The following is a 43,693-nucleotide window of genomic DNA, read 5'->3' as shown; positions in this document are numbered from 1 at the left end:
AAGTATTCCTCCTTAGCTCAGTCGGTAGAGCATGCGGCTGTTAACCGCAGTGTCGTTGGTTCGAGTCCAACAGGGGGAGCATGGTGCCATAGCCAAGTGGTAAGGCAAAGGTCTGCAACACCTCTATCCCCGGTTCAAATCCGGGTGGCACCTCTTAGAAAGCTCTGGAAAGATGAATTTCCAGGGCTTATTTTTTCTATAAAAATGTACTTGCTGAAGGCCGTGAAGACAGACTTCTGGAAGATCGGACAGCATCCTTTCCTGATGCTGTCCGATAGATCAGGAATTTTTTTCTGTAAGCAGGATCCTTTTACGGTTATAAACCAGATGAAGGTACATGGCATCCTGGGCACGCAAAGCGTCATGCTCTGCAATGGCAGCTCCTTATACAGGAATCCGTTTTATGCCTACCGGCGGGATCAATGCGAAAAACCTTGAGGACTATCTTTCCTGTGACAAAATCCTCTGCTGCGGCGGAAGCTGGATGGTAAAAGGAGATCTTGTGAAGGCAGGAGAATTTGACAAAATAAGAGAACTGACAGCAGAAGCAAAAAAGCTTGCGGATTCCATAAGAAAGTAATCAAACTTAATACACATATTCAATAAAAAAAGCAGAACCCTGCACAACCAGGCAGAGTTCTGCTTTTTTGTCAATTATTGTGAAAATAGATCAATGAAGTAGGATCGGCAGAAGCTTTTTCCGCTTCAGCTGCCAGATCAGCTACAGGATCCGCAGAAGGTTTCCGAAGATCCATTCGGTAAAGATAAAAGATCCCACCGAAGAAACCGGGAATCAGTCCGGCGTATCCACCGGCACATAAGATCACAGTCAGCTTCACCATCAGTTCTGTCTGAAGTTCCAGACAAACAAGTAATCCTGCAAGAATTCCGGCTGCACTCCATCCAGCTGTCAAAAGTGCAAGAAAAACAGCTGGCGCAGGGGCCTTTTTTAAATTTTGATCTAAGTGATTCCACAGTACTTTATACATAATCCATTCCTCCTGTTTTGCTGGAATTATACTTCTGCTGTTGTCAGCAACAGTCAGCTATAATATTGATTTCCTTTATTTGTCTGTATTATAGAAAAGAAATGTAAAATACAAATGCGCAGGAATGAAAAATCTTTGTAAAATATAAGTAGAAATTGCATTTTGAATTAAGAACCGATATACTTATAAATATAGTTATTAATAATATTCGATCACAGCCGAAAACATTTTTCTACAGCTGTGATACGTGAGTGAGAGAATTAAAAGGGGGCAGATAAAAGCCCCCTGAAATCATATAGAGAGTAAAGAGGAGGGGTGGAAATGGAGCATACGGAAGAATATGTGAAGCTGGAGAATGTATCCAAAATCTATGGCTCAAAAGAAGTGAAGATCATAGCTGTGGATGAGATCAGCTTCCGGATAAAAAAAGGAGAATTTGTGGTTGTGGTAGGACCAAGCGGTGCCGGAAAGACAACGGTGCTGAATATCCTGGGCGGAATGGATAAGGCCACATCCGGCAATGTCTGGATCGATGGAAAAAATATTGCAAAATATACAGACCGGCAGCTGACCGGATACCGACGGGAGGATATTGGATTTGTATTCCAGTTTTATAATCTGGTGCCAAATCTGACTGCATTGGAGAATGTGGAGCTTGCTCTTCAGATCTGTAAGGATCCTCTGGATGCTAGGACAGTTCTGGAGGAAGTAGGGCTGAGGGAGAGACTGACCAATTTTCCGGCACAGTTATCCGGCGGTGAGCAGCAGAGAGTTTCCATAGCCAGAGCGCTGGCGAAGAATCCAAAGCTTCTGCTCTGTGATGAACCTACAGGAGCGTTGGATTATCAGACCGGCAAGGCAATCCTGAAGCTCCTTCAGGATACCTGCAGGGAACGGGGCATGACGGTTATTGTCATTACTCATAACTCTGCATTGACACCTATGGCCGACCGTGTGATCAAGATCAAAAACGGCAAGGTTTCCAGGATGACTGAAAATGCACATCCCACACCAGTGGAAGAGATTGAATGGTAGGTGACGGAATGAAGGCATTACACAAAGATTTCTGGATGGAGATCCGGAAAAGTAAAGCACGTTTTATCTCGATCTTTCTGATCGTGGCACTGGGTGTTGCATTTTTTTCCGGGATCCAGGCGTCTTCTCCGGATATGAGATATTCCGGAGATGCTTATTATGAAGCAGCAAAGCTGATGGATCTGAAGATCCAGGGAACCCTGGGACTGACTCAGCGTGATGTAAAAGCGGTATCGGATATTGACGGTGTGGAACTGGCTGAGGGCAGCTACTCTACGGATGTTATGAGTGGAGAGGACGATGCCAGGAAGGTTCTTCATCTGGAATCTATCAGCAGCAATTTTAATCTGCTTACAGCAGATGAAGGAAGGATACCGGAAAAAAGCGGCGAGATTTTTCTGGACAAGCCATTTGCAAAGAATCGGGGGTATAAAATCGGGGATACCATATCTGTCAGTGAGGATGGAGACAGTGAGCTTTTGAAAAAAACAACCTATACAGTTGTGGGAATCGGAAGCAGCCCTCTTTATATTTCATTTAACAGAGGAAATACGACTCTTGGATCGGGTGAGGTCAGCGGCTTCGGATACATTCTTCCTGAGGATTTTGAACAGGAAGCTTTTACCCAGATCTATATTATGGTTCATGAATCTGGGGATGTGATCAGCTATACCGATGCTTACGACAATCTTATCAGGAAAATACAGAAGCGTGTGGAAGGCATCGAAAAAGAACAGTGCAGTCTGCGCTACGATGAGATCGTCGCAGAAGCCAATGAAAAACTGAATGATGCCAGAAAAGAGCTTGAGGACGGAAAGAAGGAATCAGAGGAAAAACTTGGCGACGCGAAGAAAAAGCTGGATGATGGGCAGAAGAAGTATGAGGATGGAAAAAAAGAGTACGAAGATGGAAAACAGCAGCTCAGTGATGCAAAAAAGGAGCTGACCGATGGAAAACAGCAGCTTGCTGACGGAAGAAAACAGATTGAAGATGGATGGTCTCAGCTTAACAGCGCAAAACAGCAGGTGGAAGACGGTCTGTCCCAGTTAAATGCTGCCAGATCCCAGCTTGCTGACTCCGAAGCACAGATAAATGAGAAGCAGTCAGAGCTGACTGCCGGATATGAACAGCTGACTGCCGCAAAACAGCAGGTAAGTGACGGTGAGGCCCAGCTCCGGGAAGCGGAGAAAACACTGGAAAGCAAACAGGCTGAGCTTGACAGTGGAAGAGAACAGTTGGAAACGGGAAAGAATACGATCAAAGAAACAAAGGCTGCTCTCACCAGTCAGAAAGAACAGTGTGAGGCAGGACTTGTACAGGTTTCTGAGGGCGAATCCCAGATCAGTTCCAGTGAAGAAGCCCTTTCCGGGCAGCAGGCACAGCTGGATGAATTGACCAGCCAGAAAGAGGCATTAAGCAGTCAGGCGGCGGAGCTGCAGGCGCAGTATGACGCCGGTGCGGAAGCAGGAAAAAACCAGGAAGAGCTGGCTGAGCTTTCCACGCAGATCCAGACATTAAATGGCCAGATCAGTGCAATGGAAGAACAGATAAATGCCGGCCAGGCACAGCTCGACGGGGCACAGTCAGAGCTTACAGCGAAAAAATCAGAGCTGGCCCAGACAAGAGCTACCTTGGAGAGCAGCCTTGGTCAGATCAATGAGGGCTTCAGCCAGATCAAGGAACAGGAAGAGACACTTTCCCAGACAGAAGCACAGCTGAACGCAGGCCAGGAAGAACTGGATAAAGGGAAAAAAGAGCTGGAAACAAAGAAAGCTGAGCTTTCAGCGGCAAAAGAAGAAATTACGGCAAACCAGGCAACTCTGGATGATGGCCAGAGTCAGCTGGATTCGGCCAGAGCCCAGCTCAGCTCAGGGCGGCAGCAGCTGGAGGAAAAGCAGGCACAGTTAAATGCAGGACAGGCAGAGATCCAGACAAATACGGAAAAGCTTACCAGCAGTCAGGCAGAACTGGATGAAAATGAACAGAAGCTCCTGGATGGTGAAAAAGAGATCCGGGAAAATGAACAGAAATTAAAAGATGCAAAAAAAGATCTGGAGGATGCAAAAAAGAAGCTTTCCGATGGAAAGAAAGAATATCAGGACGGCAAAAAAGAGGCCGATGACAAAATTGCGGAAGCCCGGCAGAAAATCGAGGATGCCCAGAAAGAGGTGGATGATATTGAAACACCGGAATGGATCATCTCAGACCGCAATGACCTTCCGGAATATTCGGATTTTGGTGATAACGCAGAGCGACTGAAAAACATCGGAAAGGTTTTCCCGATGATATTCTTCCTTGTAGCGGCTCTGATCAGTCTTACCACGATGACACGAATGGTGGAGGAGCAGCGAACACAGATCGGAACCATGAAAGCACTGGGTTACGGAAAGACAGCCATCGCATCCAAGTATCTCAGCTACGCATTTCTGGCAACAGTAGGCGGAAGTATCGCAGGAGTACTTTTCGGAGAAAAGGTTCTTCCGTATATCATTATCCAAGCCTATGGGATCATGTACTGGAATATTGGCGATCACATGCAGCTGGATTATGAGTTACAATATGCACTGATCGCTTCCGGAGCAGCAGTGATCTGTACTATGGGTGCCACACTTTTTTCCAGTGCAAGAACCCTGGCAGAGACGCCGGCATCCCTGATGCGGCCGCCTGCACCGAAAGAAGGAAAACGGATCCTTATTGAACGGATCAGCTTTATCTGGAAGCATCTGAGCTTTTCCTGGAAATCGTCCATGCGAAATCTTTTCCGTTATAAAAAGCGTCTTTTTATGACCATTTTCGGAATTGCAGGAAGCATGGGACTGATGCTTGTAGGATTCGGACTTTATGATTCCATTATGGATATTGCAATTCTCCAATATGACCAGATCCAGCACTATGATGCCATGGTGATCAATGATGAGGATGCCACAGACAGCCAGGAAAAGGATCTTCTGAAATTCCTGGACGGAAACAGCGAGATCGATCACTATACCCGTATGCAGCTCACCAAGATGACGGCTCCAAAAGAAAAGGGAAGTGTCAGTATCTATGTGTATGTTCCGGAAAATACGGAAAATTTTAAAGAGGATGTAACATTGCGTGACAGAAAGTCCCACGAGCAGTATGAGCTTACCGATGATGGAGCGGTGATCTGTGAAAAAACGGCTTCTCTTATCGGTGTGAAAGCAGGAGACAAGATCATCCTGGAGAAAGACAACAGAAAGTATAAAGTAAAGATCACTGCTGTCACAGAGAACTATATGGGACATTACGTTTACATGACCCCATCCTGCTATGAAAAAACATTCGGGGAGAAACCGAAGTATTCAAGTACAGTATATACTATGAAAGAGGATACGGAGAGTGATCTGGAAACTCTTGGAAATGCGATCCTGAAATATCCGGCAGCTTTAAGTATCAGCTATACAAGCAGCACAGCAGGTCAGGTAGAGCGAATGCTGGGATCCCTCGGAGCGGTGATCTGGGTCCTGATCATTTCTGCCGGAATGCTGGCATTTGTGGTACTGTATAATCTGAATAACATCAATATCACAGAGCGTCAGAGAGAGCTTGCAACATTGAAGGTCCTGGGATTTTATGATGGCGAAGTTTCCCAGTATGTATTTCGGGAAAATATCCTGCTGTCCTTCATAGGAATTCTGGCAGGCGCAGTGTTCGGAATCCTCCTTCACAGGTATGTGATCACAACCGTTGAGGTAGATGCGGTGATGTTCGGAAGAAATATCAAGCCAATAAGCTTTGTTTATAGTGGAATCATTACCTTTGGGTTCTCCATGTTTGTAAATATGGTGATGCATTTTAAGCTGAAAAAGATCAATATGGTAGAGTCACTGAAGAGCGTGGAATAGGCATTGTTTCTCCAAAAGTCCATAAGTTTTTCTTATGCGGACATATGTATCCTTGATTTGTTATCCATGTGGGTTATTGGATATAATAAGAGTATCAAAGCAGATACAAAAAGAAGGAGGATACAGGCAATGCCAATGACAAAACCTGGAAAGTTTGACAGCAAAGGAGCATGGGACGGTTTCCGCGGAGAAATCTGGCAGGAAGAGATCAATGTCCGTGATTTTATCCAGAAAAACTATACACCATATGATGGTGATGAAAGTTTTCTGGCAGGTTCCACTGAGAGAACTGAGAAATTGTGGAACCATGTTCAGAAGCTGCAGAAAGAAGAAAGAGAAAAAGGCGGTGTTTTGGAGTGTGAAACAGAAGTTGTTTCCGGTCTGACCGCATATGGTCCTGGCTATATTAGTGAAGACATGAAAGACCTGGAGCAGATCGTAGGTTTACAGACAGACAAACCTCTGAAACGCGCATTTATGCCTTACGGTGGTATCCGTATGGCAGTTCAGGCTGCTGAGACTTACGGATATGAGATCAATCCGGAACTCAAAAAAATCTTCACTACTTATGTGACAACCCACAACGATGCTGTTTTTGGTGCCTATACTCCGGAGATGCGTCTTGCAAGAAAAACACACGTTGTAACAGGTCTTCCAGATACTTACGGACGTGGTCGTATTGTAGGTGACTACCGCCGTGTGGCCCTTTATGGAATCGACCGTCTGATTGAGGCAAAAAAAGTAGCTCACTACCGTGCAGGATGCGGAAACATGTATGATGATGTCATCCGTATGCGTGAAGAGATCAGCCAGCAGCTTAAAGCACTCAATGAGATGAAGAAGATGGCTGAGATCTACGGATATGATATTTCCAGACCGGCAAGAAATGCCCGTGAAGCAGTTCAGTGGCTGTACTTCGGATATCTGGCAGCAGTCAAGACACAGAATGGTGCCGCAATGAGTGTTGGTCGTATTTCCACCTTCCTGGATATCTACATTCAGCGTGACATCGAAAAAGGAATCCTTACAGAAGATGAGGCACAGGAATTGATCGATCATATGACCATGAAGTTCAGAATGGTAAAATTTGCTCGTATTCCGGAATACAATCAGTTATTCTCTGGTGACCCTACATGGGTAACTCTTGAAGTTGGTGGAACAAGCCTGGACGGACGCCATATGGTTACAAAGACAGATTACCGTTTCCTTCATACTCTGGAGAACATGGGACCGAGCCCGGAACCGAACCTGACTGTTCTTTACAGCCAGAACCTTCCGAGAGCTTTCAAAGAATATGCAGCTAAGATTTCAGTTGATACAAGTTCTATCCAGTACGAGAATGACGAAGTTATGAAACCAGAGTGGGGAGACGACTATTCCATCTGCTGCTGTGTTTCTGCAACAAAGACAGGGAAAGAGATTCAGCTTTTCGGTGCTCGTGCAAATCTTGCAAAAACACTGCTGTATGCATTCAACGGCGGTTTCGATGAGAAACACAGAATCCAGTGCGGACCGGCAATGGCAAGGATCACTTCTGAATATGCTGATTATGACGAAGTTGTCGAGAAATTTGACTGGTGGATGGACTGGCTTGCAGACATCTATGTAAATGTGCTTAACCTGATCCACTACATGCATGACAAATATTATTATGAGGCAGCAGAGATGGCCCTGATCGACAACGACTGTGAGCGTTCTTTTGCAACTGGTATCGCAGGATTTTCACATGTTGTAGATTCCCTCAGTGCAATCAAATATGCAAAAGTTAAGATCATCCGTGATGAAGAAGGAATCACAAAAGATTTCGAGATTGAGGGAGATTTCCCACGTTATGGAAATGACGATCCTCGTGTAGATGAGATCGCAACATGGCTTCTGCGTACGTTCTTTGACAAGATCCGCCGTCGTCATACTTATCGTGATTCCAAGCCGAGTACTTCTATCCTGACCATTACTTCCAATGTAGTATATGGAGAGGCTACAGGAGCTACACCGGACGGAAGAAAAGCATATACTTCTTTTGCACCAGGAGCTTCACCGTCTTACGGCGCAGAGCAGAACGGACTGCTTGCTTCCCTGAACTCTGTTGCAAAGATACCATACCACTGGGCACTGGACGGTATTTCCAATACACAGACTATCAATCCGGAAGCACTTGGACATGACGAGGATGAGCGTAAGGAAAAACTGGTAAATATTCTTGACGGATATTTTTCACAGGATGCACATCATCTGAATGTTAACGTATTCGGAACTGAGAAACTGATCGATGCAATGGAACATCCGGAAAAAGAAGAATATCAGAACTTTACCATCCGTGTTTCCGGTTATGCGGTGAAGTTTATTTCTCTTACAAAGAAACAGCAGCTTGATGTTATTGCACGTACCTGCCATAAGAGACTGTAATAAAGGACGGACATTGTTATATGGCATTTGGATTTGGACCGCAGGAAATGTTGGACAGAGCACAGGTGCCAGATAAATGGCAGCTTACGCCACTGAAAAACTTCAGGTCTCCCCGTATTCGTTCGAGGATGTGGCGTACTGCTCTTGCAGCATTGATCACTGTCATTATTTACGAATATATTTTAAACAAAAGAAATCCCTGTTTTGCATTGATCGGTGCGGTTTACGGGGTTGGAAGCCAGTTTGAAGAAGGTTTCCATAACGGGATCAACCGGGTGATCGGTACTCTGGTCGGAGGCCTTCTGGTGATACCTTTCTATGAATTGTATATACGCCAGCTTTTTGGGATTCCTGACTGGATATGGCTTGTTTTGGGGCTGTGTCTTGTGCTCTGGTGTAATTTTGCACTGGGAGCGGACTCCGCGATCCAGCCGGGAAGTGTCATTTATTTTGTTGTGATCTATACGGTAGGGACGGAGCGTGTACTTCCCTATACAATAGCCCGCATCATTGATACCGGTGTTGGAGTGTTGATTGCACTTTTATTGTATGCAATATTTCCATCAAAATACGACAGAGAAAATGGCGTATCGATCAAAACGTTCTGGACGGAAACAAAAGAGTCGTTTAAGTCCTATATAAACAAAAACCGTACACTTCGAAAAAAAGAGCGTGAAAATTTCGGTACGGAAGATAAAAAATTCTCCAAAATCATTTCAAGATTTAAAGATAGACCGAAGTAACTGATGAGGGTACCTGCAGAGATGACTGCAGGTGCCCTCATGCTATATGTGGCGTCAGGAAAGACAAGCAAGAACCTGAAAATATATGAAATCCCGGAAAAGCAGGCCTCCGTCTTGACAAAAAAAGAAAATTTCATTATAGTAGGAACATGGTAAAGGCGTTGAATAAGAGGAGTATGCAGATCTACGCTGACAGAGAGAAATGCACAGACGCAGGAGAAGCGCAGGCTGGAAGGCATTTTCAGATGTAAGACTGCAGAAGGTAGCTTAGAAGCCGGGAAACTGAAAGCAGAAATGAAGAACAGATGCTGCTGTGTAGGTTTTCACGTACCCCGCGTTAAGGGATAAGAGATAGACGGGAATAACAGATAAGATAGTTTTCCCGGATAATGAAGGTGGTACCGCGAGAATGATCGCCCTTCGCACAGGAGTTGTTAGCTTTGGTGTGGAGGGCGTGCTTTTTTCTTGCAGAAAACAGGAGCATTTTAAAGCTTCCATAATCAGAAAGAGCTGCCCCAAAAAGACAGCTTGATCCCAAGAAAGATTCAGGAGGAAAACATGAGCAAAGAACTTGCAAAGACTTATGATCCCAAGGGTATTGAGGATCGTCTGTACAAAAAATGGATGGACAACGGATACTTCCATGCAAAAGTAAATCCGGACAAAAAACCTTTCACAATCGTAATGCCGCCGCCCAATGTAACCGGACAGCTGCATATGGGCCATGCACTGGATGAGACCATGCAGGATATCCTGATCCGTTTCAAGAGAATGCAGGGCTACGAGGCTCTCTGGCAGCCGGGAACTGACCACGCAGCCATCGCTACAGAGGTTAAGGTAACAGAGAAACTTCGTAAAGAGGGAATCGACAAGAACGAGATTGGCCGTGACGAGTTTATGAAACATGCCTGGGCATGGAAAGAAGAGTACGGCGGAAAGATCATCAACCAGCTGAAAAAACTGGGTGCATCCGCAGACTGGGAGCGCGAGCGTTTTACCATGGATGAGGGCTGTTCCAAGGCTGTTCAGGAGGTATTTATCCGTCTCTATGAGAAAGGATATATTTACAAAGGTTCCAGGATCATCAACTGGTGTCCGGTATGCCAGACTTCTATTTCTGACGCGGAGGTTGTACATGAGGACCAGGACGGATTTTTCTGGCACATCAATTATCCGATCGTAGGTGAGGAAGGACGTTTCGTTGAGATCGCAACCACACGTCCGGAGACACTTCTCGGCGATACAGCAGTTGCTGTAAACCCGGAGGATGAGAGATATAAAGACCTTGTAGGCAAGATGCTGAAACTTCCTCTTACAGACAGAGAGATCCCGGTTATTGCCGATGAGTATGTTGACAAGGAATTCGGAACAGGCTGCGTTAAGATCACACCGGCACACGACCCCAACGACTTTGAGGTTGGACGCCGTCATAACCTTGAGGAGATCAATATCCTCAATGATGACGCAACCATCAACAGCCTTGGCGGAAAATATGCAGGTATGGACCGCTACGAGGCACGTAAGGCCATGGTAGAAGACCTGAAAGAGCAGGGACTCCTTGTAAAAGTTGTTCCGCACAGCCACAGTGTTGGTACCCATGACCGCTGCGGTACAACCGTAGAGCCGATGATCAAACCACAGTGGTTTGTAAAAATGGATGAAATGGCAAAAGCTGCCATCAAGACTCTGGACGACGGAAATCTTCAGTTTGTTCCGGCGCGTTTTGACAAGACTTACCTGCACTGGCTGGAGAACATCCGTGACTGGTGTATTTCTCGTCAGCTCTGGTGGGGACACAGAATCCCGGCTTATTACTGTGATGAGTGCGGTGAGATGGTTGTTGCAAGAGAAATGCCTGAGAAGTGCCCGAAATGCGGATGCACACATATGCACCAGGATGAGGACACACTGGATACCTGGTTCAGTTCCGCACTGTGGCCATTTTCCACACTTGGATGGCCAGATAAGACACCGGAGCTTGAGTACTTCTATCCGACAGATGTCCTGGTAACCGGATACGATATCATCTTCTTCTGGGTTATCCGTATGGTATTTTCCGCACTGGAGCAGACTGGTGAGACTCCGTTCCACCATGTACTGATCCACGGCCTGGTACGTGACTCCCAGGGACGTAAGATGAGTAAATCCCTTGGAAACGGTATCGATCCTCTTGAAGTTATCGACAAATACGGTGCAGATGCACTTCGTCTGACTCTGATGACAGGTAATGCACCTGGAAATGACATGCGTTTCTACTGGGAGCGTGTAGAGTCCAGCCGTAACTTTGCAAATAAGATCTGGAATGCATCCCGTTTCATTATGATGAACCTGGAAGGAAAGACCGTAACAGAGCCGAAAGATCTGAACGCTCTTTGCAACGAGGATAAATGGATCCTTTCCAGACTTAACACCGTGATCCGCGATGTTACCGAGAACATGGATAAATATGAGCTTGGAATCGCTGTACAGAAAGTTTATGACTTCCTGTGGGATGAGCTCTGTGACTGGTATATCGAGATGGCCAAAGTAAGACTGTGGAAAGCAGAGGAGAACCCGGCAGCAGCAAACGATGCACTGTGGACACTTCGTACTGCACTGACACAGGGACTGAAGCTTCTTCATCCGTTCATGCCGTTTATCACAGAAGAGATCTACTGCACACTGCTTCCAGAGGAAGAGTCTATCATGATCTCTGACTGGCCGGTATACAAAGACGAGATGAACTTTGCAGATGCTGAGAAAGCAGTTGCAAGTTTCCAGGAAGTTGTACGTGGAATCCGTAACACCAGAAATGAGATGAACGTACCGCAGAACAGAAAGACAAATATCTACATCGTAGGCAAGGACGCAGAGAGCTGTGCACGTTTTGAGTCCTGCAAGAGATCCTTTACAAACCTTGCGTTTGCAAAAGAGATCCATGTGCAGCAGGATAAGAGCGGAATCGGCGAGGATGCGGTATCCATCGTTGTAGCAGACGGTGTGGTATATCTGCCGCTGGAAGACCTGATCGACCGTGAAAAAGAGATCGAGCGTCTCACAAAAGAGCAGGAGCGTCTTACAAAAGAGATCGCCCGCTGTGAGGGAATGCTGAACAACCCGAACTTTGTGAACAAGGCACCTGCAGCAAAGGTAGAGGCAGAGAATGAGAAACTTGAGAAATACAAAGAGATGAAAGAGAAAGTGAACCTGCAGTTAACACAGATGGTGAAATAACGAAGGAGTGTTTTAATGAAGTGGTGTAACTTTTTCAATAAGATTTCGCTGATACTTCAGGCTCTGGGATGTGCAGTCCTGTACTTTGTGATCGAGGCCATATGCAGGCACTCGTTCACAGAGGCATGGACCTACATGACCACAAAGCCGCTTGTATTTGCTTATAATACGGCGTTTATCTTTACGACTATGCTGCTTGTTTATCTCTTCCGAAAGAGAATTTTCTGGCGTATTTTTATTGGCAGCTTATGGCTGTTTCTGGGAATCGTAAACGGTGTTCTTCTTCTCAACCGTGTCACACCGTTTACAGGCCCGGATGTAAAGAACCTGACCGATGGCCTCAGCATTGCAAAGAAGTACCTGACACAGACCCAGATGACGATCGGTGCGGTACTTCTTGGCATTGCAGTTCTGATCCTTCTGATCATTCTGATAAAATCGCCGAAATACAGAGGCAAACTGAAATACAAGGTGAATATTCCGCTGGTTCTTGCTGGAATCCTTGCTTTTGGAGGAATCACACAGCTTGCTCTGGAAAAAAGAGTACTTTCCAATTATTTTGGAAACATTGCCATTGCTTATGAGGATTACGGATATCCTTACTGTCTGGCAACAACGATCTTCAATACCGGAATCAGTGCTCCAAGAGACTATTCCAAAAATGAGATCCAAAAGATCGAAAATTCCGAGGAGAACCTTCCGGAAACAAAAGACGGAAGCCATCCGAATATCCTGTTTTTACAGCTGGAGTCCTTTTTTGATCCCACACTGGTAAATTATCTGGATATTTCCGAGGACCCGATCCCGAATTTCCGGAAACTGATGGAAGAATATTCTTCCGGTTATTACAAGGTTCCGTCTGTAGGAGCCGGAACGGCCAATACAGAGTTTGAGTCCATTACCGGAATGAGCCTTCATTATTTTGGCCCGGGTGAATATCCTTATAAGAGTATTCTTAAGGAAACCACCTGTGAGAGTGCTCCGTATGTGCTGAAAAATCTGGGATATACCACACACGCCATACATAACAATGAGGCGAATTTCTATGGAAGAAGAAGCATTTTCCCGAATCTGGGATTTGATACCTTTACTTCCGCTGAGTATATGAAGGATGAGAATCAGAAGAACCCGCTGGGCTGGACCAAGGACAGCGTGCTTACTGATGAGATCATCAAATGTCTGGATTCCACAGAGGGCCCGGATTATGTATACACTATTTCCGTACAGGGACATGGGGATTATCCGTCTGAACCGGTACTGGAAAATCCGGAGATCACAGTTTCCGGTGCACCTACCGAGGAACTGAACAACAAGTGGGAGTACTACGTAAACCAGATTCATGAGATGGATAATTTTGTCAAAGAGCTGACAGATAAGCTCGCCGATTATCCGGAGGATGTGGTTCTGGTTATGTACGGTGACCATCTGCCGACCATGGGACTGACTGTGGAGGATGTGGATAACAAATATCTCTTCCAGACAGAGTATGTGATGTGGGATAATTTCGGACTTAAGAAAAAGAAAGAGAATCTTGCAGCATACCAGATGGCAGCAGAGGTTATGGACCGCGTGGGTATCCATGAGGGAAATATTTTCAAATATCATCAGGCAAGAAGAAACACCAAGAATTATCAGGTGGATCTGGAAACATTGCAGTATGACCTTCTCTATGGAAAACAGTATTCCTACGACGGAGAGAATCCTTTTGAGCGTACCAAGATGCGTATGGGAATCTATGATACCACACTGGATTCCATTCAGGTTGTGTCTGAGACGGACCATACCTATTATATTCAGGGAACCAACTTTACGCCGTCCAGCCAGGTGAAGATCAACGGAGAATGGTACGATACGGTTTACGTGAATCCGACCAAGCTGATCATTACCGGAAAAGAACTGGATGATTTTGACCGGATTTCGGTAGTGCAGCGAAGCAACAGTTCCACCAGAAAGGCCATGACCAAGAGCCATGACCGTGCTGTTTATGCACTGCTCTCTGACAGTAAGTGGAAACTTGACAGCGAAAAAAGCAGCACAGAAAACACATCCGATACAAAAAATGTCGGATAAAATATTACGATTAGGACTGGACATCTTCCACCACTATTATATAATGGTATCGTAACGGACAGGAGGGGAGAAATTTTTCTCCCCGAAAGTTCCTTACGAATACATTATAGATAAGTGATGGTTTTTTTTATGAATTACGAAGAAGCAGTTGCGTATATTGAAGACATACCAAGATTTACAACCAAGAACAGTCTGGACCATACCAGAGAATGTTTAAGAAGACTTGGAGATCCACAGAAGAAATTCCGTGTGATCCATGTAGCAGGAACAAACGGAAAGGGAAGTACCTGTGCGTTTATCACATCGGTCCTTCGGGAAGCAGGATATTCCTGTGGACTTTTTACATCTCCCCATCTGGTGGAGATCAATGAGCGATTTCAGATCAATGAGGAAGTGATTGATGACGATACCTTCCTTCGTGCCTTTGAGAAAGTAAAGACACTTTCCGATGAGCTGGTTGCGGAAGGAAGTTATCATCCGACCTATTTTGAGACACTTCTTCTGATGGGAATGGTGATCTTTGCAGAAGCCGGTGTAGATTATGTAACACTGGAGACAGGACTTGGCGGACGTCTGGATGCTACCACAGCAGTGGAGAATCCGGCGGCCTGTGTGATCACTTCCATAAGCCTCGACCATATGCAGTACCTTGGAAATACCGTTTCCGAGATCGCGGGAGAGAAGGCGGGGATCATGGTGCCGGGCGTTCCGGTGATCTACGATGGAAATGATCCGGATGCGGCGCGCGTGATGCGTGAGCATGCAGAAACCTTAGGATGTCCTTATTATGAGCTGAAGCGGGAAGATACCAGGATCCATGAAATTACAAAAGATGGAATTAAGTTTTCTCTGAAAGATGAGGCTTATGGAGATACCGTATTTGATATTCCTTTTATCGCACGTTATCAGGTTATGAATGCGGCCCTTGCGGTAAAAACCATTCAGGTTCTGGAAAATCAGATTCCGGTATCACTGGAAGCTCTGAAAGCCGGTATGGCCAAGACACGTTGGCAGGGCAGAATGGAGACCGTTCTCCCAGGTGTGATCGTGGATGGTGCACATAATGAAGACGGCGTGGAGAAGTTTGTGGAGACTGCGGAACATTTCCAGAAGGAATTTCCGCTGACCCTGCTGTTTTCCGCAGTGGACGACAAAGATTATACAGATATGATCCGTACGATCTGTACACGTATCCGTTTCCGCCATGTGATTGTCACACAGGTAGGAGGATACCGTAAAGTTCCGGTGGAAGAGCTTGCAGAAATCTTCCGTAAAGACGGAGTACCGGAAGTAGAAGCAGTGGAGGATGTTCCGACAGCGTTTGAACAGGCAGTTAAGGAAAAAGGCGAAGATGGCATGCTGTTCTGTGTGGGCTCCCTTTATCTGGTCGGGGAAATCAAGGCTGTGATCAGGAGGAAAAAATTATGATCGATTATGAAGAGGAACTGAAGAAATTTGAACCATGTCTGGATGTGGCAGATGTAGAAGGTGCAATCTATGACCGTGAGATCACAGATATCATGGATGTGCTTCAGGAGATGCTGCGGGAGGTCAAGAGCAACAGACGTGTAAGATAAGGAGACATGAATGAACTGCATAAACTGTGGAGCGTTCCTGACAGATACAGACCTGGATTACTGTCCGCACTGCGGAGCCAATGTGTTGATCCAGAAGAAAGTGGATTACCTTTCCAAGCTTTATTATAATCAGGGCCTGGAAAAAGCAAGTATCCGAGATCTGTCCGGGGCGATCAGCTGTCTGAAGCAGAGCCTTGCCTATGATAAACGAAATATCCGTGCGAGAAACCTTCTTGGCCTGGTGTATTTTGAGACCGGTGAGGTGGTTGCGGCACTGAGTGAATGGGTTATCAGCAAGAATATTCAGAAGAACCGAAATCTGGCTTCAGAATATATTGCCAAGCTTCAGGCAAATCAGAATAAACTGGATACAATCAATGAGAGCATAAAAAAATACAACAACGCGCTTGCCATGTGCAGAGAAGGGCATGAGGATATGGCGGCTATCCGCCTGAAAAAGATTCTTTCCCAGAATCCTAAGCTGATTAAGGGCTATCATCTTCTCGCATTGATTCAGATGAAGAATCAGGAGTGGAACAAGGCGAGAAGAACGCTGAAAAAAGCGGCCAGAATTGATAAAACCAATACAACTACCTTACGTTTCCTGCGGGAGGTAGATGAGCAGACCGGTGTTACCACAAAAATAGAAAAAAAACGGAAAGGTCTTTTCGGCAATGAGAAAGCAGAGAATGATAACATTTCCGGTGAGATTGTTGTAAGGCCGTCTTCTTATAAAGAACGGTCCAGAGTATCGCTGTTTTTTACCATGGTTCTGGGATTTGCGGCAGGTGCGGCGGCATTCTGGCTTCTGGTACTGCCAGCTGTGAAGCAGGATATTTACCGTGAGGCAAACCAGCAGATCATCCAGTACAGCGATTCCCTTTCCAGCCAGAGTGTAGAGCTTACCAAGGCGCAGGGGGAAGCTGCCGAGTCTAATGATACGGCCGATGCGGTTTCCAAGCAGGTGGAAGAAGAGAAGAAGAGAAGTCAGAGTTATGAGGCACTGTTTTCCGCTTATACAGCTATGCAGCAGGAAGACCTGGATACAGCAGCGCTTCAGATTCAGAATGTGTATGTGGATACGCTGTCTGATTCAGCAAAGGGTGTTTACAACACCATATGCGAGAGAACCGGAGTGAGCGGAATTTCGTCTTCTGACAGTACGGACAGTACCGGTGACAGTTCTACAGACAGCACCGGAAGTACAGATAACGCAGAGGGTGCGGATTCCACACAGAGTGCACAGGGGGATTCCGGAAATTATGATGATTCCGGAGATTACAGTGATGAGTACAGCAGTTACGATGAAAGCGGATACGATGACTCATCCTACAATGATGGATATACAGAATAAAACATACAGGGAAAAACCTCGGAGAAGGGGAATGTGCTTCGGTACATTCCCCTTTTTGTGTTTGCAAGAAAAGGTATAAAAATCGAAAAAAGGGGGAAGAATAAAATGGCAGCAGGGTTTGAAAGGTCGGGGACAGTTCTCACGGTACATCTTCCGACAGAACTGGATCATCCGGTTTCCGATGAGATTCGAAGAGAATCAGACCGTATTATTGGACATGAATATATAAAAAATATGATTTTTGACTTCTCAGAGACTGTTTTTATGGACAGTTCCGGCATTGGCCTTCTTATGGGACGGTACCGGGCATTGGGAATGAGAGGGAAATGTGTGCAGGTAATGAATGTAAACAGTCATATTGCAAAGCTTTTGCGTCTTTCCGGAGTCGGCAGATATATTGATATCTGCAAAACACAGGAAGCAGCAGAAGAACAGGAGGGTGTATATCATGGAAAACACAAATGAAATGACAATCATCTTTGACAGCAGGCCGACAAATGAAGCACTGGCCAGAGTGGCAGTGGCTTCATTCTGTACGCAGCTGAATCCTACGCTGGAGGAAGTTTCGGATCTGAAGACTGCAGTATCGGAAGCTGTGACAAACTGCATCATCCACGGGTATGAAGGAGAGGTACATAAGATTCAGGTAGATTGCCGGCTGAGCGGGCAGGAGCTTACTGTGGATGTGATTGATCATGGAGTGGGAATTGCGGATATCCAAAAAGCCATGGAACCCATGTTTACCACAAAACCGGACAAGGACCGTTCCGGTATGGGATTTACCTTCATGGAGGCATTTATGGATGAAGTTCTGGTGGAATCAGAAGTGGGACGTGGAACAACTGTGCACATGAAAAAGATCATCAGGAGGTAACTATGGATCGTACTCTTGCCCTCATCGGGCGTGCACACCAGGGGGATAAAGCGGCAAGAGATCTTTTGTTTGAGGAAAATACAGGGCTGATATACAGTGTGGCAAAGCGTTTTTTGGGACGTGGGGTGGAGATGGAGGATCTATTCCAGATCGGCAGCATCGGACTTCTGAAAGCTGTGGATAAGTTTGACATGTCCTATGATGTGAAATTTTCCACCTATGCAGTTCCCATGATCATCGGAGAGATCAAACGTTATCTCAGGGACGACGGGATACTGAAGGTAAGCCGTTCTCTGAAGGAAAATCACTACCGGATCTATCAGGTGAGAGAAGCACTGACGCGCCGGCTGGAGCGGGAACCTACGACGGGGGAAATGGCAGCGGAAATGGGAATTTCCATAGAAGAACTGGTAATGACTATGGAATCCGGTGCAGAGGTGGAATCTCTTCACAAAACGATCTATCAGGGTGAGGGAACGGAGATTTCTCTGATGGACAAGCTCCCGGAAAAAGAAAACCTGCAGGAAAAAGCGTTGAACCGGATTTTTCTGGAAGAAATGCTGGGGTCACTGGAAGCAAAGGAACGGAAACTCATTTATATGCGATATTTTCAGGATATGACCCAGACGGAGATCGCCCATGAGCTTGGCGTATCCCAGGTACAGGTATCCAGAATGGAAAAGAGGATCCTGCGCAGTCTGCAGGAATCCGTAGAGAAAAAATAAAAGGGAGCCATGAGAAATGCTGCTGTTTTCTCATGGCTCCCTTTTGTGGGCAGCAGGTTCGATCAGACTGCTGCTTTTTTATGAAAAAGTACATTTTTGTATTTGGAAAGTGCTCCAAGAAGGATCATACCGATCACACCGGCTGAGATAAATTCGCCGGCTCCTACTGTGAGCATCATAAACGGGATAGGAAGATTGATGCCGTATCCGTAACGAAGCACAAGAGGAACGATCACAATGTTGGAAACGATCGGCGGGATCGGGGCTGTCCATCTGCCTGTATTGCGAAGCTTGTAGGTAAAGAATGCACCGATGAGTGTGGCAATGCTTCCGAAAATGATATCAACCGGAATCGCACCGCCAAGAAGATTGGCGATGATACATCCCACGAATAGTCCCGGGATGGCAGCCGGTGTGAAGAACGGAAGCACAGTCAGCGCCTCGGAAAACCGGATCTGAACTTCACCGAAGCTAAGTGGTGCGAATACCAGTGTCAGGACAACATATACAGCTGCAATGGCAGCTCCCTGTACCAGAAAATGAGTACCTTTGTTTTTCATATTTTTTATTCTCCTTTAGTTTTGTTTTACGAGTGGAAGGTCACGAACACTCGGCACATTTATAGGCGGTGACCGCCTTGTAAGCCCTGTACGACCTTGGTTTTTTCGGGCTTTTGCAGCGAAACTGAGTATAGCATACGAGGCGTGGAAATGCAAGGTACGATCCTGACTATTTGATGACTCTGGCCTGTGTGGACAGCCCCTGGCTCTGAAGCAGGACCAGACAGAAGCAAAGGAAACAGGAACCTTATGGAAACAGGGGCTTTTTTCTTGACAGCTTTTTGTGATATTGATAAAATATATTTCAGTATATAGGTTAAAGGGGCATTGGTTTTGATCTAAATCAATGTCTCTTTATTTATGTATCACACACATTATACCAGGGAGGTAGAAAGATGTTAAAAGTATGGATCGTAGGTGCCAACGGACAGATCGGACGGGCACTGAATGATGTTCTGGATCCAATGCAGATCGAGACTCTGAACACAGACCTTGATGAGCTGGATATCACAGACACAGATGAAGTGATCAACTTCGGTTCCATTAACCGTCCGGATGTGATCATCAACTGCACCGGTATCACAGATACCGATGAGTGTGAGAAGAATCCGGAACATGCATACCGTGTCAATGCACTGGGAGCAAGGAACTTAAGTATCGTGGCAAGAAAATGCGGCGCAAAGATCGTACAGCTTTCCACAGATGATGTTTTCGACGGAAAGAGCAAAAAACCGTATACAGAGTTTGACGATACCAATCCGCTGACTGTTTACGGCCGTTCCAAGAGAGCAGGGGAGAACTATGTAAAAGAGTTCACACACAAACATTTCATTATCCGAAGTAACTGGGTATATGGAAAAGGCGGAAACAATTTTGTAAACCGTGTGCTGGAGACAGCGGAAAAAGGCCAGGCGCTTTCTGTTGCTTCTGACCAGTTCGGATCACCGACCAGTGCCAAAGATCTGGCAAGAATGATCCTGTATCTTATCGATACCAACGAATATGGAACTTATCACGTAACCTGCAGCGGTGTATGCAACCGTTATGAGTTTGCAACAGAGATCCTTCGCCTTGCAGGAAAGGAGATCGAACTGAGATCCGTGCCGACAGAGCAGTCAGATCTTTCTTCTGTCAGACCGCCTTATGCAGTCCTTGATAATTTTATCCTCCGTATCATTGAAGTGTATGACATGCCGGACTGGAAAGCATCACTGAAAGAATATATGGATGAAAGAACGGAGGACTAGGATGAAAGAGAAAAATATAAAAGAGAAAACACAGCAGAAAAAGAAAATGGGTCTTACCACGAAGATCTTTGTGGCGCTGATCGCAGGTGCGATACTGGGAATCATTCTCTGTTACCTGGTTCCGGACAGCAGCTTCAAGAAAGATGTGATCGTGGAAGGAATCCTTTATGTAATCGGACAGGGATTTATCCGTCTGATGAAAATGCTGGTTGTACCGCTGGTATTCTGTTCCCTTGTCTGCGGAAGTATGTCCATCGGTGATACCAAGAAGCTTGGAACCGTAGGTGTGAGAACACTGGTATTTTATCTGGCGACTACAGCTCTGGCTGTTTCTGTTGCCCTGACTGTAGGTAATCTGATCAATCCGGGTGTGGGACTGGATATGAGCTCTATTCAGTCCTCCGCTTCCTCTGTGGAGACTATGGAGGCTACATCTCTTACAGATACTATCCTGAACATCATCCCGGACAATCCCATCAATTCTCTGGCAAGCGGAACCATGCTTCAGGTTATCGTATTTGCCCTGATCGTGGGTGTGATCCTTGCGAAAATGGGAGAGCGCGCAGAGACAGTAGCGAACTTTTTCAGCCAGTTCAATGATATCATGATGGAGATGACCATGATGATCATGGCACTTGCACCGATCGGTGTATTCTGCCTTATCAGCAGAACCTTTGCAAACATCGGTTTCAGTGCATTTATCCCGCTGGCAAAATATATGATCGGTGTTCTCCTTGCACTGGCGATCCAGTGCTTCGGCGTATACCAGATTCTGCTGAAGGTCTTCACAGGACTGAATCCGATAAAATTCATCAAGAAATTTTTCCCGGTTATGGCATTTGCGTTCTCAACAGCTACATCCAATGCCACGATCCCGATGTCCATTGATACCCTGTCCAAGAAAGTAGGTGTTTCCAAGAAGATTTCTTCATTCACCATTCCTCTTGGAGCTACCATCAACATGGACGGTACCTCTATCATGCAGGGTGTTGCCGTAGTATTTGCGGCACAGGCTTTTGGTATCCACTTAAGTCCGATGGATTATGTGACAGTTATCGGAACTGCAACCCTTGCTTCCGTAGGAACTGCCGGTGTACCAAGTGTTGGTCTTGTTACCCTGACTATGGTATTTAACTCTGTAGGTCTTCCGGTTGAGGCCATTGGTCTGATCATGGGTATTGACCGTATCCTGGATATGACCAGAACAGCGGTTAACATTACCGGTGATGCAGTCTGCACAACCATCGTTGCACATCAGAACGGTGCGCTGGATAAAAAAGTATTTAACGAATCCAATTAGCATCCGGTTCAGGAAGAGATCCGCTCCTGTCGCGGATAATATAAAAATGAAAAACGGCTGTACATATCACATTAGAGCGGTATGTACGGCCGTTTTTTCATCGAAATTAAATATAGAGTAGGCATCCTGCGGGATGCCTATTCCTGTTCCAGAACCCCCATAACCGACGGCAGTTCCAGATGCTGGTAGGTATGGAGAATCTTTTCCAACTCAAAAATGGCAGAGGTGAGAAATTTGTTCTTGTGATAGACCAGTTTGAATTTTCGGTTCCATTCCCCGGCTTCGTTGTAGAAGACCCGGACTGAACGGTGGCGGATCTCCTGATGCATCAGGCGGATGGACATGACGGAGAGCATCTGGTTATACAGCACTGCGTTCATCAGAGCCTGGGGACTGTTGGCTTCCCAGGCAGTCCGGATCTTAAGGCCATGGCGAAGGGTATAATCCTCAAAAAGCTGCCTGGTACCGCTGCCATATTCACGGACCGCAAATTTCTGGTCATTCAGTTCCTGGACATGGATGCGGCCTCTGCGGTAAAAGGGATGTTTTTTTCCGGCGGCAAGGACCAGGCAGTCGTCGATGATGGGAAGAACGATAAGATCCGGAGAGTGGATCTCACCTTCTACCACAGCAGCGTCCAGTTCTGAGCGGAGAAGTTTCTGCTCGATGTTCTTGGTGTTGGTGACAAAAGAGTAAACATCCAGATCCGGAAATTTTTTCTGCAGATCCAGGATAATGGACGGTGTCAGGCAGGTTCCAACCGTGAGGGTGGAACCAAGCTTCAGGGTGGAAGACTGCCCCTGATTCTGCATCAGTTCCTCCAGCTGCTGAAACTGCCGGATCATTTCCCGGGCATGTGGAAGAAGCAGTTTTCCACGGTCTGTGAGATAAAGTTTTTTTCCGAGGCGTTCAAAGAGAAGACCATTGTAATGGTTTTCCAGTTCCCGGATGGCCTGGCTGACCGTTGGCTGGGAAATATAAAGATGTTTGGCAGCGGCACTCATGGAGCCCTGTTCTGCAACGGCGACAAAAACAGTGAGATGGCGGATAGTCATGTGGGATTCTCCTTTTACTTACGATTCGATATATATAGGAAAAACCTATCGTTTTCATAAAATAATATCATTTTTCAAATATATCTTCAAGTGGTATAGTAGGAAGTGCGTGAAAACGATTTCAGAATGTTGCCGGTCACGGAGTGAACAGTAATTTCAGAATCACAATCACAGGATACATGGCATAGGTACCGGGGGAAGAGTAACGAAATGCCAGCAGGATCAGGAGGAGGAAATATGTCAGCATTAACGGTAAGCAAAGACGAAGAAAAAAGACTGAAAGGTCAGGGATTTTTAAATAACAGGGGGACGGATGAATTTTCTGCACGGGTGATCACTGTAAACGGAAAGGTGACAGCGGCACAGCACAGATGTATGGCGGAAGCAGCAGAGAAATTCGGCAACGGAAATCTTACCTACACGACCAGGCTTTCCGTGGAGATCCAGGGAATCCCCTACGAAAAGATCGAAGAGTTTCAGGAATTTATTGCGAAGGAAGGTCTGGAGACAGGAGGAACAGGAGCAAAGGTCCGACCGGTAGTATCCTGCAAGGGAACCACCTGTCAGTATGGACTTCTGGATTCCTATGGGATCTCCGAGAAGATTTTTGAGAGATTCTATAAGGGTTATCGCCAGGTTGCACTGCCTCATAAATTTAAGATCGCAGTAGGCGGCTGCCCAAACAACTGTGTGAAGCCAAATCTGAACGATGTGGGAATCATCGGACAGAGAATTCCACACTTTGACAGCGAGGCCTGCAAGGGCTGCAAAAAATGTGCCATCGAAGCTGCATGTCCGAATAAAGTTGCGAAGGTCGTTGACGGGAAGCTGCACATCGATGAGGAGCTTTGCAGACACTGCGGAAGATGTGTGGGAAAATGCCCGTTCCACTCCATTCCGGACGGTACCTACGGATTCAAGATCTATATCGGTGGACGCTGGGGAAAGAAAATTTCTCATGGAAAGGCCCTGAACCGGATCTTTACGTCAGAGGAAGAGGCGCTTGATGTTATTGAGAAGGCAATCCTGCTTTTTAAGGACCGGGGATTAAAGGGAGAACGTTTTGCCGAGACTATAGAACGAATTGGATTCGAAAATGCAGAAAAACAATTATTGGAAAAAAATCTTCTGGAAAGAAAAATGGAAATTTTGTCCAAATAGAGATATAAAAAACTTCCTATTATATAAGCTGTCTGAAACTGAAAAAATGCGAGCAATAATATAAAAAAATTTTATTTCATTTATATAAATTTTTATTATATCACAATATTAACAAAAAACTAAGTGAAAATTCTATTTGAAATATGCAAAATAATGTGATAAAGTATTAACAATACATGAACGGAGGTAAAAAGAGTGGAAAACTACATGTATTTGGTGCCGGTGGCAGCAGTACTGGCACTTCTGTTCGCAGCATACCTTGCAGCGAAGGTCAGCAAGCAGGATGCAGGAACAGACAGAATGAAGGAGATCGCAGGTGCGATCGCAGAAGGTGCCCGCGCCTTCTTAACAGCAGAGTACAAGATCCTGGTTATTTTTGTAGCCGTACTTTTTGTACTGATCGGAATCGGAGTTGGAAGCTGGGTAACAGCAATCTGCTTCGTAGTAGGTGCTCTGTTTTCAACAATCGCAGGATACTGCGGTATGACCGTTGCAACAAAGGCTAATGTAAGAACAGCAAATGCAGCAAAAGAGGGAGGAATGAACAAGGCTCTTTCCATTGCATTCTCCGGCGGTGCTGTTATGGGTATGTGTGTTGCAGGTCTTGGTGCACTTGGTGTCAGCGTTGTGTATATCATCACAAAGAACGTTGACGTACTTTCTGGATTCAGCCTTGGTGCTTCTTCCATCGCACTGTTTGCACGTGTTGGTGGTGGAATCTATACAAAGGCAGCTGACGTAGGAGCTGACCTTGTAGGTAAGGTTGAGGCTGGAATCCCGGAGGATGACCCTCGTAACCCGGCTGTTATCGCGGATAACGTAGGTGATAACGTAGGTGATGTTGCCGGTATGGGTGCAGACCTTTTTGAGTCCTATGTAGGATCTCTGGTATCTGCCCTTACACTTGGTGCGGTAGCCGGAGCAGTTTCCGGTGTTCTCTATCCGCTGGCTATTGCAGGCTGTGGACTGATCGCATCCATCATTGCAACATTCTTTGTAAAAGGTGATGATAATTCCAATCCGCAGAAAGCCCTCACAAGAGGAAGCTATGTATCTGCAGCACTTGTTATCATCGTGTCCTTGATCCTCAGCAAGATTCTCTTCGGAGACATGAAGGCAGCCATTGCTGTGATCGCAGGTCTTGTTGTCGGTGTCATCATCGGAAACATTACAGAGTATTACACATCTGCAGATTATAAACCGGTTCAGGGAATCGGCGAGCAGTCTGAGACAGGTGCAGCTACAACTATCATCAGTGGTATCGCAGTAGGTATGAAATCTACAGCATTCCCGATCCTGCTGATCTGTGTTGGTATTTTTGTAGCATACGGTGTGGATGGATTATACGGAATCGCTCTTGCAGCAGTTGGTATGCTTTCCACAACAGGAATCACAGTTGCCGTTGACGCGTATGGACCCATCGCTGACAATGCCGGTGGTATTGCAGAAATGTCAGGTCTGGATGAGTCAGTTCGTGAGATCACAGATAAGCTTGATTCTGTAGGTAACACAACAGCAGCTATGGGTAAAGGCTTCGCGATCGGTTCCGCAGCTCTTACAGCACTTGCACTGTTCGTATCTTACGCAAATGCAGTAGGCATGGATGCAATCAATATCCTTGCTCCTCGTGTTACAATCGGTATCTTTATCGGTGGTATGCTTACATTCCTCTTCTCAGCCTTCACAATGGAATCCGTTTCCAAGGCTGCTTACAAGATGATCGAGGAAGTAAGACGCCAGTTCCGTGAGAAACCAGGTATCATGAAAGGTACCGAGAAACCGGATTACAAATCATGCGTTGCAATCTCCACAACAGCAGCTCTTCACGAGATGATGCTTCCTGGAATCATGGCAGTCGTTGTTCCGGTTATCGTAGGTGTTGTTCTTGGTGTTGAGGCTCTTGGTGGACTTCTTTCCGGTGCTCTTGTAACAGGTGTACTGATGGCAATCTTCATGTCCAACGCAGGTGGTGCATGGGATAATGCTAAGAAATACATCGAGACAGGACATCATGGCGGAAAAGGCAGCGAGGCGCACAAAGCAGCCGTTGTCGGCGATACAGTCGGCGACCCGTTCAAAGATACATCAGGTCCGTCCATCAACATCCTGATCAAACTTATGACCATCGTGTCACTGGTATTTGCTCCTCTGTTCTTATCCATCGGAGGACTTCTGTAATCATTATTTCAGAAAAACAGTAAACCCATATTATATAAAAAAGCTCTTTGCAGAGAAATCTGTAAGGAGCTTTTTTGTGCGACAAGCGGCTGATCTGTACGGATAGGTCGTTGAATCCTGGATTAAGGCTCATGCTTCTTTTTCCGGATTTTCGGTCCGTTCTGCCTGTTCGATCAGTGTCTGGTTTACATCATCTTCATAGGTACGCATCTGTACCTGCATGGGTGTGGGATCATCGCTCAGTTTCAGATGTCCGAAATGATTAAAAAAGAGCAGTACACCAAGGCCGATCCCGACAGAGTAGGATAGCTCCAGAATGGTAAAACCGTCGGAGCTTTTTCCCATGACAAGGGTGTAAAACTGGTCAAAAAGGCTCCCAAGATCCACGTCATTGTTAAAAGTCATAATAGAAAAAGCGGCGCCGAAAAAGGAAACCAGGCATACAAAGAAGATTTTTACATACCGGAGAAGCTTTCCGGTGGCGGAACTGATGCGGTAGGTGATGATGAAATCCGTTTCTCCGATGGGAGAAATATCAACAGAGGGTTCCAGCTTCTGGATCTTTTTCAGAAGATCTGACACGGACATGACATAGCGTCCGGGCTTTGTTCCGTCCAGAACTATTACCGGCATGACCCGGAGCCGGTTGAGGATTTTGGGATTGCTCATGGAAAGGGCGGCAATGTCCTGAAGGTATACATGGGGATTTGTGACTTCGATGTTCTGGTCCAGCTGAAGATAAAGAGTATCACTCATGAGAAAAACTCCTTTCCTGAAACCTTATTTTTTCATCTTCGGACGGAAGAAGAAACTGGCCAGATAGGAGAAGATCAAAGCAGAGGAAACTCCGGCGGCACAGGCAGTAAAGCCACCTGTAAAAAGTCCCAGGATACCGTCTTCTTCAATGGCTTTTTTCATTCCTTCCCACAACACATGGCCGAAACCGATCAGGGGAACGGAAGCTCCGGCACCTGCAAAATCCACCAGCGGCTTGTAGATACCAACGGCACTTAATACGGCACCGCTGCACACCAGAAGTACCATCACGCGGCCAGGCATCAGCTTTGTTTTGTCCAGAAGGATCTGGATCAGGGCGCAGATGAGACCACCGAACCAGAATGCGTTGAAATAATCCATACTTACACCTCCATATGCTCAATGACAACTCCGTGGGCGATACCTGGAATACTGTCACCTTCGTTGAAACTTACCTTGGAAAGAAGGGCGCCTGTGGGCACAAAAAGAATCCGCTTCCATTCCCCGGATACAACTTTTGGAAGGATATAGGAGGCAAGGACTACGGCAGAACAGCCACAGCCGCTTCCTCCTGCGTGAGTATCCTGAGATGGATTGTCATAGATCAGGATTCCGCAGTCTTTATGAATGGGTGAGAGCTGGATGTTCTGTTCGGACAGAAGATCCAGGAGAATTTTTTGCCCGATGCTCCCCAGATCCCCGGTAAAGACGGCATCGTAATCCGAAGGCTTCCGCCCGAAATCTGAAAAGTTCCGGGCAATGGTGTCGCAGGCAGCAGGAGCCATGCAGCCGCCCATGTTCATGGAATCTTTGAGTCCGTAATCCATGACCCGGCCGGCCGTAAGTCCAGTGATGGCAGCGCAGCCGTTGCCGGAGCGCAGAGGAGATTTTTCCCCGGGAGGGGCTGTGTTCAGAATACAGGCGCCGCTTCCTGTTACAGTCCAGGTGGCAGAAAAGGGCCGCTGATTACCGTATCCCAGAGGAAAACGAAATTCTTTTTCCGCACTTGCAAAATGGCTGGAGGTGGCACATAAGACCCGGGTGCCGAAACCGGCGGTGAGAGCAAGGCAGCCGAGAGACAAGGATTCCCCCATGGTGGAGCAGGCGCCGTAAAGTCCGTAGAAAGGAATTCCAAGCCCGGCGGAACCAAAGCAGGTAGCTGCAGTCTGGGCAAGAAGATCTCCGGCAAACATCAGATGGATATCTTCGGAGTTTAATCCGGCTTTATTCATGGCAAGTGTGGCAGTTTCTTTCTGCAACGTACTTTCCGCGGATTCCCAGGTGTCACAGCCAAACATGGGATCTTCGCAGACCAGGTCAAAAAAATCTCCAAGAGGTCCATCGGCCTCTTTCTGGCTGACGATGGATGCGGCGCTTTCGATATAAAGGGGCTTTGAAAAGGCAATGCTGGATGCACCCAGACGAAGATTTCTGCTCATGATATCACCTCCAGGATTTTTAAGATATAATAGATCACACCTAAGGCCCAGGCGCTTAAGATACCGTAGAGGATTACAGGTCCTGCAATGGTAAAAATCTTGCATCCAATGCCGAAGACCTGTCCTTCTGCCCGGAACTCAATGGCAGATGCAGCCACGGAGTTAGCAAAACCGGTAATGGGAACAAGGCTTCCGGCACCGCCGAATTTTCCGATCTTCGGGTAGATCCCCAATCCTGTGAGAATAACACTTAAGAGGATGAGAAGTACAGAACACCAGGTTCTGGCATCGGAAGTGTCTGCACCGAGAGACTGTGAGATGTTGATAATGACCTGGCCAAGAAGGCAGATCAGTCCGCCCGTGAGAAACGCTTTTGCCATATTCAGGGGCAGACTGTGGGTGGGGGTAAGCTGTTTGACATATTGTTCGTATTTTTTTTCATCAATATTACGCATATGAAAGATCCTTTCGTAAGATGATAGAGAGGCGGTAAGGGTCACATCCAGCCTTTGGCGTAATAAAACAGGGAGCCAAGAGTTTTTCCGGCAGCAATGGAAACGATCACAAGGGAAAGTCCCTGGGTGAATTTCAGCCGCCTGGCAAAGACGGGAAAGACTTTTGCGATTTCCGCCAGTGCCAGAATCCAGCCGCCCAGAAAGATTCCGAAAAAGACTCCACAGACAGCCAGGAAAAAAGGCCCCAGCGGGATCCTGACCGGAAAGAGGGTGACGATAGTTCCGGCAACGGTTCCCAGAAGTGAACTGTCTTCATATAAAAAAATGCAATCAGCGGTGTGAGTGATGCCTGCATAGCGGGGAACAATGGAAAGGCCGATCAGAAGCCCGGAAACCCCTCCTGCCACGATGATACCGGCGCAGAAACCAGTGAAGCATAAAAATGCCTGTTGGAACATGGACGGAACCTCCTTTGTGGATTTCTATGGAAGTAGTATGAGTGAATATAAAATTTTTATGCGGAAATCTTAAAAAACAAGAATATCTGTACATTTTCTGACTTAGATAGTATAATAAAAAAGGCTATAGACAGCGGCGTACAGACGCTGTCTTTCTTAACCAGAAGAAAAAACAGTGTCAGGAGGACGGATATGCAGGATGCTTTTTCACGAATGGAAATGCTCGTTGGAAATACAGGTGTAAAAAAACTCAGCAGGGCGAAGATTGCAGTATTCGGTCTTGGCGGAGCCGGAGCTCAGGCAGCAGAGGCACTTGCACGCTGCGGTGTGGGAAGTCTGACACTGATTGACCATGAAAAAATTTCACTGACCAGTATCAGCAGCCAGATTCTTGCACTTCATTCTACAATTGGTATGAGCAAGGTGGAAGCGGCGAAGAAAAGAATCCGTGATATTGATGAGAATATTCTGGTGCATACCTACGAAACCTTTTATAATGAGGAGACGGCAGGAATGTTTGAGCTGCGCTCCTTTGACTATATTGTGGATGCGCTGGGGATTTTGTCCTCCAAACTGCTTCTGATCAGCAGGGCAGCAGAGGCGCGTGTACCGGTTATTTCCTGTATGGATATGGGAAATAAACTGGATCCGTCCAGACTTGAAATTGCGGATATCAGCAGAACGACGGTATGCCCGGTAGCTAAAGTGATGAAAATGGAATTGCGTAAACGTGGAATCAGGAAACTGAAGGTGCTGTATTCCAGAGAAAGGCCTACAAAGGAGAAGCTGTTCAGACGGAACAGAACGGCCGTGAAGCAGCCGATGGAAGGAAATATTTCGTTTGTCCTGGGAACGGCAGGAAATCTTCTTGCCGGGGAAGTGGCACGGGACATTCTGGCAGCGGGAACGACTTTACGCAGCTGAAAGAGAATATAGATGATACAGGAAATAAAACAGAAAGACTGAGGAACAGAAAAAGTGAATCAAGAAATCAGAAAAATGTTCTGCGATCTTCTTGGAGAAGACCGTGTTTTTACAGAAGAACTTATGAGCCAGCATACTACTTTTAAGATTGGAGGACCAGCCGATTATTTTCTGGTTCCTGAGAAAAGTGAGGATGTAGGAGCAATCGTCAGACTCTGCAAAAAAGAAGGAATTCCATATTTTATTCTTGGAAACGGAAGCAATCTTCTTGTTGGAGACGGCGGTTATCGTGGAGTAGTGATTCAGATCTACAAAAACATGTCTGCCGTAAAGACTGAGGGCACGACAATTACCGCACAGGCAGGGGCATTGCTTTCTGCAGTGGCAGCAGCTGCGAAGAATGCATCTCTTACAGGCTTTGAGTTTGCAGGAGGGATCCCGGGAACGATCGGCGGTGCGGCAGTGATGAATGCAGGTGCATATGGCGGGGAGATGAAAGATGTTCTCTGTGAGGTAACTGTGATGGACAAAGAGGGAGAGATTTTTTCCCTCCCTGCAGAAAAACTGGAACTGGGATACCGTACCAGCGTCATAAAAAAAGCAGGTTATATAGTTCTGGAAGCAAAGATTCAGCTGAAAGAAGGAGACCAGGAAGCCATCCGTGAAACCATGAAGGATCTGACTATCAGGCGTACAACCAAGCAGCCTCTGGAGTATCCAAGTGCGGGAAGTACATTTAAGAGACCGGAAGGTTATTTTGCGGGGAAATTGATTATGGACAGCGGGCTTGCCGGTTATCAGGTGGGCGGTGCCCAGGTTTCCGAAAAACACTGCGGATTCGTGATTAATGCAGGGGGCGCAACTGCAAAGGATGTCCGCACACTGATGGATAATGTAAGGGATATTGTATATAAGAAATACGGAGTTACTCTGGAACCGGAAGTGAAATTCCTGGGTGATTTCGAATAGGAATACAGGAAGAGAAAAGTGGGAAAGGAAGAGAGACTATGCGTTTTGTAATTGTTACAGGAGTTTCAGGAGCAGGAAAAACCGCAGCACTTAAAATGCTGGAGGATATGGGATATTTTTGTGTGGATAATCTTCCGATTCAGCTTCTGGAAAAATTTGCCTCCCTTCTTCCGGAAATGCAGAGTGAGAATGTAAGAAATGTGGCACTGGGAATTGATGCCAGGAGTGGAAGTGCCCTTGATGAGCTGGAAGTGGTTCTTGACCGTATGAAACAGACAGGATATGATTATGAAATTCTTTTTATGGATGCAGAAGATTCTGTCCTTGTGAAGCGTTATAAAGAATCGAGAAGAAGCCATCCGCTGGCAAGAACAGGAAGGGTGGATGAGGGAATCCGTCTGGAAAGGGAGATAACCGGATTCCTCCGCAAGCGGGCGGATTATATCATTGATACCAGCCACCTTCTTACAAGGGAACTCCGTCAGGAAATTGAGAAAATTTTTGTGGATGACAGAGAATTCAGCAACATTATGATCTCGGTTCTTTCCTTTGGCTTTAAGTATGGAATCCCGGCAGACGCGGATCTTGTTTTTGATGTGCGCTTTCTGCCTAATCCTTATTATGTGGATGAACTGCGGCCTCTTACAGGTCTGGATGATGCGGTATTTAATTATGTGATGGACAGCGATGTTGCGAGGGCGTTTGCGGATAAACTGGAAGATATGATTCGTTTTCTGATTCCCAATTATATAAAAGAGGGGAAAACAAGCCTTGTAATCGGCATCGGATGCACAGGCGGCAAACACCGCTCGGTTACCATTGCCAGAGAACTGTATTCCAGGTTGTCAAAAGCGGAGGATTATGGAATTCGTCTGGAACACAGAGATGCGGAGAAGGACAGACTTCTGAAAAAATAATGCAGGAAAAGCACTGCAGTGAAGATATAAAAGAGGGTTCGGGATGTCATTTTCAGGAAAAGTTAAAGAAGAGCTTGCAGGGCAGTTCAGTCCGGCGAGACACTGTCAGGTGGCAGAAATGGCGGCGTTACTCTGTGGCTGCGGTCATGTGGAAAATCTGCCGGACGGAAACAGAAAGCTGTGGATTCAGACAGAAAATGAAGCAGTTGCAAGAAAAAGCTTTACATTATTAAGAAAAACATTTAATATAGAGACAGCGATTGTTATCAGGGAGGGGTCCCATCTGAAACGGGGCAGGGTATATCTTGTAGAAGTTACAGATCCGGCCAGGGCAGAGGAAGTTCTGCAGGGAACGAAACTTTCCGTGGATAACAAAACCGGGTTACTTGAAATGGATAATTCGCTTGTAGTTCAGATGAGTTGCTGCAAGCGTGCGTTTATTCGCGGTACTTTTCTGTCGTCTGGTTCAATCAGCGATCCTGAGAAAGGATATCATTTTGAGATTGTATGTCCGGACAAGAGAAAAGCAGAACAATTACAGGGGATTATCCGCAGTTTTCACGTAGAAGCTAAAATTGTAGTGCGCAAGAAATCATATGTGGTCTATGTGAAAGAAGGCGCACAGATCGTTGACATGCTGGCAGTCATGGAAGCGAACGTAGCACTTATGAATCTGGAGAATATCCGGATTCTTAAGGAAATGCGTAATACAGTGAACCGGAAGGTAAACTGTGAGGCTGCGAATATCAATAAAACGGTAAATGCGGCAGTGAGACAGGTGGAAGACATACAGCTGATCAGCAGAACGGTCGGCTTTGAAAGTTTGAGCGATGCACTGGCTCAGGTGGCCAGGCTGAGGCTTAAGTATCCAGATGCCACACTGAAAGAATTAGGTATGATGTTGAATCCGCAGGTGGGCAAATCAGGTGTGAATCACCGGCTTCGTAAGCTGAGTGAGATCGCAGATGAGCTGCGGGAGAACAAGGAGGAGCTATTATGATTAAAAAACCAATCACTATCAACTTATCCACTGGACTGGAGGCAAGACCAGTAGCACAGCTTGTTCAGGTGGCAAGCCAGTTTAACAGTGAAATTTATGTTGAGATTGGCAAAAAAAGAGTCAATGCAAAAAGTATCATGGGGATGATGACGCTGGGACTTGACGCAGGTGAAGAGATCACACTGTCTGCCAACGGTGATGATGAGAATGCGGCAATGGAGAGCATTGAACAGTATTTAAGCAACCAGTAATCAATTTGGACAGAGCAGTTCACAGAACGGGAGATTCTGTGAATGAGGAATATAAAGGGATACAGACGGAAAGGAAGACCGATTCCCGCTGTATCCCTTTCCGCTTCAAGGCGCTTATTAATATGAAAGAGGAAGATTACCTATGTCAAAAGTATTGAAATTTATTGTACATCTTGTTGTGATATGTACTCTGATCTGTGTGCTGGGGCTTGTTCTTCCACCGTTTTTCGGAGTGAGAACTGTGATCGTGGATAAGTCCGACAGTGCGACGAACCTTCCGGTAGGTTCCGTTACATATGCAATTCCGGAGAAAAGCTCTGAAATCACAGTAGGTACACCGATTCTTGTTGAGAAAGATTCCAAGACATATAAATATACCATCACGAATATTGATGCATCCAAAGGAACAGGAACGGTTACAGATCAGTCTGTTTCTGGAGACAAGACACTTACAATCAAGGTTGGAGATTATGTTCCGAAGGTTGTCATTACCATTGGATATGTGGGATATCTGCTGGTTGCTACAGAAAGCATTGAAGGACTGATTATTCTCGGTCTGGTTGTTCTGTTTTTGATTATTCTTTATGTGATTGCGGAACTCTGGAAAAAAGAGCCGGAGGATGTGCAGGATGACATGGATGATCCGGAACCCGGATATGTAAAATCAAAAAAAGAACTGAAACGGGAAGAAAAAGAACGTGCCAGAAGAATGAAGGAAGAAGAAAAAGAAATCCTTCAGGAAGAGAAAGCGCGTAAACGTAAAAGCAAAAAAGCGGAGAAACGAAAAGTACGTACCGGTGGCTTTGTAGATGAGATTGATGAGGAGGATGTTACGGAACGTCCTGCTGGAAGAAAAGCTTCCGCAATGGCGCGTACAGCACAGACAGCAGCCAGTGAAGCACATGAGGAACTGAAGAAAGAGATTGCGGCAGCTACCTCAGAAGACCTGGAGGAAGCTCCGGCAGCAGAAAGAATACAGAGAAGGCAGCCGGAACCGAAAGCAGCCCGTCCGCAGCCAAGAAGAGCTGTAGAAGCAGGGGAGGAGGAAGAGGAACCGGTTACAATCGGAAGTCTTGCAATGCCGTCTCTTTCCGCAGCACAGCTGGCAAACCGTGTGAAGAAGGCCGGTGATGCACCGGATATCGTAAAAGATGATATCACAAACGTGACATTGTTCGATTACTCAGATATCATCAGCGGTGAAGCAGACGACATGGAAGAATAAATAACTACCTATTATATAAGAAAGAAACGGTTCAGAAATGAGCCGTTTTTTTCTTTTTTAAAAAAATTTAAAAAAATTAAAAAAAACACTTGCATTCTTAAAGATCATCGTATATACTAATCCTTGCTGTGACATTGATAGCTATGAAGCGCGAGGTTGCTACCACATTGGTAGGTTTTCCGTGGAGCGAATGTCAAGTTAGGAAACTGACGACAAGTCACTGTACAAAGTTCAATAACCATCTTGGGATGGGCGTGTGTGCAAATATACCATGACACACACGGAGATGTGTACAGTCGCCGCTTGTCGTACTGCTATATAAGTACGAATAGGAGGAGACTTTTTTTATGGCAAATCAGGTAATGAGAATCACATTAAAGGCATATGATCATCAGCTCGTTGATGCATCTGCAGCAAAGATCATCGAGACAGTAAAGAAGAACGGAGCAATGGTAAGTGGACCGGTTCCGCTTCCTACTAAGAAAGAGGTTGTTACAATCTTAAGAGCTGTTCATAAATACAAAGATTCCAGAGAGCAGTTTGAGCAGAGAACTCATAAGAGACTTATCGATATCCTGACACCAACTCAGAAAACAGTAGATGCACTTTCCAGACTGGAAATGCCGGCTGGTGTTCACATCGATATCAAGATGAAAAACCGCTAATAATGTCATTTGACATTAACTATATGATTACCGAATGGTAATCCGCTATAAGGAGGAAGAAAGAAATGAAGAAAGCTATTTTAGCTACTAAAGTCGGAATGACTCAGATCTTCAATGAAGATGGAATGTTAATTCCGGTAACTGTTTTACAGGCAGGTCCTTGCGTTGTAACTCAGGTTAAAACTGAGGAGAACGATGGATACACATCAGTTCAGGTTGGCTTCGGCGAGATCAGAGAGAAACTGGTCAACAAACCGGAGAAAGGCCACTTTGATAAAGCTGGTGTAGCTGTAAAAAGATTTGTAAAAGAGTTCAGATTTGACAATGCCGGCGAGTATGAGGTTGGACAGGAAATCAAGGCTGACATCTTTGCAGCAGGAGATCACATCGATGCTACTGCAATCTCCAAAGGTAAAGGTTTCCAGGGCGCCATCAAGAGACATGGCCAGTCCAGAGGACCTATGGCTCACGGTTCTAAATATCATCGTCATGCAGGTTCCAACGGCGCTTGCTCCGATCCGAGCAAGGTTTTCAAAGGAAAACATATGCCAGGTCACATGGGACATGTTCAGGTAACTGTTCAGAATCTTGAGATCGTACGTGTAGATACAGAGAATAACTTACTGTTAGTTAAAGGTGCTGTTCCAGGACCTAAGAAATCTTTGGTTACAATCAAAGAGACAGTAAAGTCCTTATAATAGGAAAGGAGGAGCATCAGAATGGCTAATGTAACTGTTTATAATATGGAAGGCAATGAAGTTGGCACAATGGAGCTGAATGACGCAGTATTCGGCGTTGAGATCAACGAGCATCTCGTTCATCTTGCAGTTGTTCGTCAGCTTGCAAATAACCGTCAGGGAACTCAGAAAGCGAAAACTCGTTCTGAGGTAAGAGGCGGCGGAAGAAAACCGTGGAGACAGAAAGGAACAGGTCATGCAAGACAGGGTTCCATCCGTGCACCACAGTGGACAGGCGGCGGTGTTGTATTCGCTCCGGTTCCGAGAGACTATGAAGTAAAAATGAACAAAAAGGAAAGAAGAGCAGCTCTTAAATCCGCTCTGACATCCAAGGTTCAGGATAATAAACTTGTTGTTGTTGACAGCCTTGCACTTGCTGAGGTTAAGACAAAAGAGATGCAGAAGGTTCTTACAAACCTGAAAGCAGAGAAAGCTCTTGTAATCACAGCTGATAACGATCAGAACGTAATTCTTTCTGCAAGAAACATCGCTGACGTGGAAACTGCAACACCGGCTACAATCAACACATACGATGTTATGAAACACAACACCGTAGTTGTTACAAAGGATGCCGTTGCATCTATCGAGGAGGTATACGCATAATGGCAAGTATTCAGTACTATGACGTAATCATCCGTCCGGTTATCACAGAGAAATCCATGAACGCCATGGGTGAGAAAAAATATACATTCCTTGTACATCCAGAAGCAAACAAGACTCAGATCAAAGAGGCTGTTGAGAAGATGTTCGAGGGAACAAAAGTTAAAAGCGTAAACACCATCAACAACGATGGAAAGAAAAAACGCCGTGGAATGGTAGTTGGAAAAACTGCTAAGACCAAAAAAGCTATCGTAGCTCTTACAGAAGAGAGCAAAGATATCGAGATCTTCGAAGGACTTTAATTAACAGTTAAGTCCGAATATACGCAGTCAAAAGCGTGATGATAAAGATTGAAAGGAGAAACATCATGGGAATCAAAAGCTATAACCCATATACACCGTCAAGAAGACATATGACTGGTTCCGACTTCTCTGAGATTACAGCTGCAAAACCAGAGAAATCCCTCGTTACTTCCCTTAAGAAGAACGCCGGACGTAACAATCAGGGTAAAATCACTGTAAGACATCAGGGTGGCGGAAGCAGAAGAAAATACAGAATCATCGACTTCAAGAGAAGAAAAGATGGAATCCCTGCAACAGTTAAAACAATCGAGTACGATCCGAACAGAACAGCTAATATCGCTCTTATCTGCTACGCAGATGGCGAGAAAGCTTACATCCTCGCTCCAGAGGGACTTAAAGTAGGCCAGAAGGTTTACAATGGTCCGGAAGCTGAGGTTCGTGTTGGAAACTGCCTCCCGCTGGAGCTTATCCCGGTTGGTACTATGGTTCACAACATTGAGCTTCATCCTGGAAAAGGCGGACAGATGGTTCGTTCTGCAGGAAACGGCGCACAGCTCATGGCTAAAGAAGGAAAGTATGCAACACTTCGTCTTCCTTCCGGTGAGATGAGAATGGTTCCGATCGTATGCCGCGCAACTGTTGGTGTAATCGGAAACGGAGATCACAACCTTATTAACATCGGTAAAGCCGGACGTAAACGTAACATGGGTATCAGACCTACAGTTCGTGGTTCCGTAATGAACCCGAATGACCATCCACATGGTGGTGGTGAAGGTAAGACCGGTATCGGACGCCCAGGTCCTTGCACACCGTGGGGCAAACCTGCTCTCGGCCTGAAGACCAGAAAGAAAAACAAACAGTCCAACAAGTACATCGTAAGAAGACGCGATGGAAAAGCATTATCGAAATAATAAGGAGGAGAAAGCATGTCTCGTTCACTGAAAAAAGGACCTTTTGCAGACCAGAGCTTACTTAAAAAAGTAGACGCTCTTAACGCTGCAAATGATAAATCCGTAATCAAAACTTGGTCTCGCCGTTCCACAATCTTCCCGTCTTTCGTAGGACACACAATCGCTGTTCATGACGGAAGAAAACATGTGCCGGTATATATCACAGAGGATATGGTAGGACACAAACTTGGTGAGTTCGTTGCAACAAGAACTTACAGAGGACACGGAAAAGACGAGAAGAAGTCCGGAGTACGCTAGTCATCAGATTTATAACTGCCCGCTGTCAGATTAAGACAGCTGGCAGATAACTCAGATATCGAATTTAGGAAAGGAGGCACTTTAAGATGGCAAAAGGACATAGAAGCCAGATAAAGAGAGCCAGAAATGAGAATAATAGAGAGACAAGGCCGTCTGCAAAGTTATCTTATGCAAGAATTTCTGTTCAGAAAGCCTGCTACGTATTAGATGCAATCCGTGGCAAAGATGTACAGACAGCACTTGGTATCCTGACATACAATCCGAGATACGCTTCCAGCGTGATCAAAAAACTGCTTGAGTCAGCAGTAGCAAACGCTGAGAACAACAACGGAATGAACGCAGACAACCTTTATGTTGCAGCATGCTATGCAGATAAGGGACCTACAATGAAGAGAATTCAGCCGAGAGCACAGGGTAGAGCTTACAGAATCGAGAAGAGAACAAGCCATATCACTGTTGTGCTTGATGAAAGGTAAGGAGGAAAAGCATGGGACAGAAAGTTAATCCGCATGGCCTTAGAGTCGGAGTTATCAAGGATTGGGATTCCAGATGGTATGCAGAAGACAAATTTGCTGACTACCTGGTAGAAGACTACAACATCAGAACATTCCTTAAAAAGAAATTATACAGCGCAGGTGTTTCCAAGATCGAGATCGAGAGAGCATCTGACAGAGTTAAGATCATCATCTACACAGCAAAACCTGGTATCGTAATCGGTAAGGGCGGCGCAGAGATCGAGAAAGTTAAAGCTGAGCTTCAGAAATACACAGACAAGAAGCTTATCGTTGACATCAAAGAAGTAAAGAGACCGGACAAAGATGCACAGCTGGTTGCTGAGAACATTGCTCTTCAGCTTGAGAACCGTATTTCTTTCAGACGTGCTATGAAGTCCACAATGCAGAGAACAATGAAGGCTGGCGCTAAGGGAATCAAGACTTCCGTATCCGGACGTCTCGGCGGAGCTGATATGGCTCGTACAGAGTTCTACAGCGAGGGAACAATCCCGCTTCAGACACTTCGTGCAGATATCGATTATGGCTTTGCGGAAGCAGACACCACATACGGTAAAGTTGGTGTTAAGGCATGGATCTACAATGGTGAGATTCTTCCGACAAAAGGAACTAAGGAAGGGAGCGATAAATAATGTTAATGCCAAAAAGAGTAAAACGTCGTAAACAATTCCGTGGCTCCATGAGAGGAAAAGCCCTTAGAGGCAATGCTATCAACTATGGTGATTTCGGTCTTGTTGCTACTGAGCCGTGCTGGATCAGATCTAATCAGATCGAGGCAGCCCGTGTTGCTATGACCCGTTACATCAAACGTGGCGGTAAAGTTTGGATTAAGATTTTCCCGGATAAACCGGTAACAGCTAAACCAGCTGAGACTCGAATGGGTTCCGGAAAAGGCGCTCTGGAGTACTGGGTAGCAGTAGTAAAACCAGGTCGTGTTATGTTTGAGATTGCAGGCGTGTCCGAAGAGGTTGCCCGTGAAGCATTACGTCTTGCAATGCACAAGTTACCATGTAAATGTAAAATCGTTTCTCGTGCAGACTTAGAAGGCGGTGATAACAGTGAAAATTAATAAGTTCGTGGAAGATTTAAAAGCAAAGTCAGTTGCAGAACTGAATGAAGAATTAGTAGCTGCTAAAAAAGAGCTTTTCAATCTGAGATTTCAGAATGCAACAAACCAGTTAGACAATACAGGACGAATCAAAGAGGTTCGCAAAAATATTGCCAGAATCCAGACAGTAATCACTGAGCAGGCAAACGCTTCCAAATAGGACAGGAGGACATAAATCGTGGAAAGAAATCTGAGAAAAACCCGCGTGGGTAAGGTTGTCAGCGACAAAATGGATAAGACCATCGTAGTTGCAATTGAAGACCATGTAAAACATCCTCTTTACAAGAAAATCGTGAAGAGAACATATAAATTAAAAGCTCATGATGAGAACAATGAGTGCAACATCGGAGATACCGTTAAGGTAATGGAGACCAGACCGCTGTCCAAAGACAAGAGATGGAGACTGGTTGAGATCGTAGAGAAAGCTAAATAAGGAGGAAACCAGTATGATTCAGCAGGAAACTAGACTGAAAGTTGCCGACAACACTGGTGCAAAAGAAATCCTTTGTATTCGTGTTATGGGCGGCTCTACAAGAAGATATGCAAACATCGGTGACACAATCGTTGCTACGGTTAAAGATGCAACACCAGGCGGCGTTGTTAAAAAAGGTGACGTTGTTAAAGCTGTAGTTGTTAGAACTAAAAAAGGCGCTCGTCGTAAAGACGGATCCTACATCCGTTTCGATGAAAATGCTGCCGTAATTATCAAGGATGACTTAACTCCGAGAGGAACTCGTATCTTTGGACCAGTTGCCAGAGAGCTTCGTGAGAAGAAATTCATGAAGATCGTTTCCTTAGCTCCGGAAGTATTATAGGAGGGTGCCGAATGTCAGCTATGAAAATTAAAAAAGGTGATACTGTAAAAGTTATCGCTGGAAAAGATAAAGGTAAGGACGGAAAAGTTCTTGCAGTTAACGTAAAAGACAACACAGTAGTTGTTGAGAACGTAAACATGGTTACAAAGCACGCTAAACCGTCCGCAGCTAATCAGAACGGTGGAATCGTGACAAAAGAAGCTCCGCTTCACATCTCCAACGTAATGCTCGTTGTAGACGGAAAAGCTACAAGAGTTGGATTCAAGATGGATGGAGACAAAAAAGTTCGTGTTGCCAAAGCAACAGGAAAGACAATCGATTAATTAAGAGAGGAGGCATATAAAGGTGAGTAGATTAAAAGATCTTTACAAGAACGAGATCATGGATGCCATGACCAAGAAATTCGGATACAAAAACGTAATGGAAGTGCCAAAACTCGAGAAAATCGTTGTTAACATGGGTGTTGGCGAGGCAAAAGAGAACGCTAAACTTCTTGACGCTGCAATCGCAGATATGGAACTTGTTACAGGACAGAAAGCAATCGCTACAAAAGCGAAAAAATCTGTCGCTAACTTCAAAATCAGAGAGGGTATGCCGATCGGATGTAAAGTTACCTTAAGAGGCGAGAAGATGTATGAGTTCGCTGATCGTCTTATCAACCTTGCTCTTCCACGTGTACGTGACTTCCGTGGTGTTAACCCGAACGCATTCGACGGCAGAGGAAACTACGCTCTTGGTATCAAAGAGCAGCTGATCTTCCCAGAGGTTGAGTACGATAAGGTTGATAAAGTAAGAGGAATGGACGTTATCTTCGTTACAACTGCTAAAACAGATGAAGAGGCACGCGAATTACTGACATTATTCAACATGCCATTTGCTAAATAGGAGGAAAAGATTCATGGCTAAGACAGCAATGAAAATTAAACAGCAGCGTAAAGCTAAATTCTCCACAAGAGAGTATACTCGCTGCAGAATCTGTGGCCGTCCACATGCATACCTGAGAAAATACGGAATTTGCAGAATCTGCTTCCGTGAGCTGGCATACAAAGGTCAGATCCCGGGTGTTAAGAAAGCTTCCTGGTAGGCCGAGGTGAAAGCAACTTTTTAATCATTTAAATAATATTCACACGACATGTAAAGTCTGAAGAAAGAGGAGGAAACTTACATGACAATGAGCGATCCGATCGCAGATATGCTTACAAGAATCCGTAACGCAAACACTGCAAAACATGACACTGTAGACGTACCGGCATCCAAGATGAAAATTGCTATCGCAAACATCCTTGTAGATGAGGGATACATCGCAAAATATGATCTGGTTGAGGATGGAGTTGTTAAAACTCTTCACATCACACTGAAATACGGTGAGGATAAAAACCAGAAGATCATCACAGGACTTAAGAGAATCTCCAAACCAGGTCTTCGTGTATACGCAGGCAAGGATGAGCTTCCGAAGGTTCTTGGCGGACTTGGTATCGCAATCCTTTCCACAAACAAAGGCGTTATCACTGACAAAGAGGCTCGTAAGCTTCAGGTTGGTGGCGAGGTACTTGCATTTGTATGGTAGTCCATACAGGGCAGTCATATAGCTTTTAAACTGAAAACAGAGAGGGCATGGGCCCTCTCCGACAATCTAAGTAAGGAGGACAAATTTATGTCACGAATCGGAAGACTTCCGGTTGCAATTCCAGCTGGCGTTGAGGTTACAGTCGCAGATGGAAACGTTGTAACAGTAAAAGGACCTAAGGGAACACTTGAGAGAGCACTCCCGACAGAGTTAGAGATCAAAGTTGAAGACGGTCATGTAGTTGTAACAAGACCGAACGACTTAAAGAGAATCAAAGCCCTTCACGGCTTAACAAGAAGCCTTATCCACAACATGGTTGTTGGTGTAAGCGAAGGATACAAAAAAGAGCTTGAGGTTAACGGTGTTGGTTACAGAGCTGCTAAGCAGGGCAAGAAACTTGTACTTAACCTCGGATATTCTCACCCGGTAGAGATGGAAGATCCAGAAGGTCTTGAGTCCACAGTTGATGGAAACAAGATCATCGTATCTGGTATCAGCAAAGAAAAAGTTGGCCAGTACGCAGCTGAGATCAGAGACAAGAGAAGACCTGAGCCATACAAGGGCAAGGGAATCAAGTACGTTGACGAAGTTATCAGACGTAAAGTCGGTAAGACCGGTAAGAAATAATTAAGGAGAGTGAGAATATGATTAACAAAGCATCCAGAAGCGAAATTCGCGAAAAGAAGCATAGAAGATTACGTCATCATTTAAACGGAACTGCAACTACTCCTCGTCTGGCAGTATTTCGTTCCAACAAGCACATCTATGCACAGATTATTGATGACACAGTTGGTAAAACTTTAGTATCCGCTTCTACTCTCCAGAAGGACGTAAAAGCAGAGCTTGAGAACACTGACGATGTACAGGCTGCAGCAAAAGTCGGAACAGTAATCGGTAAAAAAGCTGTTGAGGCTGGTATCGAGAGCGTTGTTTTCGACAGAGGTGGATATATCTACCACGGAAAAGTTAAAGCACTGGCAGATGCAGCAAGAGAAGCTGGACTGAAATTCTAAGAGGAGGAAAAGAACACATGAAACGTAATCTTATTGATGCTAGTCAGTTAGAGTTAGAAGATAAAGTAGTATCAATCAAGCGTGTTACCAAGGTTGTTAAAGGTGGTCGTAACTTCCGTTTCACAGCTTTAGTTGTTGTAGGTGACGGCAATGGACACGTTGGTGCAGGTTTAGGAAAAGCAGCAGAAATTCCGGAGGCGATCCGCAAAGGTAAAGAGGACGCTATGAAGAAACTTGTTACTGTTGCAAGAGACGAGAACAATTCCATTACACATGACTTCATCGGAAAATTCGGAAGCGCTGAGATGCTTCTGAAGAGAGCTCCGGAAGGTACTGGAGTTATCGCCGGTGGCCCGGCACGTGCCGTAATCGAGCTTGCTGGTATCAAAAACATCCGTACAAAATGTATGGGTTCCAGA

Annotated in this window: 49 protein-coding genes, 2 tRNA genes and 1 pseudogene (1 of these 52 cut by a window edge); 44 read left to right on the top strand and 8 right to left on the bottom strand. The window is 45.6% G+C overall.

The features are described 5' to 3' along the window. Positions 1–6: 6 nt before the first annotated feature. The 3 genes and pseudogenes from GPK88_RS12755 to GPK88_RS12745 form a co-directional block, all read left to right on the top strand. Positions 7–79 (top strand) — tRNA-Asn (locus GPK88_RS12755). Positions 80–82: 3 nt separating this feature from the next. After that, positions 83–153 (top strand) — tRNA-Cys (locus GPK88_RS12750). 217 nt (positions 154–370) lie between these two features. Then, positions 371–580 (top strand): annotated as a pseudogene (locus tag GPK88_RS12745) (bifunctional 4-hydroxy-2-oxoglutarate aldolase/2-dehydro-3-deoxy-phosphogluconate aldolase); the annotation flags it as partial. Positions 581–650: 70 nt separating this feature from the next. Here the strand turns inward: GPK88_RS12745 and GPK88_RS12740 are convergent. After that, on the bottom strand, positions 651–989 hold the full coding sequence (locus GPK88_RS12740; RefSeq protein WP_021977038.1) for a YozE family protein: 339 nt from the start codon (positions 987–989) through the stop codon (positions 651–653). Between the two features lie 321 nt (positions 990–1,310). Here GPK88_RS12740 and GPK88_RS12735 point away from each other — a divergent pair, with 321 nt between their 5' ends. From GPK88_RS12735 to GPK88_RS12680, 12 genes are all read left to right on the top strand, one after another. Continuing rightward, positions 1,311–2,024 (top strand): ABC transporter ATP-binding protein, encoded by a 714-nt coding sequence (locus GPK88_RS12735; protein WP_021977039.1) that lies wholly within the window; start codon positions 1,311–1,313, stop codon positions 2,022–2,024. Between the two features lie 8 nt (positions 2,025–2,032). Then, the gene (locus tag GPK88_RS12730) at positions 2,033–5,890 is read left to right on the top strand and encodes an FtsX-like permease family protein (protein ID WP_252197768.1); all 3,858 of its coding nucleotides are present in this window, start codon (positions 2,033–2,035) and stop codon (positions 5,888–5,890) included. A 129-nt stretch (positions 5,891–6,019) separates the two neighbouring features. Further along, on the top strand, positions 6,020–8,296 hold the full coding sequence (pflB, locus tag GPK88_RS12725; protein ID WP_173762678.1) for a formate C-acetyltransferase: 2,277 nt from the start codon (positions 6,020–6,022) through the stop codon (positions 8,294–8,296). 20 nt (positions 8,297–8,316) lie between these two features. After that, a complete protein-coding gene (locus GPK88_RS12720; protein ID WP_173762677.1) occupies positions 8,317–9,039 on the top strand; it encodes an FUSC family protein in 723 nt (240 codons plus the stop codon). A 558-nt stretch (positions 9,040–9,597) separates the two neighbouring features. Further along, on the top strand, positions 9,598–12,252 hold the full coding sequence (locus GPK88_RS12715; protein ID WP_173762676.1) for a valine--tRNA ligase: 2,655 nt from the start codon (positions 9,598–9,600) through the stop codon (positions 12,250–12,252). Positions 12,253–12,267: 15 nt separating this feature from the next. Next, positions 12,268–14,322 (top strand): LTA synthase family protein, encoded by a 2,055-nt coding sequence (locus tag GPK88_RS12710; RefSeq protein WP_148448930.1) that lies wholly within the window; start codon positions 12,268–12,270, stop codon positions 14,320–14,322. Positions 14,323–14,451: 129 nt separating this feature from the next. After that, the gene (locus tag GPK88_RS12705; protein ID WP_173772042.1) at positions 14,452–15,750 is read left to right on the top strand and encodes a bifunctional folylpolyglutamate synthase/dihydrofolate synthase; all 1,299 of its coding nucleotides are present in this window, start codon (positions 14,452–14,454) and stop codon (positions 15,748–15,750) included. After that, positions 15,747–15,899: a hypothetical protein gene (locus GPK88_RS12700; protein WP_021977044.1), complete on the top strand. Its 153-nt coding sequence runs from the start codon at positions 15,747–15,749 to the stop codon at positions 15,897–15,899. Before GPK88_RS12705 ends, GPK88_RS12700 begins: the two co-directional genes overlap by 4 nt. 10 nt (positions 15,900–15,909) lie before the next feature. Further along, entirely contained in the window at positions 15,910–17,253 is a 1,344-nt protein-coding gene (locus tag GPK88_RS12695; RefSeq protein ID WP_148448934.1) for a hypothetical protein, read from the top strand. Between the two features lie 105 nt (positions 17,254–17,358). After that, on the top strand, positions 17,359–17,718 hold the full coding sequence (locus GPK88_RS12690) for an anti-sigma factor antagonist (protein WP_148447516.1): 360 nt from the start codon (positions 17,359–17,361) through the stop codon (positions 17,716–17,718). After that, on the top strand, positions 17,702–18,127 hold the full coding sequence (gene spoIIAB / locus GPK88_RS12685; protein WP_148447514.1) for an anti-sigma F factor: 426 nt from the start codon (positions 17,702–17,704) through the stop codon (positions 18,125–18,127). The genes GPK88_RS12690 and spoIIAB overlap by 17 nt, the downstream gene beginning before the upstream one ends. Positions 18,128–18,129: 2 nt before the next feature. Beyond that, positions 18,130–18,852, top strand: a complete 723-nt coding sequence (locus GPK88_RS12680; protein WP_148447512.1) for a SigF/SigG family RNA polymerase sporulation sigma factor — start codon at positions 18,130–18,132, stop codon at positions 18,850–18,852. A gap of 62 nt (positions 18,853–18,914) precedes the next feature. Here GPK88_RS12680 and GPK88_RS12675 read toward each other — a convergent pair whose 3' ends face one another. Then, positions 18,915–19,412: a QueT transporter family protein gene (locus tag GPK88_RS12675; protein ID WP_173762673.1), complete on the bottom strand. Its 498-nt coding sequence runs from the start codon at positions 19,410–19,412 to the stop codon at positions 18,915–18,917. 395 nt (positions 19,413–19,807) lie between these two features. Here GPK88_RS12675 and rfbD point away from each other — a divergent pair, with 395 nt between their 5' ends. Next, a complete protein-coding gene (rfbD, locus tag GPK88_RS12670) occupies positions 19,808–20,659 on the top strand; it encodes a dTDP-4-dehydrorhamnose reductase (RefSeq protein ID WP_173762672.1) in 852 nt (283 codons plus the stop codon). A gap of 1 nt (position 20,660) precedes the next feature. After that, positions 20,661–21,959 (top strand): dicarboxylate/amino acid:cation symporter, encoded by a 1,299-nt coding sequence (locus tag GPK88_RS12665; protein ID WP_173762671.1) that lies wholly within the window; start codon positions 20,661–20,663, stop codon positions 21,957–21,959. Between the two features lie 137 nt (positions 21,960–22,096). Here the strand turns inward: GPK88_RS12665 and GPK88_RS12660 are convergent, their stop codons facing one another. Next, positions 22,097–23,014, bottom strand: coding sequence for a LysR family transcriptional regulator (locus GPK88_RS12660; RefSeq protein WP_173762670.1), 918 nt, complete (start codon positions 23,012–23,014; stop codon positions 22,097–22,099). Between the two features lie 237 nt (positions 23,015–23,251). On the opposite strand from GPK88_RS12660, the gene GPK88_RS12655 reads away from it, so the two are divergent. Continuing rightward, complete coding sequence (locus tag GPK88_RS12655; RefSeq protein WP_173762669.1) at positions 23,252–24,175, top strand: ferredoxin-like domain-containing protein; 924 nt, start codon at positions 23,252–23,254, stop codon at positions 24,173–24,175. A 195-nt stretch (positions 24,176–24,370) separates the two neighbouring features. After that, complete coding sequence (locus GPK88_RS12650; RefSeq protein ID WP_173762668.1) at positions 24,371–26,353, top strand: sodium-translocating pyrophosphatase; 1,983 nt, start codon at positions 24,371–24,373, stop codon at positions 26,351–26,353. 129 nt (positions 26,354–26,482) lie between these two features. On the opposite strand, the gene GPK88_RS12645 is transcribed toward GPK88_RS12650, so the two are convergent. From GPK88_RS12645 to GPK88_RS12625, 5 genes are read right to left on the bottom strand one after another with little or no spacing between them, the layout of a single operon-like run. Further along, positions 26,483–27,109, bottom strand: a complete 627-nt coding sequence (locus GPK88_RS12645) for a stage V sporulation protein AA (protein WP_173762667.1) — start codon at positions 27,107–27,109, stop codon at positions 26,483–26,485. Between the two features lie 24 nt (positions 27,110–27,133). Beyond that, positions 27,134–27,490: a SpoVA/SpoVAEb family sporulation membrane protein gene (locus GPK88_RS12640; RefSeq protein WP_021977054.1), complete on the bottom strand. Its 357-nt coding sequence runs from the start codon at positions 27,488–27,490 to the stop codon at positions 27,134–27,136. A gap of 2 nt (positions 27,491–27,492) precedes the next feature. Beyond that, positions 27,493–28,548, bottom strand: coding sequence for a stage V sporulation protein AD (locus GPK88_RS12635; protein WP_148447504.1), 1,056 nt, complete (start codon positions 28,546–28,548; stop codon positions 27,493–27,495). Next, a complete protein-coding gene (locus GPK88_RS12630) occupies positions 28,545–29,003 on the bottom strand; it encodes a SpoVA/SpoVAEb family sporulation membrane protein (protein WP_148447502.1) in 459 nt (152 codons plus the stop codon). Before GPK88_RS12630 ends, GPK88_RS12635 begins: the two co-directional genes overlap by 4 nt. Positions 29,004–29,044: 41 nt before the next feature. After that, positions 29,045–29,461 carry a stage V sporulation protein AB gene (locus GPK88_RS12625; RefSeq protein ID WP_173762666.1) on the bottom strand — a complete coding sequence of 139 codons (417 nt, stop codon included), beginning with the start codon at positions 29,459–29,461 and terminating at the stop codon, positions 29,045–29,047. Positions 29,462–29,653: 192 nt separating this feature from the next. Between GPK88_RS12625 and GPK88_RS12620 the strand changes: the two genes are divergently transcribed. The 25 genes from GPK88_RS12620 to rpsE all read left to right on the top strand — a co-directional run. After that, on the top strand, positions 29,654–30,385 hold the full coding sequence (locus tag GPK88_RS12620; protein WP_173762665.1) for a tRNA threonylcarbamoyladenosine dehydratase: 732 nt from the start codon (positions 29,654–29,656) through the stop codon (positions 30,383–30,385). A 54-nt stretch (positions 30,386–30,439) separates the two neighbouring features. Then, positions 30,440–31,354 carry a UDP-N-acetylmuramate dehydrogenase gene (murB, locus tag GPK88_RS12615; protein WP_330596956.1) on the top strand — a complete coding sequence of 305 codons (915 nt, stop codon included), beginning with the start codon at positions 30,440–30,442 and terminating at the stop codon, positions 31,352–31,354. 38 nt (positions 31,355–31,392) lie between these two features. Continuing rightward, complete coding sequence (gene rapZ / locus GPK88_RS12610) at positions 31,393–32,271, top strand: RNase adapter RapZ (RefSeq protein ID WP_148447496.1); 879 nt, start codon at positions 31,393–31,395, stop codon at positions 32,269–32,271. Between the two features lie 43 nt (positions 32,272–32,314). Further along, a complete protein-coding gene (gene whiA / locus GPK88_RS12605) occupies positions 32,315–33,271 on the top strand; it encodes a DNA-binding protein WhiA (protein WP_148447495.1) in 957 nt (318 codons plus the stop codon). Continuing rightward, complete coding sequence (locus tag GPK88_RS12600; RefSeq protein WP_015526913.1) at positions 33,268–33,522, top strand: HPr family phosphocarrier protein; 255 nt, start codon at positions 33,268–33,270, stop codon at positions 33,520–33,522. The genes whiA and GPK88_RS12600 overlap by 4 nt, the downstream gene beginning before the upstream one ends. A 142-nt stretch (positions 33,523–33,664) precedes the next feature. Beyond that, on the top strand, positions 33,665–34,747 hold the full coding sequence (locus tag GPK88_RS12595) for a hypothetical protein (RefSeq protein ID WP_148447493.1): 1,083 nt from the start codon (positions 33,665–33,667) through the stop codon (positions 34,745–34,747). A gap of 347 nt (positions 34,748–35,094) precedes the next feature. Next, a complete protein-coding gene (gene rpsJ / locus GPK88_RS12590) occupies positions 35,095–35,412 on the top strand; it encodes a 30S ribosomal protein S10 (RefSeq protein WP_015526916.1) in 318 nt (105 codons plus the stop codon). A gap of 65 nt (positions 35,413–35,477) precedes the next feature. Then, positions 35,478–36,110: a 50S ribosomal protein L3 gene (gene rplC, locus GPK88_RS12585; RefSeq protein WP_118608611.1), complete on the top strand. Its 633-nt coding sequence runs from the start codon at positions 35,478–35,480 to the stop codon at positions 36,108–36,110. 21 nt (positions 36,111–36,131) lie between these two features. Further along, positions 36,132–36,752, top strand: a complete 621-nt coding sequence (rplD, locus tag GPK88_RS12580) for a 50S ribosomal protein L4 (protein WP_021976669.1) — start codon at positions 36,132–36,134, stop codon at positions 36,750–36,752. Beyond that, positions 36,752–37,051, top strand: a complete 300-nt coding sequence (gene rplW, locus GPK88_RS12575; RefSeq protein ID WP_021976670.1) for a 50S ribosomal protein L23 — start codon at positions 36,752–36,754, stop codon at positions 37,049–37,051. The genes rplD and rplW overlap by 1 nt, the downstream gene beginning before the upstream one ends. A gap of 65 nt (positions 37,052–37,116) precedes the next feature. Then, the gene (gene rplB, locus GPK88_RS12570) at positions 37,117–37,962 is read left to right on the top strand and encodes a 50S ribosomal protein L2 (RefSeq protein WP_015526920.1); all 846 of its coding nucleotides are present in this window, start codon (positions 37,117–37,119) and stop codon (positions 37,960–37,962) included. Positions 37,963–37,977: 15 nt separating this feature from the next. Beyond that, a complete protein-coding gene (gene rpsS, locus GPK88_RS12565; protein ID WP_015526921.1) occupies positions 37,978–38,259 on the top strand; it encodes a 30S ribosomal protein S19 in 282 nt (93 codons plus the stop codon). A gap of 86 nt (positions 38,260–38,345) precedes the next feature. Continuing rightward, complete coding sequence (gene rplV / locus GPK88_RS12560) at positions 38,346–38,735, top strand: 50S ribosomal protein L22 (protein ID WP_015526922.1); 390 nt, start codon at positions 38,346–38,348, stop codon at positions 38,733–38,735. Positions 38,736–38,746: 11 nt separating this feature from the next. Further along, on the top strand, positions 38,747–39,403 hold the full coding sequence (gene rpsC, locus GPK88_RS12555) for a 30S ribosomal protein S3 (RefSeq protein WP_015526923.1): 657 nt from the start codon (positions 38,747–38,749) through the stop codon (positions 39,401–39,403). Beyond that, positions 39,403–39,840 (top strand): 50S ribosomal protein L16, encoded by a 438-nt coding sequence (gene rplP, locus GPK88_RS12550; RefSeq protein WP_118062095.1) that lies wholly within the window; start codon positions 39,403–39,405, stop codon positions 39,838–39,840. Before rpsC ends, rplP begins: the two co-directional genes overlap by 1 nt. Continuing rightward, positions 39,830–40,039: a 50S ribosomal protein L29 gene (gene rpmC, locus GPK88_RS12545; protein WP_021650762.1), complete on the top strand. Its 210-nt coding sequence runs from the start codon at positions 39,830–39,832 to the stop codon at positions 40,037–40,039. The genes rplP and rpmC overlap by 11 nt, the downstream gene beginning before the upstream one ends. A gap of 18 nt (positions 40,040–40,057) precedes the next feature. Further along, complete coding sequence (rpsQ, locus tag GPK88_RS12540) at positions 40,058–40,312, top strand: 30S ribosomal protein S17 (RefSeq protein WP_118513007.1); 255 nt, start codon at positions 40,058–40,060, stop codon at positions 40,310–40,312. Positions 40,313–40,325: 13 nt separating this feature from the next. After that, the gene (gene rplN, locus GPK88_RS12535) at positions 40,326–40,694 is read left to right on the top strand and encodes a 50S ribosomal protein L14 (RefSeq protein ID WP_019162495.1); all 369 of its coding nucleotides are present in this window, start codon (positions 40,326–40,328) and stop codon (positions 40,692–40,694) included. A gap of 11 nt (positions 40,695–40,705) precedes the next feature. Next, positions 40,706–41,017, top strand: a complete 312-nt coding sequence (gene rplX / locus GPK88_RS12530; protein WP_021650764.1) for a 50S ribosomal protein L24 — start codon at positions 40,706–40,708, stop codon at positions 41,015–41,017. A gap of 22 nt (positions 41,018–41,039) precedes the next feature. Further along, complete coding sequence (gene rplE, locus GPK88_RS12525) at positions 41,040–41,579, top strand: 50S ribosomal protein L5 (RefSeq protein WP_021650765.1); 540 nt, start codon at positions 41,040–41,042, stop codon at positions 41,577–41,579. A gap of 13 nt (positions 41,580–41,592) precedes the next feature. Next, positions 41,593–41,778: a type Z 30S ribosomal protein S14 gene (locus tag GPK88_RS12520; protein WP_015526927.1), complete on the top strand. Its 186-nt coding sequence runs from the start codon at positions 41,593–41,595 to the stop codon at positions 41,776–41,778. 81 nt (positions 41,779–41,859) lie between these two features. Continuing rightward, positions 41,860–42,261, top strand: a complete 402-nt coding sequence (gene rpsH / locus GPK88_RS12515; protein WP_015526928.1) for a 30S ribosomal protein S8 — start codon at positions 41,860–41,862, stop codon at positions 42,259–42,261. A gap of 87 nt (positions 42,262–42,348) precedes the next feature. Further along, a complete protein-coding gene (gene rplF / locus GPK88_RS12510; RefSeq protein ID WP_015526929.1) occupies positions 42,349–42,888 on the top strand; it encodes a 50S ribosomal protein L6 in 540 nt (179 codons plus the stop codon). Between the two features lie 17 nt (positions 42,889–42,905). Continuing rightward, positions 42,906–43,274 carry a 50S ribosomal protein L18 gene (gene rplR, locus GPK88_RS12505; RefSeq protein ID WP_015526930.1) on the top strand — a complete coding sequence of 123 codons (369 nt, stop codon included), beginning with the start codon at positions 42,906–42,908 and terminating at the stop codon, positions 43,272–43,274. 17 nt (positions 43,275–43,291) lie between these two features. Next, positions 43,292–43,693, top strand: partial view of a 30S ribosomal protein S5 gene (rpsE, locus tag GPK88_RS12500; RefSeq protein ID WP_015526931.1) — the 5' portion only. Its footprint extends 108 nt past the window's final position; 402 of the gene's 510 nt are visible here — the first part of the coding sequence; its start codon is at positions 43,292–43,294; its stop codon lies off the right edge, out of view.

The sequence above is a fragment of the Blautia sp. MCC269 genome (assembly GCF_018785655.1).
Classification (GTDB): domain Bacteria; phylum Bacillota; class Clostridia; order Lachnospirales; family Lachnospiraceae; genus Blautia_A.
Note: the sequence above shows the minus strand (reverse complement) of the source record. Positions and strands in the feature narration are given on the sequence as shown.

What these genes read in the sequence shown, in the direction of transcription:
- rplD (WP_021976669.1), top strand. Translation starts at nt 36,132, where the DNA reads ATGGCTAATGTAACTGTTTATAATATGGAAGGCAATGAAGTTGGCACA.
- rplP (WP_118062095.1), top strand. Translation starts at nt 39,403, where the DNA reads ATGTTAATGCCAAAAAGAGTAAAACGTCGTAAACAATTCCGTGGCTCC.
- whiA (WP_148447495.1), top strand. Translation starts at nt 32,315, where the DNA reads ATGTCATTTTCAGGAAAAGTTAAAGAAGAGCTTGCAGGGCAGTTCAGT.
- rplW (WP_021976670.1), top strand. Translation starts at nt 36,752, where the DNA reads ATGGCAAGTATTCAGTACTATGACGTAATCATCCGTCCGGTTATCACA.
- GPK88_RS12645 (WP_173762667.1), bottom strand. Translation starts at nt 27,109, where the DNA reads ATGAGTGATACTCTTTATCTTCAGCTGGACCAGAACATCGAAGTCACA.
- rpsS (WP_015526921.1), top strand. Translation starts at nt 37,978, where the DNA reads ATGTCTCGTTCACTGAAAAAAGGACCTTTTGCAGACCAGAGCTTACTT.
- rplC (WP_118608611.1), top strand. Translation starts at nt 35,478, where the DNA reads ATGAAGAAAGCTATTTTAGCTACTAAAGTCGGAATGACTCAGATCTTC.
- GPK88_RS12655 (WP_173762669.1), top strand. Translation starts at nt 23,252, where the DNA reads ATGTCAGCATTAACGGTAAGCAAAGACGAAGAAAAAAGACTGAAAGGT.
- GPK88_RS12730 (WP_252197768.1), top strand. Translation starts at nt 2,033, where the DNA reads ATGAAGGCATTACACAAAGATTTCTGGATGGAGATCCGGAAAAGTAAA.
- rplX (WP_021650764.1), top strand. Translation starts at nt 40,706, where the DNA reads ATGTCAGCTATGAAAATTAAAAAAGGTGATACTGTAAAAGTTATCGCT.
- rpsH (WP_015526928.1), top strand. Translation starts at nt 41,860, where the DNA reads ATGACAATGAGCGATCCGATCGCAGATATGCTTACAAGAATCCGTAAC.
- GPK88_RS12700 (WP_021977044.1), top strand. Translation starts at nt 15,747, where the DNA reads ATGATCGATTATGAAGAGGAACTGAAGAAATTTGAACCATGTCTGGAT.
- GPK88_RS12660 (WP_173762670.1), bottom strand. Translation starts at nt 23,014, where the DNA reads ATGACTATCCGCCATCTCACTGTTTTTGTCGCCGTTGCAGAACAGGGC.
- GPK88_RS12630 (WP_148447502.1), bottom strand. Translation starts at nt 29,003, where the DNA reads ATGCGTAATATTGATGAAAAAAAATACGAACAATATGTCAAACAGCTT.
- GPK88_RS12675 (WP_173762673.1), bottom strand. Translation starts at nt 19,412, where the DNA reads ATGAAAAACAAAGGTACTCATTTTCTGGTACAGGGAGCTGCCATTGCA.
- GPK88_RS12680 (WP_148447512.1), top strand. Translation starts at nt 18,130, where the DNA reads ATGGATCGTACTCTTGCCCTCATCGGGCGTGCACACCAGGGGGATAAA.
- GPK88_RS12520 (WP_015526927.1), top strand. Translation starts at nt 41,593, where the DNA reads ATGGCTAAGACAGCAATGAAAATTAAACAGCAGCGTAAAGCTAAATTC.
- pflB (WP_173762678.1), top strand. Translation starts at nt 6,020, where the DNA reads ATGCCAATGACAAAACCTGGAAAGTTTGACAGCAAAGGAGCATGGGAC.
- rplN (WP_019162495.1), top strand. Translation starts at nt 40,326, where the DNA reads ATGATTCAGCAGGAAACTAGACTGAAAGTTGCCGACAACACTGGTGCA.
- GPK88_RS12635 (WP_148447504.1), bottom strand. Translation starts at nt 28,548, where the DNA reads ATGAGCAGAAATCTTCGTCTGGGTGCATCCAGCATTGCCTTTTCAAAG.
- GPK88_RS12665 (WP_173762671.1), top strand. Translation starts at nt 20,661, where the DNA reads ATGAAAGAGAAAAATATAAAAGAGAAAACACAGCAGAAAAAGAAAATG.
- GPK88_RS12625 (WP_173762666.1), bottom strand. Translation starts at nt 29,461, where the DNA reads ATGTTCCAACAGGCATTTTTATGCTTCACTGGTTTCTGCGCCGGTATC.
- GPK88_RS12705 (WP_173772042.1), top strand. Translation starts at nt 14,452, where the DNA reads ATGAATTACGAAGAAGCAGTTGCGTATATTGAAGACATACCAAGATTT.
- GPK88_RS12620 (WP_173762665.1), top strand. Translation starts at nt 29,654, where the DNA reads ATGCAGGATGCTTTTTCACGAATGGAAATGCTCGTTGGAAATACAGGT.
- GPK88_RS12735 (WP_021977039.1), top strand. Translation starts at nt 1,311, where the DNA reads ATGGAGCATACGGAAGAATATGTGAAGCTGGAGAATGTATCCAAAATC.
- rpsC (WP_015526923.1), top strand. Translation starts at nt 38,747, where the DNA reads ATGGGACAGAAAGTTAATCCGCATGGCCTTAGAGTCGGAGTTATCAAG.
- rplF (WP_015526929.1), top strand. Translation starts at nt 42,349, where the DNA reads ATGTCACGAATCGGAAGACTTCCGGTTGCAATTCCAGCTGGCGTTGAG.
- rplR (WP_015526930.1), top strand. Translation starts at nt 42,906, where the DNA reads ATGATTAACAAAGCATCCAGAAGCGAAATTCGCGAAAAGAAGCATAGA.
- GPK88_RS12640 (WP_021977054.1), bottom strand. Translation starts at nt 27,490, where the DNA reads ATGGATTATTTCAACGCATTCTGGTTCGGTGGTCTCATCTGCGCCCTG.
- spoIIAB (WP_148447514.1), top strand. Translation starts at nt 17,702, where the DNA reads ATGGAAAACACAAATGAAATGACAATCATCTTTGACAGCAGGCCGACA.
- GPK88_RS12710 (WP_148448930.1), top strand. Translation starts at nt 12,268, where the DNA reads ATGAAGTGGTGTAACTTTTTCAATAAGATTTCGCTGATACTTCAGGCT.
- GPK88_RS12600 (WP_015526913.1), top strand. Translation starts at nt 33,268, where the DNA reads ATGATTAAAAAACCAATCACTATCAACTTATCCACTGGACTGGAGGCA.
- rfbD (WP_173762672.1), top strand. Translation starts at nt 19,808, where the DNA reads ATGTTAAAAGTATGGATCGTAGGTGCCAACGGACAGATCGGACGGGCA.
- rpsJ (WP_015526916.1), top strand. Translation starts at nt 35,095, where the DNA reads ATGGCAAATCAGGTAATGAGAATCACATTAAAGGCATATGATCATCAG.
- GPK88_RS12595 (WP_148447493.1), top strand. Translation starts at nt 33,665, where the DNA reads ATGTCAAAAGTATTGAAATTTATTGTACATCTTGTTGTGATATGTACT.
- rplV (WP_015526922.1), top strand. Translation starts at nt 38,346, where the DNA reads ATGGCAAAAGGACATAGAAGCCAGATAAAGAGAGCCAGAAATGAGAAT.
- GPK88_RS12720 (WP_173762677.1), top strand. Translation starts at nt 8,317, where the DNA reads ATGGCATTTGGATTTGGACCGCAGGAAATGTTGGACAGAGCACAGGTG.
- GPK88_RS12740 (WP_021977038.1), bottom strand. Translation starts at nt 989, where the DNA reads ATGTATAAAGTACTGTGGAATCACTTAGATCAAAATTTAAAAAAGGCC.
- GPK88_RS12695 (WP_148448934.1), top strand. Translation starts at nt 15,910, where the DNA reads ATGAACTGCATAAACTGTGGAGCGTTCCTGACAGATACAGACCTGGAT.
- rapZ (WP_148447496.1), top strand. Translation starts at nt 31,393, where the DNA reads ATGCGTTTTGTAATTGTTACAGGAGTTTCAGGAGCAGGAAAAACCGCA.
- rplB (WP_015526920.1), top strand. Translation starts at nt 37,117, where the DNA reads ATGGGAATCAAAAGCTATAACCCATATACACCGTCAAGAAGACATATG.
- GPK88_RS12715 (WP_173762676.1), top strand. Translation starts at nt 9,598, where the DNA reads ATGAGCAAAGAACTTGCAAAGACTTATGATCCCAAGGGTATTGAGGAT.
- GPK88_RS12690 (WP_148447516.1), top strand. Translation starts at nt 17,359, where the DNA reads ATGGCAGCAGGGTTTGAAAGGTCGGGGACAGTTCTCACGGTACATCTT.